This is a genomic window from Mesorhizobium sp. B2-5-4 (genome assembly GCF_006441095.1).
In the GTDB taxonomy this organism is placed as follows: Bacteria; Pseudomonadota; Alphaproteobacteria; order Rhizobiales; family Rhizobiaceae; genus Mesorhizobium; species Mesorhizobium salmacidum.
In genome coordinates, this window is record NZ_VFUR01000003.1 from 168281 (window position 1) to 224279 (window position 55999).

53 protein-coding genes and 1 other RNA gene (2 of these 54 cut by a window edge) are annotated in these 55999 nt (G+C 63.5%); 21 read left to right on the top strand and 33 right to left on the bottom strand.

Translation table 11 applies throughout. The features are described 5' to 3' along the window. The 10 genes in view from murG to mraZ are tightly spaced (at most 54 nt apart) and all read right to left on the bottom strand, a layout consistent with a single transcriptional unit that may run on beyond the window. On the bottom strand, positions 1-656 hold the 5' portion of the coding sequence (gene murG, locus FJ492_RS05380; protein WP_140715827.1) for an undecaprenyldiphospho-muramoylpentapeptide beta-N-acetylglucosaminyltransferase. Its footprint begins 472 nt before the window's first position; the window shows 656 of its 1128 coding nt (coding positions 1-656); it begins with the start codon at positions 654-656; its stop codon lies off the left edge, out of view. 1 nt (position 657) lies between these two features. Continuing rightward, positions 658-1809 carry a putative lipid II flippase FtsW gene (gene ftsW, locus FJ492_RS05385; RefSeq protein ID WP_140715825.1) on the bottom strand — a complete coding sequence of 384 codons (1152 nt, stop codon included), beginning with the start codon at positions 1807-1809 and terminating at the stop codon, positions 658-660. Beyond that, the gene (gene murD / locus FJ492_RS05390; protein WP_140768871.1) at positions 1809-3209 is read right to left on the bottom strand and encodes a UDP-N-acetylmuramoyl-L-alanine--D-glutamate ligase; all 1401 of its coding nucleotides are present in this window, start codon (positions 3207-3209) and stop codon (positions 1809-1811) included. The genes ftsW and murD overlap by 1 nt, the downstream gene beginning before the upstream one ends. A gap of 8 nt (positions 3210-3217) precedes the next feature. Continuing rightward, positions 3218-4300, bottom strand: a complete 1083-nt coding sequence (gene mraY / locus FJ492_RS05395; protein WP_140502418.1) for a phospho-N-acetylmuramoyl-pentapeptide-transferase — start codon at positions 4298-4300, stop codon at positions 3218-3220. Positions 4301-4317: 17 nt separating this feature from the next. Next, positions 4318-5799, bottom strand: a complete 1482-nt coding sequence (locus FJ492_RS05400) for a UDP-N-acetylmuramoylalanyl-D-glutamyl-2,6-diaminopimelate--D-alanyl-D-alanine ligase (protein ID WP_140768873.1) — start codon at positions 5797-5799, stop codon at positions 4318-4320. Next, positions 5796-7244, bottom strand: coding sequence for a UDP-N-acetylmuramoyl-L-alanyl-D-glutamate--2,6-diaminopimelate ligase (locus tag FJ492_RS05405; RefSeq protein WP_140715819.1), 1449 nt, complete (start codon positions 7242-7244; stop codon positions 5796-5798). The genes FJ492_RS05400 and FJ492_RS05405 overlap by 4 nt, the downstream gene beginning before the upstream one ends. 54 nt (positions 7245-7298) lie before the next feature. Next, positions 7299-9023 carry a penicillin-binding protein 2 gene (locus tag FJ492_RS05410; protein WP_140502413.1) on the bottom strand — a complete coding sequence of 575 codons (1725 nt, stop codon included), beginning with the start codon at positions 9021-9023 and terminating at the stop codon, positions 7299-7301. Next, the gene (locus tag FJ492_RS05415; RefSeq protein ID WP_140715817.1) at positions 9020-9415 is read right to left on the bottom strand and encodes a hypothetical protein; all 396 of its coding nucleotides are present in this window, start codon (positions 9413-9415) and stop codon (positions 9020-9022) included. The genes FJ492_RS05410 and FJ492_RS05415 overlap by 4 nt, the downstream gene beginning before the upstream one ends. Before the next feature lie 4 nt (positions 9416-9419). Beyond that, on the bottom strand, positions 9420-10436 hold the full coding sequence (rsmH, locus tag FJ492_RS05420; RefSeq protein WP_140715815.1) for a 16S rRNA (cytosine(1402)-N(4))-methyltransferase RsmH: 1017 nt from the start codon (positions 10434-10436) through the stop codon (positions 9420-9422). Next, on the bottom strand, positions 10433-10906 hold the full coding sequence (gene mraZ / locus FJ492_RS05425) for a division/cell wall cluster transcriptional repressor MraZ (RefSeq protein WP_140715813.1): 474 nt from the start codon (positions 10904-10906) through the stop codon (positions 10433-10435). Before mraZ ends, rsmH begins: the two co-directional genes overlap by 4 nt. Before the next feature lie 407 nt (positions 10907-11313). Between mraZ and FJ492_RS05430 the strand changes: the two genes are divergently transcribed. After that, complete coding sequence (locus FJ492_RS05430) at positions 11314-12429, top strand: cystathionine gamma-lyase (RefSeq protein WP_140715811.1); 1116 nt, start codon at positions 11314-11316, stop codon at positions 12427-12429. A 429-nt stretch (positions 12430-12858) separates the two neighbouring features. Here the strand turns inward: FJ492_RS05430 and rnpB are convergent. Both rnpB and FJ492_RS05445 read right to left on the bottom strand, forming a co-directional pair. Next, positions 12859-13258, bottom strand: an RNA gene (rnpB, locus tag FJ492_RS05440) — RNase P RNA component class A. Positions 13259-13323: 65 nt separating this feature from the next. Beyond that, complete coding sequence (locus tag FJ492_RS05445; protein ID WP_246672948.1) at positions 13324-13908, bottom strand: transglycosylase SLT domain-containing protein; 585 nt, start codon at positions 13906-13908, stop codon at positions 13324-13326. Here FJ492_RS05445 and FJ492_RS29080 point away from each other — a divergent pair. Beyond that, positions 13829-14047, top strand: coding sequence for a hypothetical protein (locus tag FJ492_RS29080; protein WP_246672949.1), 219 nt, complete (start codon positions 13829-13831; stop codon positions 14045-14047). The genes FJ492_RS05445 and FJ492_RS29080 overlap by 80 nt on opposite strands. 208 nt (positions 14048-14255) lie before the next feature. Here the strand turns inward: FJ492_RS29080 and FJ492_RS05450 are convergent, their stop codons facing one another. From FJ492_RS05450 to FJ492_RS05460, 3 genes are all read right to left on the bottom strand, one after another. Continuing rightward, entirely contained in the window at positions 14256-15011 is a 756-nt protein-coding gene (locus FJ492_RS05450) for an N-acetylmuramoyl-L-alanine amidase (protein WP_140502405.1), read from the bottom strand. Continuing rightward, positions 15008-15727, bottom strand: a complete 720-nt coding sequence (locus FJ492_RS05455; RefSeq protein ID WP_140502403.1) for a DnaJ family molecular chaperone — start codon at positions 15725-15727, stop codon at positions 15008-15010. The genes FJ492_RS05450 and FJ492_RS05455 overlap by 4 nt, the downstream gene beginning before the upstream one ends. 149 nt (positions 15728-15876) lie before the next feature. Then, on the bottom strand, positions 15877-16089 hold the full coding sequence (locus FJ492_RS05460) for a hypothetical protein (protein WP_140502402.1): 213 nt from the start codon (positions 16087-16089) through the stop codon (positions 15877-15879). 184 nt (positions 16090-16273) lie between these two features. On the opposite strand from FJ492_RS05460, the gene FJ492_RS05465 reads away from it, so the two are divergent. The 3 genes from FJ492_RS05465 to FJ492_RS05475 are packed head-to-tail and all read left to right on the top strand — an operon-like array spanning position 16274 to position 21899. After that, entirely contained in the window at positions 16274-19906 is a 3633-nt protein-coding gene (locus FJ492_RS05465; RefSeq protein ID WP_140502401.1) for a hydantoinase B/oxoprolinase family protein, read from the top strand. A gap of 32 nt (positions 19907-19938) precedes the next feature. Continuing rightward, on the top strand, positions 19939-21237 hold the full coding sequence (locus tag FJ492_RS05470; RefSeq protein WP_140768875.1) for a DUF3419 family protein: 1299 nt from the start codon (positions 19939-19941) through the stop codon (positions 21235-21237). Next, positions 21234-21899 (top strand): class I SAM-dependent methyltransferase, encoded by a 666-nt coding sequence (locus FJ492_RS05475; RefSeq protein ID WP_140768877.1) that lies wholly within the window; start codon positions 21234-21236, stop codon positions 21897-21899. The genes FJ492_RS05470 and FJ492_RS05475 overlap by 4 nt, the downstream gene beginning before the upstream one ends. Here the strand turns inward: FJ492_RS05475 and FJ492_RS05480 are convergent, their stop codons facing one another. Then, positions 21900-23279, bottom strand: coding sequence for a serine hydrolase (locus tag FJ492_RS05480; RefSeq protein WP_140768879.1), 1380 nt, complete (start codon positions 23277-23279; stop codon positions 21900-21902). It abuts the gene before it with no gap. A 287-nt stretch (positions 23280-23566) separates the two neighbouring features. Between FJ492_RS05480 and FJ492_RS05485 the strand changes: the two genes are divergently transcribed. Both FJ492_RS05485 and FJ492_RS05490 read left to right on the top strand, forming a co-directional pair. Beyond that, positions 23567-24367: a GH25 family lysozyme gene (locus FJ492_RS05485; protein ID WP_140502396.1), complete on the top strand. Its 801-nt coding sequence runs from the start codon at positions 23567-23569 to the stop codon at positions 24365-24367. Between the two features lie 417 nt (positions 24368-24784). Then, a complete protein-coding gene (locus FJ492_RS05490; protein ID WP_140747509.1) occupies positions 24785-25963 on the top strand; it encodes a lytic murein transglycosylase in 1179 nt (392 codons plus the stop codon). A gap of 19 nt (positions 25964-25982) precedes the next feature. On the opposite strand, the gene FJ492_RS05495 is transcribed toward FJ492_RS05490, so the two are convergent. Next, on the bottom strand, positions 25983-26933 hold the full coding sequence (locus tag FJ492_RS05495; protein WP_348641903.1) for a LysR substrate-binding domain-containing protein: 951 nt from the start codon (positions 26931-26933) through the stop codon (positions 25983-25985). Between the two features lie 79 nt (positions 26934-27012). Here FJ492_RS05495 and FJ492_RS05500 point away from each other — a divergent pair, with 79 nt between their 5' ends. After that, the gene (locus FJ492_RS05500; protein ID WP_140502393.1) at positions 27013-27744 is read left to right on the top strand and encodes an SDR family oxidoreductase; all 732 of its coding nucleotides are present in this window, start codon (positions 27013-27015) and stop codon (positions 27742-27744) included. On the opposite strand, the gene FJ492_RS05505 is transcribed toward FJ492_RS05500, so the two are convergent. Beyond that, positions 27741-28961: an alanine racemase gene (locus tag FJ492_RS05505; protein ID WP_140768881.1), complete on the bottom strand. Its 1221-nt coding sequence runs from the start codon at positions 28959-28961 to the stop codon at positions 27741-27743. The genes FJ492_RS05500 and FJ492_RS05505 overlap by 4 nt on opposite strands. A gap of 311 nt (positions 28962-29272) precedes the next feature. On the opposite strand from FJ492_RS05505, the gene FJ492_RS05510 reads away from it, so the two are divergent. After that, complete coding sequence (locus FJ492_RS05510; protein WP_140768883.1) at positions 29273-30190, top strand: DMT family transporter; 918 nt, start codon at positions 29273-29275, stop codon at positions 30188-30190. A gap of 443 nt (positions 30191-30633) precedes the next feature. On the opposite strand, the gene metF is transcribed toward FJ492_RS05510, so the two are convergent. Both metF and FJ492_RS05520 read right to left on the bottom strand, forming a co-directional pair. Continuing rightward, positions 30634-31551: a methylenetetrahydrofolate reductase [NAD(P)H] gene (gene metF / locus FJ492_RS05515; protein WP_140768885.1), complete on the bottom strand. Its 918-nt coding sequence runs from the start codon at positions 31549-31551 to the stop codon at positions 30634-30636. After that, positions 31551-32573 carry a metalloregulator ArsR/SmtB family transcription factor gene (locus FJ492_RS05520; protein ID WP_027141621.1) on the bottom strand — a complete coding sequence of 341 codons (1023 nt, stop codon included), beginning with the start codon at positions 32571-32573 and terminating at the stop codon, positions 31551-31553. Before FJ492_RS05520 ends, metF begins: the two co-directional genes overlap by 1 nt. Before the next feature lie 191 nt (positions 32574-32764). Here FJ492_RS05520 and tsaA point away from each other — a divergent pair, with 191 nt between their 5' ends. The 4 genes from tsaA (at position 32765) to FJ492_RS05540 (ending at position 35677) form a co-directional block, all read left to right on the top strand. Then, positions 32765-33289 (top strand): tRNA (N6-threonylcarbamoyladenosine(37)-N6)-methyltransferase TrmO, encoded by a 525-nt coding sequence (gene tsaA / locus FJ492_RS05525; protein ID WP_140717586.1) that lies wholly within the window; start codon positions 32765-32767, stop codon positions 33287-33289. Next, positions 33286-33600: a DUF2293 domain-containing protein gene (locus FJ492_RS05530; protein ID WP_140717588.1), complete on the top strand. Its 315-nt coding sequence runs from the start codon at positions 33286-33288 to the stop codon at positions 33598-33600. Before tsaA ends, FJ492_RS05530 begins: the two co-directional genes overlap by 4 nt. Positions 33601-33726: 126 nt before the next feature. Continuing rightward, on the top strand, positions 33727-34683 hold the full coding sequence (locus FJ492_RS05535) for a D-amino acid aminotransferase (protein ID WP_140747530.1): 957 nt from the start codon (positions 33727-33729) through the stop codon (positions 34681-34683). A gap of 154 nt (positions 34684-34837) precedes the next feature. Continuing rightward, positions 34838-35677, top strand: coding sequence for an SDR family oxidoreductase (locus FJ492_RS05540; protein ID WP_140768887.1), 840 nt, complete (start codon positions 34838-34840; stop codon positions 35675-35677). 73 nt (positions 35678-35750) lie between these two features. Here FJ492_RS05540 and FJ492_RS05545 read toward each other — a convergent pair whose 3' ends face one another. Then, positions 35751-36368: an MOSC domain-containing protein gene (locus tag FJ492_RS05545; RefSeq protein ID WP_140768889.1), complete on the bottom strand. Its 618-nt coding sequence runs from the start codon at positions 36366-36368 to the stop codon at positions 35751-35753. A gap of 4 nt (positions 36369-36372) precedes the next feature. Beyond that, positions 36373-37014: a TetR/AcrR family transcriptional regulator gene (locus FJ492_RS05550; protein WP_140717596.1), complete on the bottom strand. Its 642-nt coding sequence runs from the start codon at positions 37012-37014 to the stop codon at positions 36373-36375. Positions 37015-37133: 119 nt separating this feature from the next. On the opposite strand from FJ492_RS05550, the gene FJ492_RS05555 reads away from it, so the two are divergent. The 3 genes from FJ492_RS05555 to FJ492_RS05565 all read left to right on the top strand — a co-directional run bounded on the left by FJ492_RS05555 (position 37134) and on the right by FJ492_RS05565 (position 38667). Next, positions 37134-37556, top strand: a complete 423-nt coding sequence (locus FJ492_RS05555) for a hypothetical protein (RefSeq protein ID WP_140768891.1) — start codon at positions 37134-37136, stop codon at positions 37554-37556. A gap of 11 nt (positions 37557-37567) precedes the next feature. Next, on the top strand, positions 37568-37984 hold the full coding sequence (locus FJ492_RS05560) for a glyoxalase/bleomycin resistance/extradiol dioxygenase family protein (RefSeq protein WP_140768893.1): 417 nt from the start codon (positions 37568-37570) through the stop codon (positions 37982-37984). Positions 37985-38100: 116 nt separating this feature from the next. Continuing rightward, entirely contained in the window at positions 38101-38667 is a 567-nt protein-coding gene (locus tag FJ492_RS05565) for an isoprenylcysteine carboxylmethyltransferase family protein (protein WP_140717600.1), read from the top strand. An 11-nt stretch (positions 38668-38678) separates the two neighbouring features. On the opposite strand, the gene FJ492_RS05570 is transcribed toward FJ492_RS05565, so the two are convergent. From FJ492_RS05570 to ettA, 3 genes are all read right to left on the bottom strand, one after another. Next, positions 38679-39800 carry a beta-ketoacyl-ACP synthase III gene (locus tag FJ492_RS05570; RefSeq protein WP_140769011.1) on the bottom strand — a complete coding sequence of 374 codons (1122 nt, stop codon included), beginning with the start codon at positions 39798-39800 and terminating at the stop codon, positions 38679-38681. A gap of 117 nt (positions 39801-39917) precedes the next feature. Continuing rightward, the gene (tam, locus tag FJ492_RS05575) at positions 39918-40688 is read right to left on the bottom strand and encodes a trans-aconitate 2-methyltransferase (RefSeq protein WP_140768895.1); all 771 of its coding nucleotides are present in this window, start codon (positions 40686-40688) and stop codon (positions 39918-39920) included. Positions 40689-40733: 45 nt separating this feature from the next. Continuing rightward, on the bottom strand, positions 40734-42383 hold the full coding sequence (gene ettA / locus FJ492_RS05580) for an energy-dependent translational throttle protein EttA (protein ID WP_027141609.1): 1650 nt from the start codon (positions 42381-42383) through the stop codon (positions 40734-40736). Positions 42384-42632: 249 nt separating this feature from the next. Between ettA and FJ492_RS05585 the strand changes: the two genes are divergently transcribed. Further along, the gene (locus FJ492_RS05585) at positions 42633-43925 is read left to right on the top strand and encodes a GGDEF domain-containing protein (protein WP_140768897.1); all 1293 of its coding nucleotides are present in this window, start codon (positions 42633-42635) and stop codon (positions 43923-43925) included. Positions 43926-43974: 49 nt separating this feature from the next. Here the strand turns inward: FJ492_RS05585 and FJ492_RS05590 are convergent, their stop codons facing one another. Then, on the bottom strand, positions 43975-44982 hold the full coding sequence (locus FJ492_RS05590; protein WP_140717608.1) for a ribonuclease: 1008 nt from the start codon (positions 44980-44982) through the stop codon (positions 43975-43977). A gap of 186 nt (positions 44983-45168) precedes the next feature. Here FJ492_RS05590 and FJ492_RS05595 point away from each other — a divergent pair, with 186 nt between their 5' ends. From FJ492_RS05595 to FJ492_RS05605, 3 genes are all read left to right on the top strand, one after another. Then, entirely contained in the window at positions 45169-46101 is a 933-nt protein-coding gene (locus FJ492_RS05595; RefSeq protein ID WP_140768899.1) for an alpha/beta hydrolase, read from the top strand. A gap of 99 nt (positions 46102-46200) precedes the next feature. Continuing rightward, positions 46201-47376, top strand: a complete 1176-nt coding sequence (locus FJ492_RS05600) for a CaiB/BaiF CoA-transferase family protein (RefSeq protein ID WP_140768901.1) — start codon at positions 46201-46203, stop codon at positions 47374-47376. After that, positions 47373-49022, top strand: coding sequence for a thiamine pyrophosphate-binding protein (locus FJ492_RS05605; RefSeq protein ID WP_140768903.1), 1650 nt, complete (start codon positions 47373-47375; stop codon positions 49020-49022). The genes FJ492_RS05600 and FJ492_RS05605 overlap by 4 nt, the downstream gene beginning before the upstream one ends. A gap of 54 nt (positions 49023-49076) precedes the next feature. Here FJ492_RS05605 and FJ492_RS05610 read toward each other — a convergent pair whose 3' ends face one another. From FJ492_RS05610 to FJ492_RS05630, 5 genes are all read right to left on the bottom strand, one after another. Further along, positions 49077-49520, bottom strand: a complete 444-nt coding sequence (locus tag FJ492_RS05610) for a CHRD domain-containing protein (protein ID WP_140502367.1) — start codon at positions 49518-49520, stop codon at positions 49077-49079. Between the two features lie 192 nt (positions 49521-49712). Beyond that, positions 49713-50684 carry an ABC transporter substrate-binding protein gene (locus tag FJ492_RS05615; protein ID WP_140502365.1) on the bottom strand — a complete coding sequence of 324 codons (972 nt, stop codon included), beginning with the start codon at positions 50682-50684 and terminating at the stop codon, positions 49713-49715. A gap of 40 nt (positions 50685-50724) precedes the next feature. After that, complete coding sequence (locus FJ492_RS05620) at positions 50725-51879, bottom strand: ABC transporter permease (protein WP_140768905.1); 1155 nt, start codon at positions 51877-51879, stop codon at positions 50725-50727. Continuing rightward, positions 51876-52754, bottom strand: a complete 879-nt coding sequence (locus FJ492_RS05625) for an ABC transporter permease (RefSeq protein ID WP_140768907.1) — start codon at positions 52752-52754, stop codon at positions 51876-51878. The genes FJ492_RS05620 and FJ492_RS05625 overlap by 4 nt, the downstream gene beginning before the upstream one ends. 293 nt (positions 52755-53047) lie before the next feature. Then, positions 53048-53839, bottom strand: coding sequence for an ABC transporter ATP-binding protein (locus FJ492_RS05630; protein ID WP_140502361.1), 792 nt, complete (start codon positions 53837-53839; stop codon positions 53048-53050). A gap of 139 nt (positions 53840-53978) precedes the next feature. Between FJ492_RS05630 and FJ492_RS05635 the strand changes: the two genes are divergently transcribed. Next, the gene (locus FJ492_RS05635; protein ID WP_015317160.1) at positions 53979-54383 is read left to right on the top strand and encodes a cupin domain-containing protein; all 405 of its coding nucleotides are present in this window, start codon (positions 53979-53981) and stop codon (positions 54381-54383) included. A gap of 26 nt (positions 54384-54409) precedes the next feature. Here FJ492_RS05635 and FJ492_RS05640 read toward each other — a convergent pair whose 3' ends face one another. Together FJ492_RS05640 and hydA are read right to left on the bottom strand one after the other, a co-directional pair. Further along, complete coding sequence (locus FJ492_RS05640) at positions 54410-54787, bottom strand: hypothetical protein (protein WP_181166587.1); 378 nt, start codon at positions 54785-54787, stop codon at positions 54410-54412. Between the two features lie 2 nt (positions 54788-54789). Continuing rightward, a protein-coding gene (gene hydA / locus FJ492_RS05645) for a dihydropyrimidinase (RefSeq protein WP_140768909.1) crosses the window boundary here: on the bottom strand, positions 54790-55999 show its 3' portion. Its footprint extends 242 nt past the window's final position; the window shows 1210 of its 1452 coding nt (coding positions 243-1452); its start codon lies off the right edge, out of view; it ends in the stop codon at positions 54790-54792.

The window sequence follows — 55999 nt, forward strand, 5'->3', positions numbered from 1 at the left end:
ACAAGGCGTCTGCGCTGTGCATCGGAAAGCAGCGCGACTGCCCCCGGCATCGCATCGGAAAAGAATTGGGCGCCCTGGCTGCCGCCGAACACCAGCAGGCGGAAAGGCTCATCCCTGGTTGAAGCGACGTAAGGTGTCCTGGCTGCTTCGAGCACAGCCGGCCTGACCGGATTGCCGGTCGTCACCGTCTTGGCGCCGGCCGCACTCTCATCCTGCGGCAGGAAGCCGCCGGCTATCGCATCGACACGGCCCGACAGCGCCCGGTTGGCGCGCCCCATCACCGCGTTCTGCTCATGGATCAGCGTCGGAACCTTGCGCCGCGTCGCCGCATAGAGCGGCGGCAAGGTCGGATATCCGCCAAAGCCCACGACGGCCTCCGGCTTGATCCTGCCGATGATGGCGGAGGCCTGACGCACGCCGCTCCAGATTTTCCAGAAGGCGCCAAGCAGGGTGAAGGGATTTTTCGAGCCTAACGTCGCCGACTGGATCGGATGGACGGCCGCCGCCGGGAAACGGGCGGCAAACCGCTCGGCCCGGGTGTCGGTCGCCAGATGCACCGCCCAGCCGCGCTCGATCAGTTCGTGCGCCAGCGCTTCGGCTGGAAACAGATGTCCGCCGGTTCCACCCGCCGCGAGAAGGATAACGCCTCTGGCCATGTCACTCCGCCGGCACGGTGCGCTGCGGCAGCGCAAAGCCCATCTGCTTGCGCTTTTCCGGCCGCTTGCGCGTCAGCGCCAGCACCATGCCCATCGAGATGGCGATGGCGATCTGCGAGGAGCCGCCATAGGAGATGAAGGGCAGCGTCATGCCCTTGGCCGGCACCAGTTGCAGGTTGACGCACATGTTGATGACGGCCTGCAAGCCGAACACGGTGACCAGACCGCCGACGGCATAGCGGGTGAAGTCGTCATGCTCCTTGAGCGCCGTGTTGAGACCGCGCAGCACGATGAAGGCGAAGATCGACATGATGAAGAAGCACATGATCAGCCCGAACTCCTCGCCCGCGACCGAGAAGACGAAGTCGGCATGGCTGTCGGGGATGACCCGTTTGACGGTGCCCTCGCCCGGCCCGACGCCGAACCAGCCGCCATTGATCAGCGCATCGCGGCCCATGTCGACCTGGAACGTGTCGCCTTCGCCGGTGAGGAACTTGTCGATGCGCAGCGCGACGTGCGGAAACACCGTATAGGCGGCGAAGACGCCGCCGACGCCGGCGGCTCCCAGCACGATGATCCAAAGCCATGGCAGTCCCGCCATGAAGAACATAATGCCCCAGGTGCCGGTGGTCAGCATGGTCTGACCAAGGTCCGGCTGCGCTACCAGCAGCGACACGACCAAGACCAGGAGCAGCATGGCGAACAGATTGCCGGGGATGTCGGGCTGGCGCTTGTGTTCGGCGAACAGCCAGGCGCACATGATGACGAAGGCCGGTTTGAGGAATTCCGAAGGCTGGATCGACAGGCCGGCAAGCGACACCCAGCGGCGCGCGCCCTTCACCTCGACGCCGACATAGAGCACCGCCACCATCAGCACCAGCATGAGGCATAGCATGATCAGCGACATGCGCCGGATCTGCCTGGAATCGAGGAAGGAGACCGCCAGCATCACGCCGAGCGCAGGCACGGTGAAGATGATCTGTCGGGTGGCGAAATGGAAACTGTCGAGGCCGATGCGTTCGGCGACCGCGGGGCTTGCCGCGAAGGACAACACGATGCCGAGCCCCATCAGCGACAGGAACGCCGCCAGGAACCAGCGATCGATGGTCCACCACCAGGTTGCGACCGGACTTTTGTCGAGACGGCTCTGCATTATCGTGCCCCTCCGATGGATTTGACACCATCTATAGCGCTCGCAGCTTGCCTGAAGGCTTCGCCGCGGACCTCGAAATTCTTGAACTGGTCGAAACTGGCGCAGGCCGGCGACAACAGCACCACTGCCTCGCCGCTGTCGTCTTTGGCTGCGTCATGCGCGGCGTGCTCGACCGCGGCGGCCAGCGTGCCCGAGATCTCATAAGGCACGGCCTCGCCGAGCGTCGCCGAAAAGGCGGGTGCGGCCTCGCCGATCAGATAGGCCTTGGCGATGCGCGGGAAGAAGCCGCGCAGCGGCTCGATGCCACCTTCCTTCGGCAGGCCGCCGGCGATCCAGTAGATGCGGCTGAAGCTGGACAGCGCGGGTGCCGCGGCATCGGCATTGGTCGCCTTGGAATCATTGACGAACAGCACATGGTCCTTGCGGCCAACCTGCTCCATGCGATGGGCGAGACCCGGAAAGCTTTCCAGTCCCGACTGGATCTCGCCGAGGTCGAGCCCGACCTTGAGGCAGGCGGCGACGGCGGCTAGAGCGTTCTGCGCATTGTGCTGGCCACGCAGCGAGCCGATGCCTTCGAGGAAGGCGACCCGGCTGTAGCGGCCATGCACGGCCTCCATCATGTTGGTGCCGTCGGCGAAATAGCCGTCGGTCAGCGGCAGACGCTTGGAAATGCGGATGACCTGCCGCCCTGCCCGCTCCAGCCGATCGGCGATCTGCGCGCACCAGGAATCGTCGATGCCCATGATCGCCGTCTCGCTGCCTGCCACCAGCCGCTCCTTGATCGAGGCGTAGTGCTGCATGGTGCCGTGGCGGTCGAGATGGTCGGGCGTCAGATTGAGCAGGATACCGGCCGTCGGATTGATCGAGGGCGCAAGGTCGATCTGGTAGGACGAGCATTCGACCACGTAGTGGCGATCGGGCTTCGGCGGATCGAGCGTCATCACCGCGCGGCCGATATTGCCGCCCATCTGCGTGTCGCGTCCGGAGGCCTTGAGAATATGCGCCGTCAGCGCGGTCGTTGTCGACTTGCCGTTGGTGCCGGTGATGGCGATGAAGGGAGCATCCGGCGAACGCTGCGTCCGCTCCCTGCAGAACAACTCGATATCGCCGATGACCTCGACGCCCGCCCCGCGCGCCAATTCCACGGTCCAGTGCGGCTTGGGATGGGTCAGCGGCACGCCGGGCGACAGCACGAAGGCGGAAAACCCAGCCCAGTCGGCGCCACGCAGATCGCCAGTGGCGATACCGGTGGCGGCCGCCTTGGCGACACTGTCGGGATTGTCATCCCAGGCCAGCACCTCAGCGCCGCCCTCGATCAGCGCGCGCGCCGTGGCGATCCCCGAGCCGCCGAGCCCGAAGAGCGAAACACGCTTGCCTGCGAAGGATGCGGCGGGGATCAAATGGCGGCCTATCTGAGCTTGAGGGTGGAGAGGCCGACCAGCGCCAGGATGACGGCGATGATCCAGAAGCGGATCACCACCTGGCTTTCGGTCCAACCGAGCTTCTCAAAATGATGATGGATCGGCGCCATCAGGAACACGCGCTTGCCGGTCATCTTGAAGTAGCCGACCTGGATGATGACCGAAAGGATTTCGACCACGAACAGGCCGCCGACGATGACGAGCACGATCTCGTGCTTGGTGGCGACCGCGACCGTGCCGATCAGACCGCCCATGGCGAGCGACCCGGTGTCGCCCATGAAGATCGCCGCGGGCGGCGCGTTGAACCAGAGGAAGCCGAGGCCGGCGCCGATGACTGCGCCAAGCACGACCGCCAGTTCACCGGTGCCGGGCACGAAATGGATCTGCAGATATTCGGCGAACACCGCGTTGCCCGAGAGATAGGCGATGACGCCGAAGGACGCCGCCGCGATCATGATCGGCACGATCGCCAGACCGTCGAGGCCGTCGGTCAGATTCACCGCATTGCCGGCGCCGACGATGACGAAGCAGGAGAACGGAATGAAGAACCAGCCGAGGTTGATGATGAATTCCTTGGCGAAGGGGAAGGTCAGCGACGACGAGAACGGCGCCTGGCCATTGTGCATGATCGCCCAGGCGGCGATGCCGGCGATAATGAATTCCAACGCAAGCCGCGCCTTGCCGGAGAAGCCGAGATGCGACTGCTTCGTCACCTTCAGATAATCGTCGTAGAAGCCGATCAAGCCGAAGCCGAGTGTCACCAACAGCACCACCCAGACATAGATGCTCGACAGGTTCGCCCACAAAAGCGACGAGCCGATGATGCCGGACAGGATCATCAGGCCGCCCATGGTCGGCGTGCCCGCCTTCTTGAAATGGGTCTGCGGCCCGTCGGCGCGGATCGGTTGACCCTTGCCTTGCCTGAGCCGCAGCGAATTGATGATGGTCGGCCCGAAGATGAAGACGATCAGCGCCGAGGTGATCAGCGCGCCGCCGGTGCGGAACGTGATGTAGCGGAAGACATTGAAGACAGAGACCTTGTCCGCGAAATCGACCAGCAGTGTGAACATGCGCTTTCGTTCCCCGACTAGGTCTGGTTACTGGTTATCGTCTTGGCCGGGAATTTGCCCAGCAGCGCATCGACCAGTTTTGCAAAACCGATGCCCTTCGACGATTTGATCATCACCACGTCGCCCGGCTTCAGCGCGGCGAGCAGCACCGGCTTCAACTCCTCGACGCCGGCGCGGTATTCCGTCCTGATATCGCCCGGCAGCGCTTCCGCCAGCGACCGCATTTCCGGCCCGCCGAGAAAGACTGTCCGCGTGCCCGTGCCGACGATGAGATCGGCAAGAGCGGCATGCAGCTTGGCCGAGTGGTCGCCGAGCTCCAGCATGTCGCCAAGCACGGCGATGCGCCTGCCCTCGCCCGTCACCGGCGTCGCATTGAGCAGCGCCATGGCGGCCGCCATCGAGGCCGGGTTGGCGTTGTAGCTCTCGTCGATCAGCGTGATTTGGCCACCGGGCTGGTCCGAAGCCGAGCCACCGGGCTGGCCCGAAGTCGAGCCGCCGGGGTGCCGCAGCACGTGGCGCTTGCCGCGCCCGCGCTCGGCCGAGAGATCGGCCAGCGCCAATGCAACCTTGTCGAGATCGGCGCCAATCAGATGCGCGGCGCCAAGCACCGCCAGCACGTTCTGCACCATGTGCCGGCCGGGAGCTCCGATACGGGCGATCATATCGTGGCCGCTGATCCTGGCGGCGATGTCGGAATGATCGGCATGCAACTCGCACTTGACCAGCTTGAAGGTCGAGCGAGCATTCTCGCCGAAGCCATAGACATGCTCGACGCCGGCAGCCTGTGCCATCTTGTCCAGCAGCTTGAAACGCGCATCGTCGCGGTTGAGCACCGCGGCACCGTCGGGCTCCAGACCCTCGAAAATCTCGGCCTTGGCCTTGGCGATCTCGTCCAGATTGCGAAAGAAGCCAAGATGCGCGGCCGCGATCATGGTGACGATGGCGACATGCGGCCGCACCATCTTCACCAGCGGCCGTATCTCGCCGGGATGGTTCATGCCGATCTCGAACACGGCATAGTCGCAGTCAGCCGGCATGCGCGCCAGGGTCAGCGGCACCCCCCAATGGTTGTTGAAGGACTGCGCCGAGGCATGCACCTTGCCAACGGCCGAAAGCACGTGGCGAAGCGCCTCCTTGGTTGTGGTCTTGCCCGCGGAGCCGGTCACCGCGATGATCCTGGCCTGCGAGCGGGCGCGCGCCGCGACACCGAGCTTTTCGAGCGCAACCAGCACGTCCTCGACGACGATGATCGGCGCCGTCAGCCGGCCAAGAGACGGCAACTTGCCTTCCGCCACCACCAGCACGCCGGCGCCAGCCTTGATGGCGGCGGTGACGAAGTCATGGCCGTCCATCGCCTCGCCCTTGATGGCGAAGAAGGCCTCGCCCGGCTGCAGGCTGCGACTGTCGATCGAAATGCCCGATATGCCTTCGGGCATGGGGCCGAGCGGCCGCCCGTCCGTGGCGGCAATCAGCGCTTCGGATGTCCACAGCAAACTCATGCGGCACGCTCCCTGAGCGCGGCGCGCACTTCCTCATGGTCGGAAAAATGCAGGGTTTCAGAGCCGATCGTCTGGCCTTCCTCATGGCCCTTGCCGGCCACGATCAGCGTGTCGCCGGCATGCAGCATGCCGACAGCCTCGTGGATTGCCTTGCGCCGGTCGCCGATCTCGATGGCACCGGGCGCGGCGGCGAGAATGGCGGCGCGGATGGTCTCGGGCACTTCGGAGCGCGGATTGTCGTCGGTGACGATGACGACATCGGCGAGCCGGGTCGCGATCTCGCCCATGATCGGTCGTTTTCCCCGGTCACGATCGCCACCGCAGCCGAACACGACCATCACGCGCCCGGTGGTGAACGGACGCACGGAGGACAGAACATTCTCCAGCGCATCGGGCTTGTGGGCGTAATCGACATAGACCGGCGCGCCGCTCGCCGTGGTGCCGACCAGGTCTAGCCGGCCCGGCGCGCCTTTCAATTTCTCCAATGCCGCCAAGGCTTTGGCGACAGGTGTTCCTGTGGAAATGGCAAGCCCCGCCGAAACCAGCGCATTCGCTATCTGGAAATCGCCGGCGAGCGGCAGGTCGATCTCGTGGATCACACCGTCGGCCTCGACCTCGGCACGCTGGCGATGACGCTCATGCTCGACCCGCTTCAGCCTGAGGAAATCGCCATGGCGGCCGACCGTCAGCACGTCGAGCCCAGCGGCCCGCGCCGCCTTTATCGTCGGTTCCGACCACGGATCGTCGGCGAAGACAACGGCCGGTGCGCCCTTCGGCAGCAGCGTGTCGAACAGGCGCAATTTGGCGCGATGATAATCCTCGATCGTCGGGTGGTAATCCATGTGGTCGCGGCCGAGATTGGTGAAGCCGCCAGCCGAGAGCTTCACCCCATCGAGGCGGCGCTGGTCGAGCCCATGGCTGGAGGCCTCCATCGAGGCGTGGGTAACGCCGGCATCGGCCAGTTCCCTCAGCAACTGGTGCAGGGCGACCGGATCGGGTGTCGTCAGCGAACCATATTCGTTGCGGCTGGGCGCAACCACGCCGGTGGTGCCGATCGAGGCGGCTGCGTATCCCGCCTGCTCCCATATCTGCCTGGTGAAGGCGGCGACCGACGTCTTGCCGCTGGTACCGGTCACGGCGACCATGGTTTGCGGCTGTCTGCGGAAGTAGCGGGCGGCACTCAACGCCAGTGCCAGGCGCGGATCATCGACCGCCAGCACCGGAACCGGCAAATCGGCAAGGGCGCTGCCCGCGACGATCGCGGCAGCGCCACGCCGGGCCGCGTCGGCGGCGTAGCTGGCGCCATCGGCCCTGGTGCCGGCAAGCGCGAAAAAGAGGACGCCCGGTTTTACCTGGCGGGAATCCGACGAGATGCCGGAAACCTCCAGATCGGCGGAAGCTGTTCCTTCGACTGGCAGGATACCGGCTAGATCTTTGAGCTTCATCGAGTCCCGTTCACCGCAACAAAATAGCGCGCAGTTGCCGGCGCGCCCCAAGAATCACTGATAGGAAACCAGCGTTGCACCATTTTCATGGCTGAAATCTGGCTTCACGCCAAGCATGGCCGCTGCACGCCTGATGATATTGCCTGCCATTACCCCTGCATTGTTGGCCGCGACGTCGGTCATCCCGGGCTTTTCCGGATGCGGGGCGTCGGCGATCGTGAACACCAGATATTGCGGATCGTCCATCGGGAAGGCGGCGACAAAGGTGTTGAAATTCAACTCCTTCGAGTAACGGCCATTGATGACCTTCTCGGCCGTTCCGGTCTTGCCGCCGACGCGGTAGCCGGGAACCCGGGCGTTTCTGGCCGAACCCTTCTCGGCGTTTAGCGAATAGAGGTAGCGCATGCCCTCGACAGTTTTTTCGGCAACCACTTTCTTGGCCGCCGCCATCGCATCCTCTTGGCTGCGGACCAGGAATGTCGGCTGCATCAGGAATCCGCCATTGACCAGCGCCGCGCAGCCGACAGCCGCTTGCAGCGGCGTCGTCGACACGCCATGGCCGAAGGCAATGGTGAACGAATTGACCTGCTTCCAGACCTTCGGCTCGGTCGGGCGGGCAACTTCGGGCAGTTCGGTCTGCATCTTCTCCAGAATGCCGAGGCGATGCAGGAATTCGCGATGCGCCTCGATGCCGACCAGCTCGGCCTCCCTGGCCGACCCGATATTGGAGGAATAGAGGAACACCTCCGGCAACGACAGCACGCGGTTCTTGCCGTGGAAATCGTGAATGGCCTGGTGGCCGACCCGGATTGGATGCGAAGCGTCGAAGCGGCTCGACATCGTCGCCTTGCCGGAATCGAGCGCCATGGCCGAGGTGAAGCTCTTGAACGTCGAGCCCATCTCATAGAGTCCCGCCGACATCCGGTTGAGCCGGTCCTTGTCCTGCGCATTGTATGGATTGTTCGGATCGAAATCCGGCACCGACGCCATGGCGACCACTTCGCCGGTCTTGACGTTGAGCACGACGGCGCCAGCCCCCATGGCGCGATAGCGTTCCAGGCCGGCGGCGATCTCGTCGCGCACCACATGCTGGACGCGCAGATCGATCGAAAGCTTGACCGGTCTGAGATCCTTCGCCACGGCCAGGCCCGACGCCTGCAGGTCGCTCAGGCCCTGCTCATCGATATATTTCTCCATGCCGGAGATGCCCTGGTTGTCGATGTTGGTCAGGCCGACAATGTAGGATGAGGTTTCGCCGCTCGGATAAAAACGGCGCTTTTCGGTGCGGAAGCCAAAACCGGGAATGCCGAGCTGCATGATGTCGGCCTGCTGCTTGGGCGTCAGCTGCCGCTGCAGCCAGACGAAGCCGGCGCCGCTCTTCAGCTTGTGATAGGTCTGCTCATAGTCGATCTCGGGCAGCACCGTCGACAGCTTCTCGATCGCCTCGTCGGCATCGACGATGCGGCGCGGCTCGGCGAACAGCGACGCTGTCTTGATGTCGGTGGCCAGCACTTCGCCGTTGCGATCGACAATGTCGGGACGTGACGCGGTCACCCGGCTTTGCGGACCGCCCGACAGGTCGGGTGTCTGGAAACCGAGATAGACCAGCCGCCCGGATATAGTCGAGAAAATGCCGAAGAATACCGCCATCGTCATCACGATGCGCGCCTTGCCCTTGCCGCCGGTCGCCTTGCGGGCGCCTTCGACCACGATCGACCCGTCCTCGCCCGTCCTGGCGCGGCCTACCGTGGCGAAGCGTTTCAGCAGTTTGCCGATCATTGGGCGATGCCTCCGGTCACGACGGGATCCTTGTCGCCCAAGGGCGCCTTGTCGGAATTGTCGGCCATGGCGCCCTGGCGCCCGTTCAGGATGTCCTGGATGTCGAGGGCCTTGGCCGGCAGGTCGCCCAGGCCCACGATCTGCCGGGCACTGACCGGCTCCAACGCGAGCTGCGATTTGTAGAGCTCGGCGAGCTTCTGCAGCCGCGACGGCTGGGTGAGCAGGCTCCAGTCGGCCTTGAGAAGGTCGATCGTGTCCTCCTCGTAACGTATCTCGGCATGGATCTTCTGCACGGCCGCCAACTGGTCCTCGGCCTCGCGCTTGGCCTTGTAGGTCAGGGCGGCGGCCGAAACCATGACGGCGATCAGGACAATATCGCTGGTACGAAACACGTGCTTACCTCTCCCCCGGCCGGTCGATGCCAGGAAGTTTTGGAAGACCGAAGATCGAGAAATCGCCGCTGCGCGCCGGAGCCTCGGTGCGGATCGCCGCACGCAGTCTGGCCGAGCGGGCGCGCGGGTTGGCCGCAACCTCGGCGTCGCCTGCCGTCACGCCGCCACCAGCCTTGCGGAAAGTCGCGGTGCGCGCCTGCGCCTCCGGCATGTGGCGCGAGCCGGTCATGGCGTCGGCGCGGTCGGCGATGAAACGCTTGACGATGCGGTCTTCCAGCGAATGGAACGTCACCACGACAAGGCGGCCGCCGGGCTTCAGCGCGCGTTCGGCCGCGAACAGTGCCCTGGCCAATTCACCAAGCTCGTCATTGACGAAGATGCGCAGCGCCTGGAAGACGCGCGTCGCCGGATGGATCTTGTCCTTCGGCGCGCGGCCGATATGCGTCTCGATCGCGTCGGCGAGTTCCAGCGTTCGCTCGAACGGGCGTTTTTCCCGGCGCGCCTCGATCATGCGGGCGATACGGCCGGCGTGACGCTCCTCGCCGAGGAAGCCGAAGATGCGGGCAAGGTCGCCCGGCCTGAAACTGTTGACGACATCGGCGGCGCTCAGTCCCGCCTGCGCCATGCGCATGTCGAGCGGTCCGTCGTTGCGGAAGGAAAAGCCGCGCTCGGCCTGGTCGAGCTGCATCGAGGAGACGCCGATGTCGAGCACGACGCCGTCGGCGCTTTCGACGTGTTGGTCGAGCGTCGAGAACGGCGCCTGCACGAGCCGCAGCCGGCCCCCGGACCGCGCCTCAAGGTCGCGGCCGGCCGCGATGGCATCCGGATCGCGGTCGATGGCAACGGCGGACGCGCCGGCCGCCAGGATGGCCTTGGTGTAGCCGCCGGCGCCGAACGTACCGTCGATGATGATGTCGCCCTTTGCCGGCGCGAGCGCTTCCAGCACTTCGCCAAGGAGGACCGGAATGTGGCGGACCGATCCGCCAACGGCGTTGATATCATCGCCGTGGCCCACCGTCATTCCGGTCGCTCCCCAGCCTTGGCCTCGTGAGCCTCCGTCCCCTGCCGAAGCTGCAAAAGCCTGGCCCGCGCCTGCGCTCCATAGGTCGCAAGCCGTCCCGGCTCCCAAATCTGAAAGAAATTGCCGCGCCCGACAAAGGCCACCTCCGCCGAGATGCCGGCATGCTCGCGAATGAAATCGGTCATGGTGATGCGGCCGTCCTGGTCGAGTTTCAGGAATGCGCCGTCGCCATGGCAGAAGAACGACATGTCGTCCGCAGTCTGCAGGAACGGGTCTTCCCGCGCGATGCGCTGCTCGTAGCGGTCGAGCAGATCGAGCCCGCCGACATCCATCGCCGGCAGGTCCAGGCAGCGCAGCGCGTAGAGCTCCGAATAGCCGCGCTTCTGCACCACGGCACGAAAATGCGCAGGAACGGACACCCGCCCCTTCGCATCGATCCTGCTCACCGTGTTCGACAGAAACCGGTCCATCACACGTTGCGGCCGCTTGCGCCGCCGCACCCCTCTTCATCGTGTCGCACGCGCCACCGCCGCGCATTGCCTGCCCCGCACCCACCTCGTCCACACGGGCGAAAACCGGCAAACGCGCAGCCGCCGCGGCTGCCCGATTGGCGTACGCTCTACCCTGACGCGGAACGAAGGCTTTGATGTCTGGATGGGATATCATGGGGCACTATGGGCGTCAACGGGAATAGGCTTCTCAAACACGCGCATCATGCCGACGAGAAAGGCTTTGACAGCACGTCTCGTCTTTATGGTCTATTAAGCCTAACGAACCGTTTAGAGCCTGCCTGGCCCAACTTGAGGCGCCTTGCCGCGAGCCGCGGCCGGGCATAGCGTCTCGCCCTTCTCACCGATCACCAAGGGATTTGAAATCGATGTCTGAAACTGCGAAGTCGCGCGCTGCAGCCCTTCCCCATTTGCGTCGCGGCGGGTTTGCCATGGGCGATTCCATTCCCCTGCCCCTGACCATGGCCGCCATTTTCCATGCTCCGGGCGATGCCACCGGCTTCAACCAGTACGGCCGCTTCAGCAACCCGACCTGGGATGCCGTCGAACACATGTTGTCTCATTTGGAAGACGCGCCTTGCGTCGGTTTTCCCTCGGGGATGGCGGCGATCTCGGCGGCATTCTTTGCCGTGCTCAAGGCCGGCGACCATATCCTGCTGCCTTCGGACGGCTACCATACCACCAGGGCGCTGGCCGATCGTTTCCTGAAGCCGCTCGGCGTCACCTACGACGTCAGACCGACATCGACTTTCCTCGACGGCGGCTTCGATGGCTACCGCCTGGCCTTCGTCGAAACGCCAGCCAATCCGGGGCTGGACATCTGCGATATCGCAGCTGTCGCCGAAGCCGTTCACAAGGCCGGCGCGCTGCTGGTGGTCGACAACACGACGATGACGCCCTTCGGCCAGCGCCCTCTCGATCACGGCGCCGATATCGTTGTCGCCGCCGACACCAAGGCGCCCAATGGCCATTCCGACGTGCTGTTCGGCCATGTCGCCAGCCGCAATGCGGATATCATCGCCGCCGTGACCGGCTGGCGCGAGGTCTCGGGCAGCATCCCCGGGCCATTCGAAGCCTGGCTGGTGCATCGCGGCCTGGAAACACTCGATGTGCGCTTCGACCGTATGTGCTCATCGGCGGAAGTGATCGCGCGGCGCCTGCAGGGGCATCGGGCGATCACCGGCCTGCGCTATCCCGGACTGGAAGGCGATCCCTCGCACAATCTTGCCCGCGCCCAGATGGAGCGCTTCGGCTTCCTCATCTCCTTCGAACTCGCTTCCGAGCAGAAAGCCGAGGATTTCATCAACAATTGCAGCCTGATGCAGGCCGCGACCTCCTTCGGTGGCGTCCACACTTCGGCTGAGCGGCGGCTTAAGCGAGGCGATGCGGTTCCGGCCGGCTTCGTTCGCTTGTCGGTAGGCTGTGAGCCCGTGGAAGAACTCTGGAAGGCGATCGAGGCCTCGCTGGGCAGGATCAGCGGCTGACAAATCGACAAGCGGTTCAGTGTTTGATAGACTCGCCGAACCGCTCTAACTCTTTGTCTTTACGCAATTCCGCAAGGGAAAGCGCTACGCGCTTTTCCCGGGAAAGGCGCTACGCGCTTTCCCGGAATCGCTCTACGAGCCGAGGTCATCGGCTTCGATGTTGCGACGACCATGCAGCACGCGAAGAATTTCGGTCGCATCACCGCCGACCGGTACAAGGTGAGATATTCGCCGACAATCAGATGGCGGATACCCGGCGCTATGTCGTCGCGCGGCGCACCTGAGAAGGGACGCAAGGTCAGCAAATCCCAACGTCTTTCCAGCGCATCCACGAGGCGAAAAGTAGCGCCGCGCCCTTGGATCAGAAGCTGCACCCGTGGGGGCAACCTTCTGATACGAAACACTTAATCCTAGATGTAGCGGAGAGAAACTGCCAGCTGGCCTGTAAGCCGGGTTTTGTATGGCCCTCGCCCCTTGCGAGACGAGAACGTGGCGGCCATTCATCTTGGGCGCATGTTGCCATGCGCCTCACGCAACCTACCCGGGCGGTGAGCCGGAAACAGCCCTCGAGAGTTTCCCCTCGCACCGCCCCTATTCGGTCTTGCTCCCGGTGGGGTTTACCGTGCCGCTCCTGTTGCCAGTCGCGCGGTGGGCTCTTACCCCACCCTTTCACCCTTACCCCGACAAAGTCGTGGCGGTTTGCTTTCTGTGGCACTTTCCCTGGGGTCGCCCCCGCCGGCCATTAACCGGCACCGTGTCTCCATGGAGCCCGGACTTTCCTCACCCGCGGCCTTTCGGCGTTTGCGGGTGCGGCCGCCCGGCCAGCTGGCAGGGCGTATAAAGGGGTTCACACCACAAAACGCAACCAAAAAAGCCGGTCGTGACCGGTTCTTGTCAAGCCGGCGCGCCGACGGCCGCCAACTGAACCTTGACCTTGCTGCAGTAAGCCGCCGAAACCGGGTTCATCCGGGTGGCGCCATGGCCGGCATTGTATTTCAGGATCGTGCCGCAGGTCGTGCCACCGCCGAGGTCGCGCGCCATAGCGAGGTACTTCATGCCGTATTTGATGTTGGTGTCGGGATCGAACAGGCCTTTGGCCGACCCGCTGTAACCCATCATGCGCGCGGTTGCCGGCTTGATCTGCATCAGGCCGATCTCGCCGGCGCCGCCGACCATGTTCGGCCGGTAGTTGCTTTCGATCTGGATCACGGCGTTGGCCAGCGACACCGGAACGCCGTAGCTCGCCGCGTAGCGGGCGACAATCGCGGAATACTGGCCGCCGCTCGTCACTGCCGCGGTCGCCGCAGCGACGTTGCTGAGGCCGATCGATGCCGTCGTCATCATGTCCACGGTTTTGCGACCGCGCTTTGTCTGCCTCTTGGCAGAGGATTTCCTTGCCTTGGTCCAGCTTGCCTTTTCCACTTTCGCGGAAGCGGGCTTCGTCGTCGCCTTAGCACTCTTGCTGCTTTTGGCCGAAATGGCCTTGCCTTTGGCGGGTGCCGCGACGAAGCCCTGGTCGGCCCGCGGGCTGAACGGCGCGGCGTCGGCCGCACCGAAGGCAAAACTCATTACGCCGGCAGCAAGAGCTGCCGTTAAAACGGTCAATTTCTGCATGTGATCCTGTTCTGTTGGGACCGCGCGAAGATCTTCGCGTGGCATCGCTTGATCAATATCGGAACACCCGAGGGGCTGGACGTCCGACAAACTGTACGAAAAGCCCTTTGAAGCCCGATTTGGCGCCAATAAAGGCGGGGCAAGTCACTTTAAGTGACAGTTTGTAACTTTAGGGCCAGGGAGGATTACTTGAATCAGGAATTGACCCTGGGTCAACTCCTGACGGAAGCAAGCAGCTTCTGCAGTGTGCGCATCGTCGAGCCGTCGGCAACTCCGTCGATCCGGCGCGGCCGGAAATGCCGTTGGAAGGCCTCGACCACGACCCGTGTCCGATCGTCGAAAACGCCCGATATCTCGACACCATAGCCATAGAGCGACAGCATCGACTGCAGTGTCTCGACATCGGCACCGCGGTCGCCGGGCTTCAGCGCGGCTCCGCGCCTGACGGGAGAGGCTGGCACGAGATGGCCGACCCCTGCCTTGAACAGCGCGGCCCATGGAAACTTCTCGCCGGGATCAATCTTGCGGCCCGGCGCCACATCGGAGTGCGCCAGCACCCGCTCGGCGCCGATCGCATGCCGCGCGGCAATCCCCTTGCACAGCTCGATGACCGCCGTGATCTGACGTTTCGGAAAGCCGGGATAGCCCAGTGAATGGCCCGGATTGACGATTTCGATGCCGACCGAGCAGGAATTGATGTCGGTGCGTCCGAACCAGGAACTCTGGCCGGCATGCCAGGCGCGGTCGCTTTCCCGGACCATCTGCACGATATGGCCATTCTCATGGACAAGATAATGCGACGAGACTTCACTCGCCGGGTCGCACAGCCAGGCTTCGGCCCCGGTACCACTCGCCATACCGGTATAGTGCAGCACGATCATGTCGGGCTTCTGCGCGTCGCGCCTTGGCCCGAAATTCGGCGATACCCTGACCTCGGCGCTCGGCTCGTCGGGCAGGAAGCCGGTCATGCGTGCCGCAGGCCCCGCTCGATCATCTCATAAGCGGCGTTGATCGCCGCGACCCTGGTCGTCGCGATCTTGATGAATTCCTGCGGCAACCCGCGCGCGATCAACCGATCCGGATGGTTGTCCGACACCAGCTTGCGATAGCGTTTTCTAACCTCCTCGAACGGCTTGCCGCGCTCGATGCCGAGCACGACATAGGGGTCGCCTGCGCCAAGATTGACGTGCCGCGCCAAGATCGATTCGTAATGCGTTTCATCGATGCGGAAGATCTCGGCGATACGATGCAGGAAGATGCCTTCGCGCTCATGCACCAGCCCATCGGCCTTGGCGATGTGGAACAGGCCGTCGAGTATGTCTTCCAGCATCACGCAATTGGAGTGCCCGGAGCCGCAGAGCTGCGCCATGCGCTCGGCATAGGTTTCGAAACCGGCCACGTCCCGCTGGGCGAGATCGAACAGCCGCGCAACGTTGCGCGTCTCTTTCGGCGGCACTTCGAAGATTTCCTGAAAGGCGCGTACCTCATCCTGGGTGACGATGCCGTCGGCCTTGGCCATCTTGGCCGAAAGCGCGATCATCGCCACCGAGAAGGCGACGCGGCGGCGCAAGTCGGCGTCGCCGGAAAAAACCGTGCGCACAGCCTCGACCACATCGGCGACACCAGAGGTGGTTGAAGACGAAACCCGCGTGATGAAGTCGCCGAGGCGGTCCCAAATCGACATGGCCCGCTTCATAGAGCCAACCGATCCCCGCTATCAAGTCAATAACAGCCATCTGTCGGGTCTGTGAACGAGAGGCGCATTGCCGGTGCCTATGCGAGAAAGGCCGGCGTAGAGCCGGCCTCTCTCCCAAGGCACTTACTGCTTACAAACTACTGCGCGGGCGCAGGAGCAGGCGTTGCCGGAGCCGGCTCGGCAGGCTTGGTCGAATTGTCAGCCGGAGCCGCGGGCTTCATCGGCTGCTCGGCAGGCGGCGGATTGGTGCTCTGCGTTGTGGTGTTGTCGGTGCCTGTGCCGCTGTCGCTGCAGGCCGCGACGCCCAGCAGGGCAAGGGCGGACAGGGAAGCAAGAACGAGCTTTTTCATTACATCTCTCCTTCGACACACGTTCACGTTGCGGTGAACGGTCGAGACACAAATGCCCGAGATTGCCATGGGTTTCGTAACGTTGCATTTCCACCTGTAACATCAATGGCATGCAAGCGTTATTGCTGCCGACGCTTCGGCGCTTTAACAACGACACCGGAAATGGAATACCGGAGACAGCCGCATGACCGCGAAATGGGATTTCTGGATCGATCGCGGCGGCACCTTCACCGATATTATCGGCCGTGACCCGCAAGGTGGGCTGCATCCGCGCAAGCTGCTGTCTGAGAATCCCGAAGCCTATGCCGACGCCGCCATTCAAGGCATTCGCGACCTGCTCGGCCTTGACACGGTCGCCGCGATCCCGTCCGGCCTGATCGGCGACATCAAGATGGGAACCACGGTGGCCACCAACGCCCTTCTGGAACGCAAGGGCGACCGCGTCTTGTTGCTCATCACCAGGGGGTTTCGCGATGCGCTCAGGATAGCCTACCAGGCACGACCCGACATTTTCGCCAAGGAGATCATCCTCCCCGAGCAACTCTACGAGCGCGTCATCGAGATCGACGAGCGTGTGCTCGCCGACGGCTGCGTCGAACGGTTGCTCGACATATCAGCTTGCCGGCCGGCCATAGAACAAGCGAAAGCCGATGGCATCGATGCCGTTGCGATCGCCTTCATGCATGCCTGGAAATATCCTGATCACGAGAAGGCGGTGGCCAAGGTCTGCCGCAAGCTTGGTTTCGGCCAGGTCTCGGTCAGCCACGAGGTCTCGCCGCTGATCAAACTGGTCGGCCGCGGCGACACCGCGGTGGTGGATGCTTATCTGTCACCCATCCTCTCACGCTACGTACAACGGGTGGCGGGAGAACTGGGTGCGGCGGGAGAAAACGACGAATCCCCTCGCCTCATGTTCATGATGTCTTCTGGCGGCCTCACCGCCGCCGACATGTTTCAGGGCAAGGACGCGCTGTTGTCGGGCCCGGCCGGCGGCGTGGTCGGCATGGTCGAGACGGCGAAGCTCGCCGGTTTCGACAAGGTCATCGGCTTCGACATGGGCGGCACGTCCACGGACGTCGCCCACTATGACGGCGATTATGAGCGTGCCTTCGACACCGAGGTCGCCGGCGTGCGTGTCCGCGCGCCGATGATGCGCATCCACACCGTCGCCGCCGGCGGCGGCTCGATCCTGCATTACGAGGCCGGCCGCTTCCGCGTCGGACCGGACTCCGCTGGTGCCAATCCCGGCCCCGCCGCCTACCGGCGCGGCGGCCCGCTGGCCGTCACCGATGCCAACGTCATGCTGGGCAAGCTGCGGCCCGATTTCTTCCCGTCGATCTTCGGCCCCGGCCAGGACGCGCCGCTCGACGCGGAAACCGTGCGCGCGAAATTCACGGCTCTTGCCGCCGGGATCGGTGACGGCCGCTCGGCGGAAGCGGTCGCCGAAGGCTTCGTCACCATCGCGGTCGAGAACATGGCCAATGCGATCAAGAAGATTTCCGTGCAGCGCGGCTACGACGTCACCGAATATCTCCTGAACTGTTTCGGCGGCGCCGGCGGACAGCACGCCTGCCTGGTCGCCGACGCGCTCGGCATGGAGGCGGTGCTGATCCATCCCTTCTCCGGCTTGCTGTCGGCCTATGGGATCGGCCTGGCCTCGATCTTTGCCTCGCGCCAGCAGGCGCTGCTGAAGCCTCTCGCCGAAGAATCCAGAACAGAAATCGGCGGCCTCATCGCCACCTTGAAAAAGGCGGTGATCGCGGAGTTGGCGGCGCAAGGCATCGCCGAGGGCTCGGTTTCCACCAGGCCCGTACTGCACATTCGCTATGACGGCACTGACACGGCACTGCCGGTGAATTTCGAGGCAGACTCGATCTTCCAGGCCAGGCGCGATTTCGAAATCGCCCACAAGGCACAATTCGGCTTCGTTTATGACGACAAGCCAATGATCGTCGAGACCGTCGGCGTCGAAGGCACCGAAACCGGCCAGACCAGCGCCGGGGCCTTTGCGCCTGCCGGACCTGCAAGGGTCAAGTCAGCCACTTCCGATACCCGGCGCATCTACACGGAAGGCCGGTGGCGTGAAGCTGGCGTCTACCGTCGCGAGACCCTCGGACCGTCCAATCTGGTCGCCGGGCCCGCCTTGATCATCGAGCCGAACCAGACCATCGTCGTCGAGCCGGGCTGGCAAGCCGAAATCACCAACCTCAATCACGTTGTCATACGCCGTACGGAAAAGAAAGCGCGCGCCGCTGCCCTTGGCACCGAGGCCGATCCGGTGATGCTCGAAGTCTTCAACAATCTCTTCATGTCCATCGCGGAGCAAATGGGCGTGACGCTGCAGAACACCGCCTACTCCGTCAACATCAAGGAAAGGCTCGATTTTTCCTGCGCCGTCTTCGACCACACCGGGGCGCTGGTCGCCAATGCGCCGCACATGCCGGTGCATCTCGGCTCCATGGACCGTTCAGTCGAAACCATCATCCGGCTGAACTCCGGCGACATTCATCCCGGCGACGTCTTTGCCTTGAACGCCCCCTATAATGGCGGCACGCATCTGCCCGACATCACCGTGGTGACGCCGGTCTTCGACGATGCCCGGAAAAGCATTCTCTTCTGGGCGGCCTCGCGCGGGCATCATGCCGACATTGGCGGCACCGCGCCGGGCTCGATGACGCCGCTCGCCACCACGGTCGACGAGGAAGGCGTGCTGTTCGACAATTTCCGCATCGTCGACCGCGGAAAATTCCGCGAAAAGGAGCTGCACACGCTACTCACGGACCACCGCTACCCAGCCCGCAACCCGCACCAGAACATCGCCGATCTGAAGGCACAGATCGCCGCCAACGAGAAAGGCGTGGCGGAACTTCGCAAGATGGTGGGGCATTTCGGCCTCGACGTCGTCGAAGCCTATATGGGCCATGTGCAGGACAACGCGGCCGAGAGCGTGCGCCGCGTGCTGGAGCGGCTGCCGGACACGTCGGAATATGAATATCCGACCGACACCGGCCAAGTCATCAAGGTGAAGATCACCGTCGACCGGCAAAAACGCGAGGCGACCGTCGACTTCACCGGCACGTCGCCTGTCATGAAGAACAACTTCAATGCGCCCGAGCCGGTCGCCCGCGCTGCGGTCCTCTATGCGTTCCGCGTCATGGTCGAGGACATGATCCCGATGAATGCGGGATGCCTCAGGCCGATCAATATCGTCATTCCCGACGGCTGCATGCTCAAGCCCACCTACCCTGCCGCCGTCGTCGCCGGCAATGTCGAGACCTCGCAGCACGTCACCAACGCCCTGTTCGGCGCCATGGGCGCGATGGCCAACGCGCAGGGCACGATGAACAACCTGACCTTCGGCAACAAGCAGTATCAGTATTACGAGACGATCTGCTCCGGCTCGCCGGCCGGCCATATGAACTCCGGCCGCGGCTTTGCCGGTACCTCCGGCGTCCACACCCACATGACCAATTCGCGCCTCACCGACCCGGAGGTGCTGGAACTGCGCTTCCCCGTGGTGCTGGAGGATTTTCACATCCGCCAGGGATCCGGCGGTAAGGGCAAATGGAACGCCGGCGACGGCACCAAACGCACCATTCGCTTCCTCGAGAAGATGGAATGCGCGATCCTGTCCTCGCACCGCAACCGCCCGCCGCAAGGGTTAGACGGCGGCGGCGACGGCGAGGTCGGCTCGACCAAGGTGCGCCGCAACGACGGCACGGTCGACGTGCTGAAGGCTTGCGATCAGACCGTGCTCGACGCCGGTGAGGCCGTCATCGTGACCACGCCGACGCCGGGCGGGTTCGGTACGCTGTAAAGAAGGCGTCAACAGGCTGTCACCGGCCTGTCATGACCCTGCGTTACCCGCTTGCGGCAAAGCAAATGGGGAATCACTTTGCCATGACGGACGTCTCCTCGGATCTGGTTTTTCGCCGCGGCAAGGAAGTTGGAAAAGCCGTCTACCAGAACCGCGCGCTTTCGAAAGCCGGCATCTCCGAGCGGCTGTTTGCCTTCCTGTTTTCCGGTCTTGTCTATCCGCAGATCTGGGAAGACCCTGACGTCGACATGGAGGCGATGCAGCTTGGCCAGGGCCACCGCGTCGTCACAATCGCGTCGGGCGGCTGCAACATCCTCGCCTACCTTACCCGCTCGCCGGCACAGATCGACGCCGTCGATCTCAACGCGGCCCACATCGCGCTGAACCGCATGAAGCTGGAGGCGGTTCGCCATCTGCCTTCGCAAGGTGACCTGTTCCGTTTCTTCGGTGCGGCGGACATGAGCCACAATTCCGAAGCCTACGATCGCTTCATCGCCCCGCACCTCGATCCGGTCAGCCGTCATTACTGGGAGCGCCGCAACTGGCGTGGCAACAGGCGCATTGGCGTTTTCGACCGCAATTTCTACCAGACCGGCCTGCTCGGCCTGTTCATCGCCATGGGCCACCGCACGGCGAAATTCTTCGGCGTCAACCCGGCCCGCATGATGGAAGCCAGGAACATCGGCGAACAGCGCCGCTTCTTCAACGAGGAGCTGGCGCCGGTCTTCGACAAGAAGCTTCTGAAATGGGCGACGTCGCGAAAAGCCTCGCTGTTCGGCCTCGGCATCCCTCCGGCGCAGTATGACTCGCTGATTACCTCCGGCGACGGCACCATGGCCAGCGTGCTGAAGGCCCGGCTGGAAAAGCTCGCCTGCGATTTCCCTTTGGAAAATAACTACTTCGCTTGGCAGGCTTTCGCCCGCCGCTATCCCGAGCCCGGCGAGGCCGCCTTGCCCGCCTATCTGGAAAAGCGCAACTACGAGACCATCCGCGGCAATATCGACCGCGTCGCCATCCACCATGCCAACCTGATCGAATTCCTCGCCGGCAAGGATGCCGGCGCCGTCGACCGCTTCATCCTGCTCGACGCACAGGACTGGATGACCGACGACCAGCTCAACGCGCTGTGGTTGGAGATCACCCGCACCGCCTCCGCCGGGGCCCGCGTCATCTTCCGCACCGCCGCCGAGCCGAGTCTGCTGCCGGGGCGCGTCTCGACATCGCTGCTCGATCAGTGGGACTATCAGAACCAAGCATCGCGCGAATTCTCGGCCCGCGACCGCTCCGCCATCTATGGCGGCTTCCACCTCTATGTGAAGCGCGCGGCATGAGCACGACGGAGCTGCCGGCCAGCCATGCCGAACTGATGGACGGCGTCTACCGCTGGCAGCGCCATATCTACGACCTGACCCGCAAATACTACCTGCTCGGCCGCGACCGGATGATCGCGGGGCTGGACGTGCCGCAAGGCGGCACCGTTCTGGAGCTCGGCTGCGGCACCGGCCGCAACATCATCCTCGCCGCCCGCGCCTATCCCGACACCCGTTTCTTCGGCCTCGATATTTCGGCCGAAATGCTGGAAACGGCCGGCAAGGCAATCGACCGCGAAGGCCTCTCGGATCGCGTCACGCTGGCAAGGGGCGACGCCACCGATTTCGATTCAGAGGCGCTTTATGGCGTCGAACGGTTCGACCGCATCTTCGTATCCTATTCGCTATCGATGATCCCGGGCTGGGAGAAGACGGTCTCGGCAGCACTTGCCGCGCTGGCCCCGACGGGCTCGCTGCACATAGTCGATTTCGGCCAGCAGGAAGGTTTGCCGGGCTGGTTTCGCACCTTGCTGCGCGGCTGGCTGAAAAAATTCCACGTCACGCCGCGCGAATCCCTGTGCGACGTTCTGGAATCGGAAGCCGAGCGAACCGGCGCAACCTTCCGTTTTCGCACGCTTTATCGTGGCTATGCCTGGCTAGCCGTGATCGGGCCACGGAGCTAGTTAATGCAGCGCCTTCACCAGCGCCCCCACCAACGCCTGCGGCCGATAATTGAGCTTGGCCGGCGTTAGCCCGAGCCGCACCACCACCAATTGCTCGGATGGAATGATGGCGACGGTCTGCCCGTCATGCCCTTCCATCCAGTAAGTGTCCTTCGGCAGGCCGGCGGCGACGCCGGCACCAGGGTTTTCCTCGTCGCCCGGTGCTTCGATCCACAACTGGCCCTTGCCGTAGACTTTCGAGGCGGATGCCGGCTCACGCATCCAATCGACGAAGCCGGCCGGCAGGATCTGGTTGCCATTCCATACCCCGCCCTGCAGCAGGAACTGGCCGAACCGGGCCCAGTCATGCGCCGTGGCGTAGAGATAGGACGAGCCGACGAAAGTGCCCTGCTCGTCGGTTTCGAGCACCGCGCTGTGCATGCCGAGCGGCTCGAACAGCGCCATGCGCGGCCACGTCAATGCCTTGGCCTTGTCGCCGATCGCGTCCTGCCACAGGCGCGACAGCATCACCGCCGTGCCGCTGGAATAGGAAAACACCTTGCCGACCTCGCCGGTGAGGGGTTTGGAGCCGGCAAAACCCGCCATGTCGGGTTCGAGGTAGAGCATGCGCGTCACATCGGCGACGTCGCCATAGTCTTCGTTGAACTCCAGGCCGCTCGACATCGCCATCATGTCGGCAAGGCTGATCGCGGCGCGGCCATCCACCTTCCAGGGCGTGAACAGGCCCTTGTTGTCGACCGCCAGCTTGCCGTCCCTGATCAGTGTGCCGACGATGGCGGCGTTCACCGTCTTGGTCATCGACCAGCCGAGCAATGGCGTCTTGACCGAAAAGCCGTCGCCATAGCGTTCCGCGACGACCCGCCCGTTCTTGACCACGACGATCGCGCGCATGCCGGTGCCGGCCATCGCATTGTCCGCGACGATCTTCAAGATTTCAGGGTTCTGCGAGGCATCGACCCGTTCGCCCTCGGGCCACAGCGCATCCTGGCTTGTTGCCGCGGGTTCGGCATAGACCGCGGTGCGCCGCGCCTTGCCGACATCGCCGTCGGGAACCGAGGCGCAGCCCAGCCCGTCGCGGGCAACCGCCTCGCTCTTGCCGAGGAAACCAAGCAGGCCGGCCGACACCGTCCCCCGGTTCTTGTCGACGGAAACCCGCATCAAGCGCAGTAGCGGATGGCCGGGCGCCTGCACATCGACGGCCAGCACCTCGTTGGGGTCGCGCCCGGCGATGAAGACGTTGGAGCAGACGATCTTGGCCGAATAGCCCGAGCCGACGCGGATGAGTTCCGGCGGCGCGAAATAGAGCCAGGCAACCAGCGCGGCGATAGCCAGCACGATCAGGCCAAGCAGCCATTTGACGATCTTGACGATGATCCGCATCCATTGCCTCCCAGACACTCGCCTGACGTTTATGTCATCGAATTGCCGCCATTGCTTCCGCAAAATCGGGCTTCTTGTCGAGCGCCATAAACCAGATATCAACCATGATCGGCGATCACAGGGATGCATGTCGCCCAAAGTGCGCAGCGGTTTTGCGACGACGACATGCACGAAAAACGAATAGGCTGGGCGATGCGTGGGGCGATCGCCTGGAGGGGCCAGACCAACTTCGGCCATCAAGTGCACAGACCCATCAGCGACCGGCTGATTCCGGCTTGGAAGTTGCGATGCGCCGTCTTGCGGTCCTTTTCATGCTGACGCTGCTCGGCGCTTGCTCGACCGTGGACGATCTCTCGCCGCTGTCGCCGTCCGCGTCGAGCAGTCCGACGGTGGCCGTGCGCGCGCCGCGCTTTGCCGATTCCAAGCCGCATGAGTGGGACAGCGGCGCGCCGTGGAACTATGCCGTCCATGGCACCGACGTCTCCAAATACCAGACATCGATCGACTGGCCGACCGCCAAGGCCAGCGGTATCTCCTTCGCCTTCATCAAGGCAACCGAAGGCGGCGACCGATTCGATGAATATTTCAGCGAGCACTGGGCGCGCACGAAAGCCAACGGAATTCCACGCGCGGCCTATCATTTCTTCTATTTCTGCACGCCCGCCGCCGTGCAGGCGCGCTGGTTCATCCAGAATGTCCCCGTCGACCGCTCCGCATTGCCTCCGGTTCTCGACATGGAATGGAACCCGAACTCGCCGACCTGCCACCTGCGCCCCGACCCAGCCACGGTGCGCGCTGAGATGACCACCTTCCTTGAGATCGTCGAGCGGCGTTATGGCAAGAAGCCGATCATCTACACCTCGGTCGATTTCTTCGAGGACAACGAACTGTCGAGCTTCCGCGGCTATCCCTACTGGCTGCGCTCCGTCGCCGGGCACCCGCGCGAGAAATATGGCAGCCACCCCTTCACTTTCTGGCAGTACACCGGAACCGGCATCGTCCCCGGCATGACCGGCAAGTCCGACATCAACGTCTTCAACGGCTCGGAAGCCGCCTGGAATAAATGGTTGCGGCAGAACACCCGCTGACCCCGTGGCAACGGCAGCGAAGGCACTTGGAAGAAGGGGCCGCGGCAGAAGACCCGTTGACACCATGGCAACGGCAGCGAAGCCGCCTGGAAGAGGGGCCGCGGCAGAAGACCCGTTGACACCGTGGCAACGGCAGCAAGGGCGCCTCAAATAGGGCTGAAGCAGAAGACCCGTTGCCGCCGTGGCAACGGCAGCGAAGCCGCCTGGAAGAGGGGCCGCGGCAGAAGACCCGTTGACGCCGTGGCAACGGCAGCGAACCCGCCTGGAAGAGGGGCCGCGGCAGAAGACCCGTTGACACCGGGCCTGCCGCCTGCTTTTCGACACTGCCAGCGGTAAGAGTGCAACCGCAGGGCGTTGGGCTCTAGGCACGATAATGCCCTAGCACGATAATGCCCTCTTCGTTTCGAAAGGAAGCTGATGCGACTGCGTTCCCAAGCCCTCGCGGCGCTATTCTTGTGCGCCACGGCCTTGCCGGCGATGGCGCAGGAATGCGGCGGCGATTTCGAAACCTGGAAACAGGGCGTGGCGGCGGAAGCCAAGGCGGCTGGTGTCGGCGCCGTCGGTCTCGATGCGCTGGAGGACGCCAGGATCGACGAGAGGGCTCTGGCGCGCGACCGCGCGCAGGGCGTCTTCACGCAAACCTTCATCCAATTTTCCAATCGCATGATCTCTGCCTACCGGCTGAAGCAAGGTGCGGCGAACATGAAGAAATACGCCGATGTCTTCGCCCGCGCCGACCAGCAGTTCGGTGTGCAGGCGCCTGTCATCACCGCCTTCTGGGCGCTTGAAACGGATTTCGGCGCCGTGCAGGGCGACTTCCATACGCTGAGCGCACTGGTGACGCTGTCGCATGACTGCCGCCGCCCGCAGCTTTTCCGCCAGCAACTGGTGCCGCTGCTGGAACTGATCGATCGCGGCGTGCTGCCGGCCGATGTCACCGGCGCCTGGGCCGGCGAGATCGGCCAGACGCAGATCCTGCCGTCCGACTATCTTGCGCGCGGCGTCGATGGCGACGGCGACGGCGAGATCGACCTTAGAAACAGCGTGCCGGACGTGATCATGACCACGGGCAACAAGGTGCTGTCGCGCGGCTGGAAGCGCGACGAGCCCTGGATCCAGGAAGTGCGCGTGCCCGACGAGATGCCGTGGGACCAGACCGGCCGCACCAACAAATTGCCGCTGACACAGTGGGCGCAGTGGGGCGTCACCAACCCCGACGGTTCGCCGCTGATCGACAAGGGCCTGAAGGCCGGCCTGGCGCTGCCCATGGGCCGCAAGGGTCCGGCCTTCCTCACCTACGACAATTTCGACGTCTATCTCGAATGGAACCAGTCCTTCACCTACGCGCTGACCGCGGCCAACCTTGCCGCGCGGCTGGCCGGCACGCCGCCGCTCGATCCGCGCAATCCCGAGCCGGGTCTCGACAACGAGCAGATGAAGGCGTTGCAGACGAAGCTCGAGGCCAGGGGTTACGACGTCGGCACGGTCGACGGCATCCTGGGCACCAACACCCGCGAAGCCATCCGCAAGGAGCAGATGCGGTTAGGCCTGCCGGTGGATGGCTGGCCGACGCCGGAGCTGCTGGGAAAGTTATAAGCGAGGGTCGATAGGCAAGCTACCCACCACACACTCCCTTCCTCTCCCGCACAAAATCGATGAACGCCCGCAAGGCTGGCGGCACATGCCGCACGCTCGGATGGTACAGATAGAAGCCGGGGAAGCTGGGCGACCAGGCCTCCAGAAACCGGACCAGCTGACCGTTCTCGATCCAGGGACGGACCTGATAATCAATCATGTATGCAATACCGGCACCACTCAGCACCGCGTTGAGCAGCAAGTCGGTGTCGTTGACGGTCAGCCTGCCTTCGACCGCGATTTCCAGCACCCTTTTGCCACGCGCGAACTCCCATCGGTAGATGTTGCCGCCGCCTGGCCATTGGAAGTTGATGCAGCGATGCTGGTGCAGATCGCCGGGATGACGAGGCGTGCTGCGTCCCGCGAGATAGGCGGGAGCGGCCACCGCGGCCATTTGCAGGTCCCCGCTCAGCTTCACCGCCACCATGTCTTTTTCCAGCCGCTCGCCGAGCCGAATGCCGGCATCGAAGCGTCCTTCGACAATGTCTGTCAGCATGTCGTCGACGATGACCGTCAGGCTGATATCGGGATAGACGCGCTGGAAATCGCCCAGGATCGGCGCAATGAACCGCATCGCGGCCACGCGCGGCACGTTGATGCGCAGCGAACCCGCCGGCTGATCGCGCGAGGCATGAATATCGGCGACCGCGCCTTCCAACTCCCTGAAAACGGGGCCAAGCCGCGTGAACAGCGTATCGCCGGCCGCGGTCGGCGATACGCTGCGTGTCGTGCGATTGAGCAGGCGGACACCGAGACGTGCCTCCAACTGCCGGATTGTCTGGCTGAGGGCCGGCGGCGAAATCCTGAGCCTGGCGGAAGCGCGGATGAAACTGCCCTCCTCCACGATCGTCGCGAATGCCTTGAGTTCGGAAAATTCAGACCCGCGCATTGTGTATCCCAGGCTTAACAGGCAGGTCAGATAATAGCCCATTATACGATCAATAGCTTCGGCCTATTTTCGACCGTGGAAGCCACATCGCGCGGTCACGAACGGTCGAAAGGAATTGATCATGTCTCAAACGCTTCAGGGCAAAACCGCGATCGTCACCGGCAGTTCGCGCGGCATCGGCCGCGCCATTGCCGAAGGGCTCGCCGCCAACGGTGCCAGCGTCGCCGTCAACTATGTCGACAATGCCAAGGCCGCTGACGATGTTGTGGCGGCCATCATCAGCAAGGGTGGCAAGGCAATCGCCATCCAGGCCGACATTTCAAATGTCTCCGACGTCCGCCGTTTGTTCGACGAAGCAGAAAGCCAATTGGGCGGTCTCGACATCGTCGTCGCCAATGTCGGCGTCGCCGTGATCAAACCGCTGGTCGAGGCCAGTGAAGCGGATTTCGACCTTGTTTTCGATACCAACGCCAAAGGCACGTTCTTCACGCTTCAGGAGGCCGCTCGCCGTGTGCGGGACGGCGGTCGCATCATCGCGGTCTCCACGGGCGGGACAAAAATGTTCTTCACCCACACCGCACTCTATCTCGGCAGCAAGGGCGCCGTGGAACAATTCGTGCGCGTGCTGTCGCGCGAGGTTGGTCCACGCGGCGTCACCGTCAATAGCTTATCGCCAGGCTTCACCGACACGGACCTGCTGCCGGAGCGCGATCGCGCCGTGGCGGCCGGCATGTCGCCCTTCGGTAGGATTGGTGCGCCGCGCGATGTCGCCGACGTTGCCGTATTCCTGGCCAGCGAGGAGGCCCGCTGGTTGACTGGCGAGAACATCCAGGCCGGCGGTGGCGTGGCTTAATCCGCCATCGTCTCCAGGCTCGCAAACCCTTGCGGCGCGTCGCCCTCGTCGAAGGGCGTCGTCACCTCGACGAACGTGTCGGGATAAAAGCCGTTGAAGCGAGTCCTGAGCGACAGCGAGTAGGCGCCGATATGGCCGATCTCGATCCAGTCGCCGGTATCGACGGTCTCCGGCAGCCAGAACGGCCGCGACAGGATGTCGACAGAATCGCAGGTCGCGCCGCACACCTTGAACGGCACGATTTTGTTCTCGTCGCCATTGCGCGCGCGGATCGCCGGATCGGGGATGAAGCGTGCCGGCAGCGTGATCTTGCCGGTCCATGAATCCGACAGCGACGCCCAGATGCCGTCATTGATGTAGAGCCGCTTGCCCTTGCGCAGGAGCACGCGCACGATCAGCGACAGGCAGCGCGCCACGATGACCCTGCCCGGCTCCGCCACCAGCGGAATCTGGTCGAACTGATATTCCTTCAGGTCGCCGGAGAGCCGCGACATGATCTGGCCGAGCGACGGCATCTCGATTTGCTTGCGGTTGGGATCGTGTCCGTATTCGGCCGGAAAGCCGCCGCCGACATCGAGCCCTGCGATGTCGAAGGTCAGCCGGTTACGCACCCAGTCGGCCGAGGCCAGTGCCCGCTCATAGGTGTCGGGATCCTCGATCTGGCTGCCGACATGGAAACAGAGGCCGACCCTATAGCCGGTGCGGTTCAGCCGCTCGGCGAGTTCGACCGCATAGGCCGGCCCGGCGCCGAATTTCTTCGACAGTTCGTAGGCGGCATGTCCCTTGGTCTGCACACGCACGAAGACGCTGACCGCGCCTGGGTCGATATCGAGCGCCCGCACCACCCGGGTCAGCTTGGTGATCTCGTCCTCATGGTCGAGCGAAATGACGCGGATGCCGTATTTTTCCAGCGCCAGCTTGATGTCCGACTGCGCCTTGACCGGGTGCATGTAGAGCATATCGGCATCGGGCGAGACGGCGCGCACGGCGGCGAACTCGCCTGGTGAAGCGACGTCGAAAGCGGTGACTCCGGCCTCGACCAGCGTCTTCAGCACGATCTGCTCGCCATTGGTCTTCACCGCGTAGGCGGTCTTGCCGGGGAACATGCCCATGAACTGCAAGGCGTCGGCCTTGAGCACCTGCGGGCGGAAGCAGTAGACCGGGTCGTCCGGGCGAAGCGCCAGTGCCGCCTCGCTTGCATTCTCGAATCGCTGCATGGACGAATCCCCGACTTCAGCTCGCATAATTAATCCAAGCTAGCGGCTAGCGCATGACCCCGAAAGTCAATTCGACTTTCGGAAAGGATCATGCGCCAGGAATGAATCTCGCAGCGTCCTTTGCGCGTCTCTGGAGACGCGCGGCGCTGCAATGAAAACAATTCTGTGTCTCGCGCTGCTGACGGTGCGGCACTAGCCTTTTGCCGGGAAGCTTGGCTGTCGGTCAAGTTTCGGGTGGCCCTTGCCGCCGGACCCGATATGGCTTCTGCCTGGTTGGCCGGCATTCGAGCCGTCCGGGGAGGATAAATCACATGGCTATGGCAGCGGCATCTGCAGCACGCGGACCGATGACGCTCAGGGACTGGGGGCAGTTGCTGTTGCTCGGCGCGATCTGGGGCGGCTCGTTCTTCTTCGCCCGCATCGCGGTGGCTGAACTTCACCCGCTGGTGCTGGTTCTGTTTCGCGTCGCCATCGCCGCATTCGCGCTGCAGCTCTATCTCGGCTTGCGCGGCCCCTCCTTCCGTCCCGCCTTGCCATATGCCGGCCTGTTCTTCCTGCTGGCCTTCACCAACAACGTCGTCCCCTTCTCGCTGATCTTCGCCGGCCAGACCCAATTGGGTGCCGGCGTCGCCTCCGTGCTCAATGCCACGACGCCGTTCTGGACGCTGATCCTCGCCAACGCTCTGACATCAGATGAAAAGCTGTCCTGGAACAAGCTCGCCGGCATCGCCCTCGGTGTCGCCGGCACGGCTGTGATGATCGGTCCCGGCCTGCTCGCGGGGCTTGGCGGCCCGGTCTGGGCCAAATTCGCGCTGATCGGCGCCTCGCTCTCCTATGGCGTTGCGCTGATGGTCGCCCGCTGCTTCAAGGGCGTGCCCTCGCCGGTCGTCGCCACCGGACAATTGACGGCTTCGACCATCATCATGATCCCGATCGTGCTCTTCGCCCACGGCCCGGCCGGCTTGTTCTCGGCCTCGCCGCCGGTGTGGACGGCGGTGCTGGCGCTGGCGCTTCTGTCGACGGCCTTCGCCTACATCCTCTACTTCAATCTCGTCGCCTCGGCCGGGGCCACCAACGCCTCGCTGGTCACGCTGATCGTGCCGGCCAGCGCCATGCTGCTCGGTTTTCTATTCCTTGGCGAACGGCTGGAATTGTTCGAGATCGGCGGTGTGGTGCTTATCGGACTCGGTCTTCTCACAATCGACGGACGAGTGTTCGGTCGCCGTTAGGGCCGGGCGAGGGATGGTCGCCGCGAAAGTCGAAATGCGACGACTTTCGCGGCGGTAGCGCTGCCATGACACAGCATCGACACGCCACCGCCATAATTTATACACAGGCCTAAAGCGGGTTTTTCCCGAAGGGTTTCAACGGGTAAAGGCAAAACAGAGGTCGCGAATCTCACAATCACGTCGCAATGCAGCATATTTTCCGCTTGCCTGTGGCACAAATGAACCTAGACTCCAGGGCATAGCTCTTTAAGAGGAGGCTATGTCATGGGACTTACGAGGCCAATCAACGCATTGATGATTTGTGCTGCGTTTGCTTTCATCGGCGCCCTCATTATCGGCGTCCTTCCCTGAACCCGCCAAGATGGGGAAGACCAGCACCAGATAGTCTAACCAATTCGAAAGGCCGGGGTTTTTACCCGGCCTTTTGCTTTTCCAGCCGAGCCTTACGCAGCGGCGGAACCCGCCACCTCCGCCTCATGCGAGCGGATGCCGATCATGTGGCAGACGGCGAACACCAGATCGGCCCGGTTCATCGTATAGAAATGAAAATCGCCAACGCCGCGCTCGACCAGGTCCAGCACCTGTTCGGCCGCCACGGCGGAAGCCACCAGCGCATGCGTCTGCGGATCGTTCTGCAGACCGTCGAAGCGCTCGGCCAGCCATGCCGGCACCAGCGCACCGCAGCGCGCCGAGAAATTGGCGACCTGGGTAAAATTGTGCACTGGCAGGATGCCGGGAACGATCGGGATGTAGATGCCGGCGCGGCGCGCGCGCTCGACGTAACGCTCGTAGAGATCGTTGTCGAAAAAGAACTGGGTGATCGCCCGTGTCGCGCCATTGTCGACCTTGCGCTTAAGCATGTCGATGTCGGTGGCGAAGTCAGGGCTTTCCGGATGCTTTTCCGGATAGGCCGAAACCGAGATGTCGAAATCGCCGGCGTCCTTCAGCGCCCCGACCAGCTCGGCACCATTGGCGTAGCCATCCGGATGCGGCCGGTAGGCGGTTCCGACGCCCGCGGCCGGATCGCCGCGCAAGGCGACGAAGCGTTTGACGCCCATGTCGGTGAATTCCTGGATCACCGTATCGACCTGATGGCGGGCAGCATCGACGCAGGTCATGTGCGCGGCCGGCGTCAGGCTGGTCTCCTTCAGGATGCGGCCGATGGTGCGCGCCGTGCGCTCGCGTGTCGAGCCGCCGGCGCCATAGGTGACCGAGACGAATTTAGGCTTCAGCGGCTCCAGCCTTGTGACCGTGTCCCATAGCCTCGCTTCCATCTCGTCGTTCTTCGGCGGGAAGAACTCGAACGAAACCCTGACCTTGTCGCCGATATCGGGACGGCGGGAAAAACGAAACTGGTTCATCAGGCGATTTCCCCTATCGAGCTCACTCTGGTCTGCTGGCTGGCGTTGGCGGGATCGGCGATCAGCAGGCGCCGGTCGCGGCCAAGCCAAAGCTTGACGGTGAGCCTGGCCTCGTTACCGCTGCGCGGTTCGAATTCCTGGGCATCCTCAAGATCGAGGCCGGCTTCGGAGAACCAGTCCCCGATCTGCCGGTCGGAAAAGCCGAGACGCATATGCGCGTGCTCGTCACGCAGGAACTCCAGCGCGTGCGGCGCGAAATCGACGATGACCAGACGGCCGGCCGGGCGCAAAAGCCGCGCCGCCTCATGGATGGCGCGGGCCGGATCGTCGAGATAGTGCAGCACCTGGTGGATGGTGACGAGATCGAAGGCATCGCGCTCGACAGGCGGCGAAAAAATATCGCCCTGCCGCACCTGCGCATTCGAAACGCCGGCCTTGTCGAGATTGGCGCGCGCCACCGTCAGCATCTCGCGCGACATGTCGATGCCGATGCCGCGCCGGTAGAGCGGCGAGAAGATTTCGAGCAGCCGCCCGGTGCCGGTGCCAAGGTCGAGCATGGACTGGAACGGCCGCTTGCCGACCAGCTTCAGCATCGCGGCCTCGACGGCGCGGTCGGGCACATGCAGCGAGCGGATATGATCCCAGCTTGCGGCGTTCTGCGAAAAATACGCGGTGGCGCGGTCCTGACGCTTGCGCTTGACCGAGGTCAGCCGCTCCAGATCGCGCTCGACCTGCGGGTCGGCGCCGCGAATGCTGGAAACCAGCCCCATCACGAAGTCTCGAGCCGAATCTGCGTCCGACAGGCGGAAGAATGCCCACGACCCTTCCTGGTAGCGGCCGATCAGCCCGGCCTCGAGCAGCAGTTTCAGGTGTCGCGAGACACGCGGCTGCGACTGGCCGAGAATTTCGGTAAGGTCGGAAACCGTGAGGTCGCCGCGCGACAACAGTGCCAATATGCGCAGGCGGCTGGATTCGGCCGCCGCCTTAAGCGTATCCACCATGGTGTCGAGCGAGACATGCATCAGCGTATTCTCTTTGAAAAAGATATAAACATATGTTTATGTCGATTTTGGCGGCCTTGCAAGCGCTATGTCGCTTCCGGACCAGAAAATGCCGCATGCGTGATTTCCCGGTCCAGGTCACCCGAAACGTCAAGCGGTTTGAGACAAAGGCATGCACCAGCACAGAGTCAGGCCCGGCAAAGAGACAGGCAATGACCGGGCAGCGTGACATGTTCGAGGCACGTGAAGGCGAGCAGAGGCTGGACCAGGATCCGGCAACGATGCCACCCGATAGCGGCATCGTCTTCATCGGCCGTATCGCCTCGCCATGGACTACCCGGGAAAGCTGCCCGAAAAACATGCGCGCCGCGCGCGAAACGGGACAACCGGCGGCGCTCACCATCGAAGCGCCCTATCGCGAAGGGCTGTGTGGGCTGGACCGCGCCAGCCACGTCGTCATCCTGTCCTGGCTGCATCACGCGCCGCGGAATCTGATCGTTCAAAAACCCCGCCATGCGGCTGAAGCAAAAGGCGTATTCGGGTTGCGCTCCCCGGCCCGGCCGAACCCGATCGGCCTGCATGTAGCCAAACTCGTCGGTCTGGACATTGCCACCGGGCGCATCGATCTCGACGCCATCGACGTGCTCGACGGCACGCCGGTCATCGACATCAAGCCATATTTCGCCTCGACCGACGCTATATCGGAGGCGACCGTCGAGGGGCGCGAGGAGCGATGAGCGCGCCGACCGGCCGCCGCCGCGCCATCGCCAAGGCGCTGACAGCACTTTTGCCGCTGGCGCCTTATGCCGACATGGAGAATATCCGCACCGACGCCGGCTCCGTGCATATGAAGACCTTGCCGCCGACAATCGCGGTCTGGCTGGCGACGATTGCCCATATCCGTCACATGCACACCGACTACGAAAAGCTGCTGGCCGAAGGCTATGATCGCGACTCGGCGCGTTTCTTCGTCGTCGAGCAAACCAACATCGTGCTCACGCGCTGGCGCGCCACCCGCCTGCTCGACGCCGATGACGAGGAGGAATGACGCTATTGCCGGGCGGAATGGTGCTCACTCGTAAATGCTGGCGGGATCCTCGAGGATGAGTGAAGTCGGAGTGCTGGCTCTATGCACTCGGCCCGCCGCCGATAGCTTGTGGGCAAGGAGCTGCCGATGAGCCAAATCGCACAGGATACACCGCCGCTGCCTGTGGTGGGCGACAGTCATGTCGACCCGCACGCCTATCCCGACGGCATTGCCTTCCTCGACGGCCAGTATGTGCCGATGTCACAAGCCAAGGTCTCGGTGCTGGATTGGGGTTTTCTGCACTCTGACGCCACCTACGATACGGTGCATGTCTGGAACGGCCGCTTCTTCCGCCTCGATCTGCATCTCGACCGTTTCTTCGACGGCTTGCAAAAGCTGCGCATGACGATCTCGTTCGATCACGATGGCGTGGCCGAGATCCTGCACAATTGCGTTGCGCTGTCAGGCCATCGCGCCGCCTATGTCGAGATGCTGTGCACGCGCGGCGCCTCGCCGACATTCAGCCGCGACCCGCGCCAGGCGATCAACCGCTTCATGGCGTTCGCCGTGCCGTTCGGCTCGGTCGCCAATGCCGAGCAGTTGCAGCGCGGGCTGCGTGTCGCCGTCAGTGACAAAGTGCGCATTCCGCCGGCCTCGATCGATCCGACGATCAAGAACTATCACTGGCTCGACCTCGTGCGCGGCCTCTACGATGCCTATGATCGCGGCGCCGAGACGGCCCTCATTCTCGACTTCAACGGCAATGTCGCCGAGGGTCCTGGCTTCAACGTCTTCTGCGTCAAGGACGGCAGACTGTCGACACCGGCCATCGGCGTGCTGCCGGGCATCACCCGCCGCACCGTCTTCGATCTTTGCGCAGAGATCGGACTCTCGGCGACGGCCATGAATGTTAGCGTGGCCATGCTGCGCGGCGCCGACGAAGTCTTCATCACCTCGACCGCCGGCGGCATCATGCCGGTGACGGAGATTGACGGTGCCGACATCGCCGACGGCAAGGTCGGGCCGATCACCAGCCGGCTGATGGCGCTCTATTGGCAAAAGCACGACGACCCGGCTTGGTCGAGTTTGGTGAACTACCCCTGATTCACTCGATTTCTTGTTCTACTGGAAAGCCCCAAGTTCAAAAAGATTTCCGCCCGCCTCTGGAAAATCACGGGACAGCCCGTATATGCCCGGAAGCGGAGAAGCCTCCGCTTCCATCCAGAAGTTGCGCCCGCAGGGGCAAGGATTCCACATCATGACATCAAAGGTTTGGTTCATCACCGGATCGTCGAAAGGCTTTGGCCGCGTCTGGGCGGAGGCCGCGTTGGCGCGCGGCGACCGCGTCGCCGCGACCGCCCGTGACGTCGGCACGCTCGCCGATCTGGTCGAGAAATACGGCGACAACATCGCCGCGCTAAAGCTCGACGTCACCGACAAGAAAGCCGTAGATGCCGCTGTCGCCGAGGCGCACAAGCGCTTTGGCCGGCTCGACGTCGTCATCAACAATGCCGGCTACGGCCATTTCGGCGCCATCGAGGAAGTCAGCGAGCAGGAAGCCCGCGACCAGATCGAGACCAATGTGTTCGGCGCGCTGTGGGTCACCCAGGCCGCCCTACCGATCATGCGGGCGCAGCGGTCCGGCCACATCATCCAGATCTCGTCGATCGGCGGCGTCAACGCCTTTGCCTCGCTCGGCCTCTATCATGCCTCGAAATGGGCGCTGGAAGCTTTCAGCCAGTCGCTCAGCATCGAGGTCGCGGAATTCGGCATTCATGTCACGCTGGTCGAGCCGGGCGGCTTCTCCACCGACTGGTCGGGAGCATCGGCCAAGGTTTCCAAGCCGATCGAGGCCTATGCGCCTGCCCGCGCCAGGATGGCCGAGCGCCGCGCCAACTCGGTCGCCGGCGATCCCGAGGCGACCGGTCCGGCCATGCTGGCCATCATCGATGCCGACGAGCCGCCGCTGCGGGTATTCTTCGGCGATGGCGGCCTGCCGATGATACGCCAGGAATACGCCAACCGCCTCGCCACCTGGGACAAGTGGGACCACGTCTCCGTCATGGCGCAAGGCGCCAACAAGAACCGCAAGGGCTAAAGCCCGGCGACTTCTGCTACGCCGCCTCGCTGGCGGCGTAGCTCCTACCCTCCGCCACGACGTGAGCGCGCGGCTATACCTGATAAATCCATTGTTCCGGCACCCGCACCGAAATCTCTTCGCCGGCCCTGACGATGCCGGGCCTTTCAACCCGGGCGACCACGCCGCGCAACCGCTTCGCCGCCTTGGGAAACAACAGCGCGCCGGCTTCGATGTCGGCCATTCCAGCGTTTTCAGCGATCGATCGCCCGGCGAAGCGGCATGGCCCGTTCTGGGCGTCGACCTTGAGCGTCACGCCGCCCTTGAAGAACAGTAGCGTGCCGGCCGGCAGCATCGACAGATGCGGCACGTCTTCGATCACCAGATTGGCGCCGATCCATTCCGGCTTGATTTCGGCGAGTTCCATCCGTTCAGCGACGATGCCCAATTCGTCCGCCGCCACGATCGATATCTGCCGTTCGTTGCGCATCTCGGTGCCGCGCGGATACCAGGGTTCACGCCCGCCGGAACGGCGCGTCGGTCCTGCATGGAAGTCGCCTGAAATGCCGTCGAAGCCGAGCCGCAATTCGTCCACCGGACGCGTCTGGAAATCGTCCGCTGGCGCGACATACAGCGCCGCCGCGCGGCCGGCAAGCTTCTTCGAGGGAATGATTTCGACCGGCTTTTCAGGCTCGGGAAAGAGATCCAGCATGGCTTCATTCCTTGGATGATGTGCCCTGGTTTTGCCCTTCACCCGGCAAGGCCGCAAGAGCGGTTCGGGCCAAAACGCGCAACTCTTCGACCGATGCGCCGTCCCGTGCCTGGATCGACATGCCGTTCATGACGCCTGCAATATATTTGGCGAAGCCTTCGACGGAGAGGTTTTCCGGCACATCGCCTTCTGCCTTGCCTTTGGCCAGCCGCGCCGCGATCGCCGCCTCGCTCGCCTTGCGATAGGCCTTGAGTTCATCCGCAATGGCTTGTGCCTGCGGCGAGGCCGCCAGCGCACCGCTGACGAAAAGACACCCGCCCGGCTTGCCGGGCCTGGAATAGGCCGCCGCGGCGCCCAGCAGCAAGCGCCGGATCGCCTCTCCCGTCGATACCGGCGCGCTCAGCGCTTCCAGCGCGAAGCCTATCTCGGTCTCGTGGTAGCGCTTCAACGCCTTGCGAAACAAAGTCTCCTTGTCGGTGAAGGCGTTGTAGATCTGTGGCGGCGTCAGCCCCATCGCTTCGCGCAGCATGGCCAGCGACGTCGCTTCATAGCCGTGCTCCCAGAAAAGGTGCATCGCGGCGTCGAGCGCCCGGTCGGGGTCGAATGCGCGCGGCCGGCCGCCGCGTGGTTTGTCCGAGTTTTCCATAGCGATCGATACGAAACCTGTTGACTCACCTTTCCCTCATAACATATCAATCGATACGCAACCAGGCAAACCGGAAGATGACCTCCCGGCGAGAGCCGTGCAACCCAAGGAGAAAAACAATGCCGATCACCGTGACCGCACCGGAAGGCGTATTCATTCCCGCTGGAGAGCGCGAAATCCTGCCACGCCTGAGCGCTGCCCTCATCGAAGCCTCCGACGCCACCGGCAATTCATTCTTCACCGCGATCGTCGGCGGCACCGTCCATATCCTGCCGCCGCGCCACATTTATGCAGGTGGCGCCAACCGGCCGGTCGTCATGGTCGAGTTGAAGCTGCCCAATATCGCCCTTGGCTCAATCGAAGCCCGCAAGATCTTCATTGCCGCCGCCGCCCGGATTGTCGGCGAACTCTGCGTACCCAGCCACAAGCCGGAAAACACCTGGATCAACATCGTCAACGCGCCCGACGGCGGCTGGGGCATCGGTGACAGGCAATATACCGGCGACGCGCTCATCGCGGCCGCCACCGCCGCCGCGCGGTGATGAACGGGATGATGCGGCTCTCCCCTTCGCTGTTCTTCACCACCAACTGCGAGCCCGCGCTGGCCTTCTACGAACAATGCGGCCTTGGTCGGGCAACGATCCTGCTGCGCTGGGGCGACAACAATATGCCGGTGCACACCGAAGCCATGCGCGGAAAAGTCCTGCATGCACGCTTCGAAGGTCCGGGTGTGCTGTTCCACGCCTCGGACAATGACGACGCGGAGCCGATGAAGGGCTCCGCCATGATGCTGGAATTCGATGGACCGATCGCGGCACCAGGGGTTTTCGCCCGCGAGGAGCTTTTCGCACACATGGCCGAGGGCGGCCGGATCACAGTGCCGTTTGCCCGGCAATATTGGGGGACCAGCTTCGGCATGCTGGTCGACGCCTTCGGCGTGCAGTGGATGTTCAGTTGCTCCAAAGAATAGACGCCGGTCGCAGACCGCTCGATCACAACCTTCTTACCGAAAAACGGCGCTGCGCCGCATTGTCGCCGCGCTGCATCGGCTTCATGGTGAAGCCCGGACCGTCGACGGAGGTTCTCATGCGTCCCGGAGCGGCGATCGCAGCGCTTTGGTTGATCTGGGTAGTCACATGGATGGCGGCTGCCCTATGGGCCGATCCGGCGCAAAAGCGCGCCACCATCGGGGCGGAGGCTCGCTATCGCGTCTTCTGGCTGGCAGGCACCGTCCTGCTGTTCGTTCCAGCGCATGGCTATGAAGGCAGGCTGAGATTGTGGACGCCGACCCTTGCCGAAGCCTGGGCCTGCGTTGCCCTGATCGCGGTCGGCATCGGCTTCGCGTGGTGGGCGCGAATCCATCTCGGGCGGTTGTGGTCCGCCACGGTCACCGCCAAGGCGGATCATCGCGTGGTCGACACCGGCCCCTATCGCCTGGTCCGGCATCCGATCTATACCGGGCTGCTTCTGGCAGTGCTCGCCACCATGGTGGCGAAGGGCACGCTCTGGGGCATCGCAGGTACGGCCCTGCTCATCATCGGCGTCGTCATTAAGGCGAGGCTGGAGGAGCATTTCCTGCGCGACGAACTCGGCCCCGCCTACGACGACTACGCCAGGCGGGTGCCGATGCTGGTTCCGTTCACGCCGGCCTGACGCGACATTACTCAAAGCATTCTGATAAGCGCGCCGCCTATCGAATACCCGGCGCCGAAGGCGCAGATCAGACCGAAATCGCCGGGCTTCATATCCGCATGATTCTCCGACAGCGCGATGATGGCACCGGCGCCCGCCGTGTTGCCGAGCCGCTCCAGCACCATAGGCGCGCGGTCATGGCCGACATCATGGCCGAAGGCCAGTTTCAGGATCATGGCATTCATGCGCGCATTGGCCTGGTGCAGCCAGAAGCGTCGGACCGCCTGTGGCGTCAGCCCATGCTCGGCCAGGAATTCGACGATGAATTTGTGCCCGGCGACGGTGACTTCCTTGAACACCTTGTTGCCGACCTGCTTGATGAGGTTGCCCTCCAGGTTGATCATGTAGGGATCGTCCTGGGCGGTACGGGTGTGGTAGCCGAGATTGGTGCGGATGTTGTTCGACATCTGCGTCCAGATACGCGTGTCCAGCACCTCGAAGCGACCCGGCCGCTTCTCGCCCTGTGCGAGCCCTTCCACCACCATCGACACCGAAGCGTCCCCGAAGATGAAATGCGTCTGCCGGTCGCGGAAATTGAGATGGCCGGTGATGATCTCGGGCGTGGTCACCAGGATGCGCTTGTGCGCGCCCGAGCGCACCAGATTGACCGCCATGTGCAGCGCAGCCGCCGCGGACGAACAGCCAAGTCCCATATCGAAGCCGGCGCCCCTCGTGCCCAGCGCCTCCTGCATTTCGATGGCGATGGCCGGATACGGCCTCTGCTGATGCGAGGACGAGCAGATCACCAGATCGATGTCCGACGCGTCGATGTCGGCGTGCTCGATCGCCTTCCTGGCCGAAGCGACACCGAATTCCGCCTGCAGCGAGAGCGCGTCGTCCGGGCGCGCCGGAATGCGCGGCGCCATGCGGGTCGGGTCGAGAATGCCTTCCCGCTCGATCACATGGCGGGCGCGCACGCCCGAGGCATGGACGATGAAGTCGGCATCGGATTTCTGCAGCAGCGTCTCGCCGGCAGCCTGGCGCCGCGCGTTCTCGGTGTCGACCCAGGCATTGAAGCTGGCGACCAGTTCCTCATTCGTGATGACAGGCTTGGGTATTTCAGCGCCGATGCCGCTGATGATGACGCGATGCATGTTCCAGTCCGTCCCGTCCGCGGGCATTGCGGCTTCATGTGGGCGCCGAAACGCTTCGGCGCAACACTTTTCTCACTCGGCCGGTTTACGCAGGCTTAAACCAAGGTTTACGCCAGCCTATCCCGCCCGCTTGGCGACGATGAAAATGCGGGGGAAACGCAGCAGCACCTTGCCATCGGCGGTCTTCGGATAGGCCTTGGCGAGCTTGGCCGTGTAGCTGTCGAGGAACAGCTTGCGCTCGTCCGCGTCCAGCGGATCGAGGAACGGCTTCAGCCCGGTCGACTTCACCCATTCGACGATCGCCTCGGCGTCGGCCAGCGGATGGTTGTAGATGGTGTGCCAGATGTCGAGCCGAGCGGAGAGCGGCGACAGCAGGTCGTAATAGAACGACACCGGCGGCAGCGGTGCGCGGGCCGCATCCCTGATCTTTGCCGCAAAACGCACTTGCGCCGCGGTTTCCCGCATCAGCCGATGCGAATCCTCGGCCATATTGTCAGGCATCTGGACGGCCAGCGCGCCACCGGGCGCCAGAAAACCCATCAGACGCTGGAACACCGCCGGATGCTCCGGCAGCCACTGGAAGACCGCGTTGGCGAAGATCACGTTGACCGGCTCGGCCGGCTGCCATGTCGACGCATCGGCGAGGTCGAAGCTGACATTGGGCAGGCGCGCCCTTGCCTTTTCGATCATGTCGGGAGACGTATCGAAGCCGCTCACCTGCGCATCCGGCCAGCGCTCGACCAAAAGTTCGGTCGAATTGCCCGGCCCGCAGCCGATGTCGACGACGCGGCGCGGAAAATCCACCGGCACTTGGGCTGCGAGATCACGCGCCGGCCGTGTGCGCTCGTCCTCGAATTTCAGATATTGGGCGGCGGACCAATCAGACATTCGAGCTCCTCATGCCAGCTTGAGAGTTCGCCGCCCCGGTGCCCCTTACCGCGTCAGCCTCTTATACGTCATCCTGTGCGGGTTGACGGCTTCGGGCCCGAGCCGGCGGATCTTGTCCTGCTCGTAGTCCTCGAAGTTGCCTTCGAACCATTCGACATGGCTGTCGCCCTCGAAGGCGAGGATGTGCGTCGCCAGACGGTCGAGGAACATGCGATCGTGCGAGATGATGACCGCGCAGCCGCCGAAATTTTCCAGCGCGTCTTCGAGTGCCGCCAGCGTTTCCGTATCGAGATCGTTGGTCGGTTCGTCGAGCAGCAGCACATTGCCGCCGGTCTTCAGCATCTTGGCCAGGTGCACACGGTTGCGCTGACCGCCGGAGAGGTTGCCGACCTTCTGCTGCTGGTCACCGCCGCGGAAGTTGAACGAAGCGCAGTACGCGCGGGTATTGGCCTCGAACTTGCCGAGCTTGACCACTTCGGCGCCGCCCGAGATTTCTTCCCACACGGTCTTTGACGGATCGAGCGCATCGCGGCTCTGGTCGACATAGCCGAGCTTGACCGTCTCGCCGACGCGGACAGAACCCGCATCCGGCTTTTCCTGGCCGGTGATCATGCGGAACAGCGTCGTCTTGCCGGCGCCGTTCGGGCCGATGACGCCGACGATGCCGCCTGGAGGCAGCTTGAATTCGAGGCCTTCGATCAACAGCGTGTCGCCGAAGCCTTTCGACAGGCCCTCGACCTCGATGACCACGTTGCCGAGCCGCTCGCCATGCGGAATGACGATCTGCGTATCCGTCGGCCGCCGCTTGTCGGCTGCATCCAACAGGTCCTGGAACGCCTGGATACGCGCCTTGGACTTGGTCTGTCGGGCCTTCGGGCTCGACTGGATCCACTCGCGCTCGCGGCCGATGGCGCGCTGGCGGGCGTCATCCTCGCGGCCCTCCTGCTTGAGGCGCTTGGCCTTGGCTTCGAGATATTTGGTGTAGTTGCCCTCATACGGGATGCCGCGGCCGCGATCGAGTTCCAGGATCCAGCCGGTGACATTGTCGAGGAAGTAGCGATCGTGGGTGATGATCATCACGGCGCCGGGATAGGCGCGCAGATGCTTTTCCAGCCACGCCGTCGTCTCGGCGTCGAGATGGTTGGTCGGTTCGTCGAGTAGCAGAAGATCAGGCTGGCGCAGCAGCAGCTGGCAGAGCGCGACGCGGCGGCGCTCGCCACCCGACAGCTTGGTGACATTCGCATCCTTGGGCGGGCAGCCCAGCGCTTCCATCGCCATCTCGACCTGCTGTTCGAGATCCCAAAGGTTCAGCCGGTCCATCTCGTCCTGGAGCTTGGCCGACTCGTCGGCCGTCTCGTCGGAATAGTTCATCATCAATTCGTTGTAGCGCTCGATGATGGCGGTCTTGGCCGCGACACCTTCCATGATGTTCTCGAACACGGTCTTGTCGGGGTCGAGCGCCGGTTCCTGCGCCAGGTAGCCGACCGTGGCGCCTTCGGCGAGCCACGCCTCACCACTCCACTCCTTGTCGATGCCGGCCATGATCTTGAGGATCGTCGACTTGCCGGCGCCGTTCGGGCCGAGGATGCCGATCTTGGCGTCGGGGTAGAAGGACAGATGAACGTTCTCGAGCACCTTCTTGGTGCCGTAGGCCTTGTTGAGGCCGGCCATGTGATAGATGAACTGGCGTGCCACGCGCGCTTCCCTGAATGACTGGATTTGTCGAATTGAATGGAGGTTGGCCGCTATGTAGGCGATGCGACGCCGGACGGCAATCGCTTTTGCCACATCGAGCCAACCACACGGACAAGTGTGCACCGACGGCCAAGTTTTCAACCGGTCGATCGCGCACGGAAATCCCTGGTTAACCCTTCCGCGTCAAAACAGGATCGGGTGGAATCGCCGGCTTGCCGCGATTTCCAGAGAAAGATCGGATCGACGGCATTGCTGAACAGTTTCCTGCTCCTTGCCGAAGCGGTCGTCTACTTCAGCGTCATGGTGACGCTTTTCCGCTTCCGCAAGCGCATCGGCCTTGGCGTCTTCGTCTGCGCGCTTGGCGTCATGCATTTCCTGGAGACCTATCTGGCCAGCGTCTTTTATGTCGCCCTGCCGTTCGGCATGGTGTCGCCGGGCTCGGCGGTGCTCTTTTCCGGCAAGCTCGTGATGCTCCTTCTGCTCTACATGAAGGAAGATGCCGCCACCGTGCGTCAGCCGATCTATGGCCTGCTGCTCGGCAATGCGTTGATGATCGGGCTGGTTCTGGTTCTGCTCCTGCGCCTGCACGCCGTCGCTCCGCTTCCCGATGGCCGGCTCCCCGACATCGGCTTCATCGACGAGATGGGCTGGCTGATGGTGTGGGGCACGACGCTGCTGGTCATCGACGCCATCCTGATCATCCTGCTCTATGAAAAGCTTGGGCGTACGCTGCGCAAGGCGCGGTTCGTGCGCATCCTGGTTTCGGTTGCCTGCGTGCTCACCTTCGACCAGGCCGGCTTCTTCACCGCGCTGCATTTTGTTGCCGGCGCCCCGATTGCGGTCTTCTTCGGCGGCTGGTTCGCCAAGATGGCGGCGGCACTGACTTTCAGTGCCATGCTGGTCGCCTATCTCAAATGGTTCGAGGTCCGGGACGTCCAGATGCCGCGCGGCCTGACCGACATTTTCGAGACGTTGACCTATCGCGAACGCTACGAAGCGCTGGTCGAGCATGTCGGCCGCGACGGCTTGACCGGCCTGCTGCACAGGGGACGCTTCGATGCCGACGGTGAGGCCGCCGTCCAGGCCAGCCTGCGCACGGCGAGGCCGCTCAGCCTGCTCATCGTCGATGTCGACCACTTCAAGTCGATCAACGACCGTTTCGGCCATGCCGAGGGCGACAAGGTGCTGAAGGCGGTTGCAACCGTACTTTGCGAGGCGGCAGGCGCCGAGGACCAGGTGTTCCGGATCGGCGGCGAGGAATTCGCCATCCTGAGTTCGCGTCCGCATTCCGTCGCCAGGCTGTTTGGCGAAAGCGTCCGCACCGCGCTCAAGGCATCGGCCGCCACCAGCCGCTTCGAGCTGACCGTCAGCGCCGGCGTTTCCACCGTCAGCGAAACGACGCAGTGCCTGGCCGATCTGTTCGCGCTCGCCGACCAGCGCCTTTACAAGGCGAAATCGACCGGACGCGACCGCGTCGTCGGCGAACCCGGTGGGCATGAGGCCGACGCCGCCATTGCCTGGACCAGGTCAGCCCAGATCTAGCTCTCTCCGCGACGGCCGCGCCGGCTTACCGGAAGCGGCGATCCCGCACTTACTGGAACCCGATCGGATCGACCGTCCCGGTCGGGCAACCGGCCTTGTTGGTTGGCACCGAGGCCAGCAGCAGGTCCTTGAGCGAACTGTTCGGGCCGATCGGACCGGCAAGGCCGAGCGTCAGTTCGCCGATCAGCCGCCGGCCACTCGACGGATCGATAAGGCAGGACACCCGCACCCTGTCCCCCGCCCCTGCGCCGAAGGCCTGGTCGAAGGCGCTGCGGATCTGATCCGCGGTCAGCTTGCCGCCGATATTTTTGGCGAAGAGGTCGCGCACCGGCGAGCTGTTGACCTCACGCATCAAATGAAGGGCGTCGGAAAAATACTCCTGCTGACTTTTGCCGTAGCAGGTGCCGTGCTTGATCCATTCATGCCGTTCCAGCTTCGAGGCCGTGCCGGGCATCACCTTGTCGAGCTCGGTGCGGGTGTCGGCATCGAGGTTGACCGGTGGCAGGTCCTGCCAGTGAGCCGGATTGTCATTGGCCTTGTCGCTGGCCGAAGCCTGGCAATAGAAATTGCCGTTCGGCTGCGGCCACAGACCGTGCAGCGTGAAGTTGGTGGCATCGAACTCACTAGGGTTTTGCGCCTTGCATTCGGTCTTGTTCGACTTGGTCTCGCAGAAGGCCGGCTGCCAGCTCAACGCGAAAACGTATTCGGGTTTCCCCGAGGGCGCGGGCTTGCCTTGCCCGCCCGGTGCCGCCGGCACGGTCGCGGCACTGCTGCCCGAGAGATGGCCGCAGCTGACCTTCACCCAGCGGCGCTCGGGATCGGCGCCCGGCACCAGGATGAGGTAGTGGGTCGGAGCGTCCTTGTTGCCGGCCAGCAATTGGTAGGTCTTGCCCGCATCCGTCGAGACATTGCCGGGGTTCTTGCCGTTCTTGATCGCCTGCGTCGCCGGACAGGCAGCGTCGGCCACGAAGGTGCCGCGCATCTTGACGTCGGCATGCGCCGCGCCCGCCAGCGATCCCGCCAGCAAGGCCAATCCGAGAACAACAGCAATGCGCATGGAGAATCCCCTGCTGGAAAGTGGCGACAGACTGAAGCTGTCTCCATGTCAGAATTGCGATATTTTGCGGGCTCGTGGCAAGAAAGATCGTCGCGGAAAAGCCCGCAGGCCGGATTGACGCAAATCTGGCACCGGCGCACACAGTTTGGACATCACGAGGGCGGAACCAGGGAGAGACCGGCCGGCATGCCATTCAGCCAGCAGCGCGTGGTTCGCTCGCCGACCGGCGCCGACCTCAATCTGTTCGTCCGGCAGGCCGACAGCTCTCCGCGTGCGGTGGTCCAGATCAATCATGGCCTGGCCGAACACGCCGCGCGCTACGACCGCTTCGCCGGTTTCCTCGCCGCCCGGGGCTTCCATGTCTATGTCCATGACCACCGTGGCCATGGAGCGACCAAGGCGCCCGACGCGCCGCTCGGCAGATTCGCCGACAAGGACGGCCCGGCCAAGGTGATCGCCGATATCGACGCCATCCACGATCTCATCGCCCGCGAGCGGCCTGACCTGCCGGTGATCCTTTTCGGCCACTCGATGGGCGCCTCCGTGGCGTTGAGCTACCTGTTACACCACTCGCAACGCATCCATGCCGCCGCGATCTGGAACGGCAATTTCTCGCAAGGCCTGCTCGGCCAGGTGGCGCTCGGTATCCTTGCCTGGGAACGGATGCGGCTGGGGTCCGATGTCCCGTCGCGCCTGCTGCCGAAACTTACCTTCCAGGCCTGGGGCAAGGCGGTGCCCAACCATCGCACCTTGTTCGACTGGCTGTCGCGCGACGAGGCGGAGGTAGCGAAATATATCGCCGATCCGCTCTGCGGCTGGGATGCCTCCATCTCGATGTGGCGCGATGTGGTCGCCTTGGCGCTGAACGGCGGCAAGGATGCAGGCTTTGCCGCCGTTCGCCGCGACATCCCCGTCGCCATCGTCGGCGGCGAAAAAGACCCTGCCTCGGACTATGGCAAGGGCATCACCCATCTCGCCAGTCGCATGCGCAGGATGGGCTTTTCGAATCTGGTTTCAAAGGTTTACGCCGAAACCCGCCACGAAAGCCTGAACGAGGTGAACCGCGACACGATCATGGACGATTTCGCCAACTGGGCGGACACTGCCTTGAACGCGTGACGGGTTGGCCCATTGCAAGGACCGTGACAGCCGCTGCCGGGCTTGATAGAGGCTGTGCTTTCGCAGCAATCAGGATGATTGCGGCAAACACGGTGATTTATGGCCGAACCCCCGCTGAAAGGCGTCCGCGTCGTCGAACTCGCCCGCATTCTTGCCGGGCCCTGGGCCGGGCAGTTGCTTGCCGATCTCGGCGCCGATGTCATCAAGGTCGAGAGCCCCGATGGCGGCGACGACACTCGCAAATGGGGACCGCCCTTCGTCATGAGCCATGACGGCGAGAACCTGTCGGCCGCCTATTACCATTCCTGCAATCGCGGCAAGCGTTCCATCGCCATCGACTTCTCGACGCCGGAAGGCGCCGAGACGGTGCGCCGGCTGGTCGCGACGGCGGATGTGCTGATCGAGAACTTCAAACTCGGCGGCCTGAAGAAATACGGGCTCGACTACGGCAGCTTGAAGACGATCAACCCTCGCCTGGTCTACTGCTCCATCACCGGCTTTGGTCAGGATGGGCCTTATGCGCCCCGCGCGGGCTACGACTTCATCATCCAGGCCATGGCCGGCATGATGTCGATCACCGGCGAGGCCGGCCGCGAGCCGCAGAAGGCCGGCGTCGCCATCTCGGATATCTTCACCGGCCTCTATTCGGTCATCGCCATCCAGGCCGCGCTTCGCCATGCCGAACAGACCGGCGAAGGCCAGCACATCGACATGGCGCTGTTCGACACTCAGATCTCGGCGCTCGGCAACCAGAACCTCAACTATCTCGTCTCCGGCAAGTCGCCGGTGCAGATGGGCAATGCGCATATGAACATTGCCCCGTACGAAGTGCTTCCGGTCAGGGATGGCCACATCATCCTGGCTGTCGGCAATGACGGCCAGTTCGCCAAATTCTGCGCCGCGGTCGGGCTGGACGATTTGCCGGCCAATCCCGATTTCACCACCAATCCGGCCCGCGTCGCCAACCGCGTAGACCTTCGCGCACGCATCATCGAGGCGCTTAAGACCTGGGATCGCGATCCGCTGCTGGCGAAGCTCGAAGCCGCGAGCGTGCCGGCAAGTCCGATCAATACGATCGGCCAGATGTTCGCCGATCCGCAGACCATTGCCCGCGGCATGCGGCTCGACCTCGACGACGGCCATGGCAACCGCCTGCCGTCGGTGCGCGCGCCGATGATGATGTCGGGCACACCGCTCACCTATGAGCGCCCCTCGCCGCGCCTTGGCGAGCACACTGACGAAATCCTTGCCGAACTGGAGAAGTCTGGGAAATGAAGACCGGTGGACAACTGATCGTCGACGCCCTCGAAGCCAACGGCACAGACCGTATCTTCTGCGTGCCGGGCGAATCCTACCTTGCGGTGCTTGACGCGCTGCATGATTCCTCGATCCGCACCATCGTCTGCCGCCAGGAAGGCGGTGCTGCCATGATGGCCGACTGTCAGGGCCGGCTGACCGGCAAGCCCGGAATCTGCTTTGTCACCCGCGGCCCTGGCGCCACCAACGCTTCGGCCGGCATCCACATCGCCATGCAGGATTCGGTTCCCCTCATTCTGTTCATCGGCCAGGTCGCCAGCCACGCCAAGGAGCGCGAGGCTTTTCAGGAGGTTGATTACGTCAGGTTCTTCGGCGACATCGCCAAATGGGTGGTCGAGATCGACGACGCCTCGCGCATCCCTGAATTCGTCACCCGCGCTTTCGCCGTGGCGACGTCGGGCCGTCCCGGCCCGGTCGTCATCTCGCTGCCGGAGGATATGCTGACCAGCATGGTCGAAGCGCCGGAAGCACTTCCGCACACGCCCGTCGAGACCTATCCCGGGGAGGCCGAACTCGACGCACTGGAAATGCTGCTTGCCGGCGCGAAGCGTCCCTTCGTCATCCTGGGCGGCACGCGCTGGAACGCGGATGCCGTGGCGCGGATACGTGAGATCGCCGAGGTCTGGTCGCTTCCTGTCGGCTGTTCATTCCGCCGCCAGATGCTGTTCGACCATCTTCATCCAAACTATGCCGGCGATGTCGGCATCGGCATCAATCCGAAGCTAGCGGCGGCCATCAAGCAGGCCGACGTCGTTCTCTTGATCGGCGGCCGCATGGGCGAGATGCCATCTTCGGATTACACGTTGCTGAAGAGCCCCTATCCCGACCAGGCACTGGTGCATGTCCATGCCGATGCCGGCGAACTCGGCCGGGTCTACCGCCCGACGCTGGCGATCAACGCCTCGCCAGCGGCTTTCGTCGAGGGTTTCGCCAAGCGCAAGCCCGCCGGAACGCCATCATGGGCGGCCGAGACGCCTAGGCATCACGCGGCCTATCTCGAATGGTCGACGCCACCACAGACCGGCCCCGGCGCGGTCCAGATGGGTCCGATCATGGACTATCTGGAAAAGGTGTTGCCCGACGATGCCATCCTGACCAATGGCGCCGGCAATTATGCGACCTGGGTTCATCGCTTCCACCGCTCCCGCCGCTTCGGCACGCAAGCCGCGCCGACGTCGGGCTCGATGGGTTACGGCACGCCGGCGGCGGTCGCGGCCAAGGCGCTTTATCCGGAGCGCACCGTGGTCGCCTTCGCCGGCGACGGCTGCTTCCTGATGAACGGGCAGGAATTCGCCACTGCTGTGCAGTACGACCTGCCGATCGTGGTGATCGTCGTCAACAACGGCATTTACGGCACCATCCGCATGCATCAGGAGCGCGAATATCCCGGTCGTGTCGTCGGCACCGATCTGAAGAACCCCGATTTTGCAGCGCTTGCCCGCGCCTATGGCGGCCATGGCGAGACGGTGGAGAAAACAGCTGATTTCGCGCCTGCCTTCGAGCGCGCGCGAACCAGCGGCAAGCCGGCGATCGTCGAGATCAGGCTCGATCCCGAAGCGATAACGCCGACCCGGACGATGACGCAGATACGCGACAAGGCTTGAGAGCCGCCAGGCGAGTTCCCTGGCGCCTCCCTCTGTCCCGCCGGCCTTCGGCCCCTACATCGCCTTTTCGATCTGACCGCGGATCTCGCCGTCCTTGTGGGCCGCCGTGTGTACGTTGACATAATATTTGCCGGCCTCCAGGTCGGCGGCCTGCGCATCCGTCAGCGTCGCCGACCCCTTGATCGGGCTCTTGAGCTTGCCTTTGAACGGGATCACGGGATCCGCGTTTTCACCCATTGCCGCCGGGCCGTGGATATGCGCGGCCGACGCCGGGCCGCTGAGGCCGGAATACTTCACGTTCCAGCTGAGCTTCTTCTTCGTGGTGTCGAAGGTGAGAGTGGCCGTCCCCTTGCCCTTGGTTGTGACGGCTGGGCTCTGCTGGCCGCCATCCAGGGTCGCCTTGTATTTTACCATCTCGGCCATGGCCGGTGATGCGAACAGGAAAGCGGTGGAAATGGCGAGCGCCGACAGCGCCGGCAGGAAGGAGTGTGCGCGCATGAAGAACCTCCGATTGAAGCTATGCGTCGCGGCTCCCCGCCGCGCGCATGCTTCAATGCAACGGCTGGTTGGCACAATGTATCCCCGCACACGGTTTTGTGATCGAGCGAATGGAAAAGGGGCGGTCGCCCGCCCCTTTTTGGTGTCAGCCGTCGAACCGCTCGCAGGCGCAGTTGATTGCGCCTGCCAGGCTTATTTGACCGCCTTGTCGGTGATGGCGGTGGTATAGGCGCCTTTCGGCTCCTTGGTGATGATCTTCTGGTCGAGCAGCGCTTTGGCGGTGCGCTCGTAGGTCGCCGGGTCGAGCTTGCCGTCGGCGTTGTCGATCAGCTTGGCGACTTCGCTCATCATCCGCTTCTGGTGGTTTTCGTCCTGGCCGCCGCCGTCCATGACGATGCCTGCCGCCTCGTCATTGTTGTCGATGGCATATTTCCAGCCCTTCATCGAAGCGCGCACGAAACGCACCATCTTGTCCTCGAAGGCCGGATCCTTGAGCTTGTCTTCCGAGGCATAGAGGCCGTCCTCGAGCAGGTCGTTGCCCATGGCCGAGTAGTTGAAGACGGTGAGTTGTTCGGGCTTGTAGCCGGCGTCGATCAGCTGCCAGTACTCGTTGTAGGTCATGACCGAGATGCAGTCCGCCTGCTTCTGGATCAGCGGCTGCACATCGAAACTCTGCTTGAGAACGGTGACGCCATCGGGACCGCCATCGGTCTTGAGGCCTAGCTTGTTCATCCAGGCATAGAACGGATATTCATTGCCGAAGAACCAGACGCCCAGCGTATGACCCTTGAAATCGGCTTCGCTCTTGATCGGGCCGTCCTTCGGGCAGACCAGCTCCATGCCGGCCTTCTTGAACGGCTGGGCAATGTTGACCAGCGGCACGCCCTTTTCGCGCGCGGCGAGCGCGCCGCCCATCCAGTCGACGATGACATCGGCGCCGCCGCCGGCGATCACCTGCTCGGGGGCGATGTCGGGACCGCCCGGCTTGATCTCGACGTCGAGGCCTTCAGCGTCATAGAAACCCTTCGCCTTGGCGACATAGTAGCCGGCAAACTGCGCCTGCGTGACCCATTTCAGCTGCAAGGTCACCTTGTCGGCGGCCATTGCCTGGAACGCGGCCAGCGACATCGCGCCGGCCAGAACTGGAATAATAAGTCTTTTCATTTTTTTACCCTCTGAAGTTAGTGCCCTGAACCCACCGCCCCTATCCACCACGGACAGAGGGATGCCAAAACGTGACGGCCCTTTCGACAAGGGCGACCACGCCATAAAAGACCGAACCCGCAAGTGCTGCAACTGCGATTTCGGCCCAGACCATGTCGATGTTCATCCGCCCGACCTCGGTCGAAATGCGGAAGCCCATACCGACGACCGGCGTGCCGAAGAACTCGGCGACGATGGCGCCGATCAGCGCCAGCGTCGAGTTGATCTTCAGCGCGTTGAAGATGAAAGGCGCTGCCGCCGGCAGCCGCAGCTTGATGAGCGTCGGCCAATAGCCAGACGCATAGGTGCGCATCAGATCGCGCTCCATATGGCCGGACGCGGCGAGCCCGGCGACCGTGTTCACCAGCATCGGGAAGAAGGTCATGATGATGACGACAGCCGCCTTGGACTGCCAGTCGAAACCGAACCACATGACCATGATCGGCGCCACGCCGATGATCGGCAGCGCCGAGACCATATTGCCGATCGGCAAGAGCCCGCGCCGCAGGAACGCCACGCGGTCGGCGAGAACAGCGGTGACGAAGCCCGCACCGCTGCCCACGACATAGCCGAAAAGAACTGCCTTGAAGATGGTCTGCCGGACATCGGCGCCGAGGATCGGCAGCGAACCGGCGATGCGCGCGCCGATGGCGCTCGGCGGCGGCAACAGGATGAAAGGAATGCCGGCGCCTCGCGTTACCGCCTCCCAGATGATCAGGATCCAGGCACCGAAGATCGCCGGAATGATCAGACGCAAAGCGGTCCTCGTCGGCCCGTCCGTCGGGCGCAGTCCAGACAAGACCGCGACACAACGCCAGCCAAGCAGCCAGGCGGCCGCGAGCAGCAGGAAATATGGCGCCCGCGCCAGACCTTCGAAGCCGGCAATGCCCCCGATGAGCAGCCAGGCCGCCAGATGCGCACCGATGAAAAGCACGACAGCTTCGGCCATGGGCGGCACTTTGGCCATCGGGATCAAAGCGGCGAGAAGCAGCGCGCCGAAGATCAGCCAGCTCGTCGCGGCATAGGGATAGATCAACGTCCCCGCAGGCTGCGCCAGCGGATCCACTTTTGGCGCTGCGATCGCTCCGAGCGCAACGGCGATCAGGCACGCCAGGATCGCCAACGCCGCTTGCCAGGAAGGTTTCAGCCGGTTCATGCCGGCCTCCCGCCCATGGCGCGGTCGACGAGGCGGCCGGCGATGCCAACCACCATCACAAGCAGCCCCGCCACGATCGAACCGGCGACCAGCGCCGACCAGATGTCGATCGACTGGCTGTAATAGGCGCCGGCCAACAGCTTGGCGCCGATGCCGGCGACAGCACCCGTCGGCAGTTCGCCGACGATGGCGCCGACAAGGCTTGCCGCCACCGCAACCTTCATCGAGGTGAACAGGAACGGCACCGAGGCCGGCACGCGCAGCTTCCAGAAGGTCTGGGCCTGGCTGGCATTGTAGGTGTGCATCAGGTCGAGATGCATGATCTCGGGCGAGCGCAGCCCCTTCACCATGCCGACCGTTACCGGAAAGAACGACAGGTAGGTCGAGATCATCGCCTTCGGGACCAAGCCGGTGATGCCGACCGCCGCCAGCACGACGATGATCATCGGCGCCACCGCCAGGATCGGAATGGTCTGCGAGGCGATGATCCACGGCATCAGGCTGCGGTCGAGCGTCGCCACATGGACGATACCCACCGCAATGACGATGCCCAGCGCAGTGCCGAAGGCAAAGCCGAGCAGCGTCGAGGACAGCGTCACCCAGGCGTTGTAGACAAGACTGCGGTTCGAGGTGATGGGCCGCAGAAAGGTGTTCTCGAAGAAATTCACCGCCACCTGATGCGGCGCCGGCAGCGTCGGCTTCGGCTGCGACAACGTCTTGCCGATGAGTTCGCTGAACGTCGAGGTTTCGTTGGCCCGCCGGTCGAGATCGCGCTGGAAGGGCGCGTTGAGGAAGACGGCGAATATATACCAGAGCACGACCACGCCCAGAAGGATGGAGGTTACGGGAACGAGCTTGGAGCGGAAGCTATCCATGGGCGAAGTCTCGCGGATCACACGCCTTCGTCACATGCGCCTTCGTCATCCTAGGGCGGAGCAAGGAGCGGAGCGACGCGGCGCAGACCCTAGGATCCATGCCGTTACATTTCCGCTCCGCAGCGGTGCGGAATACGGCGCCCTGCGCCCCACTCTGTTTGGCCGGTATTCTCAGCTGCTTACGACCCTCGGCCGATGTCGCGGCATGGATCCTAGGGTCTGCGCAGGCTGCTACGCGCCTGCTCCGCCCTAGGATGACGAAGGCGCAGTACGCCGTGCGCTTGTCACCCGCTTCAATCATCATAGCTATGCCCTGCCCTCAACCCGTCCCGCACCCGTGCGGCGATCGCCAGGAACTCCGGCGTCTCGCGGATGCCGAGCGGCCGCTCTTTCGGCAGCGTCGATTCAATGACATCGCTGACCCGGCCCGGACGTGGCGACATGACGACGATGCGTGTCGACAGATAGACCGCCTCCGGGATGGAGTGCGTGACGAAGCAGATGGTCTTGTTCGTCCGTCCCCACAGTTCCAGCAATTGCTCGTTGAGGTGGTCGCGAACAATCTCGTCCAGCGCGCCGAACGGCTCGTCCATCAACAGGAGGTCGGCGTCGAAGGCGAGCGCACGGGCGATCGAGGCGCGCTGCTGCATGCCCCCGGAAAGCTGCCAGGGATATTTCTTCTCGAAGCCGCTGAGATTGACGAGGTCGAGCGTGCGCTTGATGCGCTCCGCCTGCTCGGCCCTGGACAGGCCCATGATCTCCAGCGGCAGCGCGACATTGCGCTCGATGGTGCGCCAGGGAAACAGGGCGGCGGCCTGGAACACATAGCCATAGGCGCGTTTCTCGCGCGCCTGTTCAGCTGTCATGCCGTTGACCGAAATCGCCCCCGAGGTCGGCTTCTCCAGATCGGCAATGACGCGCAGCAAAGTGGTCTTGCCGCAGCCCGACGGCCCGATGAAGGAGACGAACTCCCCCTTGCCGATGGTCAGGTCGACATTGGACAGCGCCTGCACCGGCCCGTCATTGGTCTGGAAGGTGAGCCCAAGCTTGCTTGCCGAAACAACGGCTGGCGAAGTTCCCGTCATCGGTTGCGGCCTGCCTGTTCCCGCGGCGCCGTCCCGATTCCGATTGCTTTTATCGCGATGTTGTTTTCCATTCGACCCGTCCCATTGGCCCCAGCCCTGCTGAGCTTGTCCCACTCAATCGACGCCCGGAGTTTCCCCGATGTCGCCTAAACCCACTTGTCATCTTATCCGCCCTGAAAGCACTTATGAAGGCAAGCAGGGTCTAACCTATTTCGCAGGCATCGCCACCGAGTCGGTCGGCTCTTCCGGCATCTGCATGCATGTGCTGACCATGCCGCCCGGCGCCCGCGCCAAGGCGCATCTGCATGAGAACCATGAAACGGCGATCTACGTGCTCTCCGGGGAGGTCCATACCTGGTATGGCGACAGGCTGGAGCATCACATCGTCGTCAAGGCCGGTGACCTCTTCTACATTCCGGCCGGCGTGCCGCATCTGCCGGCCAATCTGAGCAACGCCCCCTCGTCGGCCGTCATCGCCCGCACCGACCCCAACGAACAGGAAAGCGTCGTCCTGTTGCCGGAACTGGATGCACTGGTCGCTTGATATCCTCGAACGAGGGACGCTGGCCGTCATCGGCACCGTGACACTTCCCCGTAGACGGTATCGTCCTCGTCGGCAATCACCAGCTTCTTGGCGTTCTTGGCGCTGCGCTTGATGGTGAACCGGATCGTCGACTGGCCTTCCTCGCCTTCCGCCTGGCATTGCGCCTTCGCCACCAGCGAACCGTCGGCCTGTACCTGCTTTTCAATGAAGGTACAGGCGCTGGCGATGGTGATGAAGTCGGTATCGGTAAGCAGCAGCATGTCCTCGGCATAGACCTTCTGACCATTCTTATTGATGCAGCCGGTCTTATTGCCATAGGGCTTGGACAGGTCGATACCGGCCGCCGAGGCGGAGCCGGCAGCCAGAACAAGAACGGCGGTGAGATAGAACCCCGCGCGCCTCACCGTCAAACCCCGGTCGCCGGAATGCCGGTCCGCTCGACCTTGCGCGGCGCGGTGATCTCTTTCCAGGTCGACAGCGCCCGGTTGACCGCGGCGTTCGGCTCGCGGCCGACGAACTCACCATGATCGGGCTTTGCCTTCACCTCGGCTTCGTCGATCGACAACTCGCCTCGCGAGAAGACGAAGCGCGGCAAGCCCGTCACCTCGACGCCTTCGAACACGTTGTAGTCGATGACAGACTGCTGCTTCTTCGAAGAAATCGTTTTCTTGCGCTTCGGATCCCAGACGATGATGTCGGCATCGGCACCTTCGACGATAGCGCCCTTTTTTGGATACATGTTGAGGATCTTGGCGATGTTGGTCGATGTCACCGCGACGAACTCGTTCATCGTCAGCCGCCCGGTGTTGACGCCCTTGGTCCATAGCACCGGCAGCCGGTCCTCGAGGCCCCCCGTGCCGTTGGGAATCTTGGTGAAATTGCCGACGCCGAAACGCTTCTGCTCGGTGGTGAAGGCGCAATGGTCGGTCGCCACCACCTGCAGCGATCCGGCTTGCAGGCCCGCCCACAGAGAATCCTGATGCAGCTTGTTGCGGAAGGGCGGGCTCATAACGCGGCGCGCCGCGTGATCCCAGTCCTTGTCGAAATACTCGCTCTCGTCCAGCGTCAGGTGCTGGATCAGCGGCTCGCCGTACACCCGCATGCCTTTCTGGCGCGCCCGCCGGATCGCCTCGTGGCTCTGCTCACAGGAGACGTGCACGACATAGAGCGGCACACCGGCCATGTCGGCGATCATGATGGCGCGGTTGGTTGCCTCGCCCTCCACTTCCGGTGGGCGCGAATACGCATGTCCTTCGGGGCCATTGTTGCCGGCGGCGAGCAGCTTCTGCGACAGGGCGGCGACCACGTCGCCATTCTCGGCGTGCACCAGCGGCAGTGCGCCGAGATCGGCGCAGCGCTGGAACGACGCGTACATCTCGTCGTCGTCCACCATCAGCGCGCCCTTGTAGGCCATGAAGTGCTTGAACGAGGTGATGCCCTTGTCGACGACGGTGGCCATCTCGTCGAACACCTGCTTGCCCCACCAGGTGATCGCCATGTGGAAGGAATAGTCGCATGAGGCCTTGGAGGTCTTGTTGTCCCACATCTGCAAAGCTTCGAGCAGCGATTGCTGCGGGGACGGGAGGCAGAAATCGACCACCATCGTCGTGCCGCCG

Excerpts from the sequence above, each read along its gene's own strand:
- ftsW (WP_140715825.1), bottom strand. The coding sequence starts at position 1,809 with ATGCAGAGCCGTCTCGACAAAAGTCCGGTCGCAACCTGGTGGTGGACC.
- mraY (WP_140502418.1), bottom strand. The coding sequence starts at position 4,300 with ATGTTCACACTGCTGGTCGATTTCGCGGACAAGGTCTCTGTCTTCAAT.
- FJ492_RS05400 (WP_140768873.1), bottom strand. The coding sequence starts at position 5,799 with ATGAGTTTGCTGTGGACATCCGAAGCGCTGATTGCCGCCACGGACGGG.
- FJ492_RS05405 (WP_140715819.1), bottom strand. The coding sequence starts at position 7,244 with ATGAAGCTCAAAGATCTAGCCGGTATCCTGCCAGTCGAAGGAACAGCT.
- FJ492_RS05410 (WP_140502413.1), bottom strand. The coding sequence starts at position 9,023 with ATGATCGGCAAACTGCTGAAACGCTTCGCCACGGTAGGCCGCGCCAGG.
- rsmH (WP_140715815.1), bottom strand. The coding sequence starts at position 10,436 with ATGACGGTGGGCCACGGCGATGATATCAACGCCGTTGGCGGATCGGTC.
- mraZ (WP_140715813.1), bottom strand. The coding sequence starts at position 10,906 with ATGGACCGGTTTCTGTCGAACACGGTGAGCAGGATCGATGCGAAGGGG.
- FJ492_RS05430 (WP_140715811.1), top strand. The coding sequence starts at position 11,314 with ATGTCTGAAACTGCGAAGTCGCGCGCTGCAGCCCTTCCCCATTTGCGT.
- FJ492_RS05450 (WP_140502405.1), bottom strand. The coding sequence starts at position 15,011 with ATGACCGGCTTCCTGCCCGACGAGCCGAGCGCCGAGGTCAGGGTATCG.
- FJ492_RS05455 (WP_140502403.1), bottom strand. The coding sequence starts at position 15,727 with ATGTCGATTTGGGACCGCCTCGGCGACTTCATCACGCGGGTTTCGTCT.
- FJ492_RS05460 (WP_140502402.1), bottom strand. The coding sequence starts at position 16,089 with ATGAAAAAGCTCGTTCTTGCTTCCCTGTCCGCCCTTGCCCTGCTGGGC.
- FJ492_RS05465 (WP_140502401.1), top strand. The coding sequence starts at position 16,274 with ATGACCGCGAAATGGGATTTCTGGATCGATCGCGGCGGCACCTTCACC.
- FJ492_RS05470 (WP_140768875.1), top strand. The coding sequence starts at position 19,939 with ATGACCCTGCGTTACCCGCTTGCGGCAAAGCAAATGGGGAATCACTTT.
- FJ492_RS05475 (WP_140768877.1), top strand. The coding sequence starts at position 21,234 with ATGAGCACGACGGAGCTGCCGGCCAGCCATGCCGAACTGATGGACGGC.
- FJ492_RS05480 (WP_140768879.1), bottom strand. The coding sequence starts at position 23,279 with ATGCGGATCATCGTCAAGATCGTCAAATGGCTGCTTGGCCTGATCGTG.
- FJ492_RS05485 (WP_140502396.1), top strand. The coding sequence starts at position 23,567 with ATGCGCCGTCTTGCGGTCCTTTTCATGCTGACGCTGCTCGGCGCTTGC.
- FJ492_RS05490 (WP_140747509.1), top strand. The coding sequence starts at position 24,785 with ATGCGACTGCGTTCCCAAGCCCTCGCGGCGCTATTCTTGTGCGCCACG.
- FJ492_RS05495 (WP_348641903.1), bottom strand. The coding sequence starts at position 26,933 with ATGGGCTATTATCTGACCTGCCTGTTAAGCCTGGGATACACAATGCGC.
- FJ492_RS05500 (WP_140502393.1), top strand. The coding sequence starts at position 27,013 with ATGTCTCAAACGCTTCAGGGCAAAACCGCGATCGTCACCGGCAGTTCG.
- FJ492_RS05505 (WP_140768881.1), bottom strand. The coding sequence starts at position 28,961 with ATGCAGCGATTCGAGAATGCAAGCGAGGCGGCACTGGCGCTTCGCCCG.
- FJ492_RS05510 (WP_140768883.1), top strand. The coding sequence starts at position 29,273 with ATGGCTATGGCAGCGGCATCTGCAGCACGCGGACCGATGACGCTCAGG.
- metF (WP_140768885.1), bottom strand. The coding sequence starts at position 31,551 with ATGAACCAGTTTCGTTTTTCCCGCCGTCCCGATATCGGCGACAAGGTC.
- FJ492_RS05520 (WP_027141621.1), bottom strand. The coding sequence starts at position 32,573 with ATGCATGTCTCGCTCGACACCATGGTGGATACGCTTAAGGCGGCGGCC.
- tsaA (WP_140717586.1), top strand. The coding sequence starts at position 32,765 with ATGACCGGGCAGCGTGACATGTTCGAGGCACGTGAAGGCGAGCAGAGG.
- FJ492_RS05530 (WP_140717588.1), top strand. The coding sequence starts at position 33,286 with ATGAGCGCGCCGACCGGCCGCCGCCGCGCCATCGCCAAGGCGCTGACA.
- FJ492_RS05535 (WP_140747530.1), top strand. The coding sequence starts at position 33,727 with ATGAGCCAAATCGCACAGGATACACCGCCGCTGCCTGTGGTGGGCGAC.
- FJ492_RS05540 (WP_140768887.1), top strand. The coding sequence starts at position 34,838 with ATGACATCAAAGGTTTGGTTCATCACCGGATCGTCGAAAGGCTTTGGC.
- FJ492_RS05545 (WP_140768889.1), bottom strand. The coding sequence starts at position 36,368 with ATGCTGGATCTCTTTCCCGAGCCTGAAAAGCCGGTCGAAATCATTCCC.
- FJ492_RS05550 (WP_140717596.1), bottom strand. The coding sequence starts at position 37,014 with ATGGAAAACTCGGACAAACCACGCGGCGGCCGGCCGCGCGCATTCGAC.
- FJ492_RS05555 (WP_140768891.1), top strand. The coding sequence starts at position 37,134 with ATGCCGATCACCGTGACCGCACCGGAAGGCGTATTCATTCCCGCTGGA.
- FJ492_RS05560 (WP_140768893.1), top strand. The coding sequence starts at position 37,568 with ATGCGGCTCTCCCCTTCGCTGTTCTTCACCACCAACTGCGAGCCCGCG.
- FJ492_RS05565 (WP_140717600.1), top strand. The coding sequence starts at position 38,101 with ATGCGTCCCGGAGCGGCGATCGCAGCGCTTTGGTTGATCTGGGTAGTC.
- FJ492_RS05570 (WP_140769011.1), bottom strand. The coding sequence starts at position 39,800 with ATGCATCGCGTCATCATCAGCGGCATCGGCGCTGAAATACCCAAGCCT.
- tam (WP_140768895.1), bottom strand. The coding sequence starts at position 40,688 with ATGTCTGATTGGTCCGCCGCCCAATATCTGAAATTCGAGGACGAGCGC.
- FJ492_RS05590 (WP_140717608.1), bottom strand. The coding sequence starts at position 44,982 with ATGCGCATTGCTGTTGTTCTCGGATTGGCCTTGCTGGCGGGATCGCTG.
- FJ492_RS05595 (WP_140768899.1), top strand. The coding sequence starts at position 45,169 with ATGCCATTCAGCCAGCAGCGCGTGGTTCGCTCGCCGACCGGCGCCGAC.
- FJ492_RS05600 (WP_140768901.1), top strand. The coding sequence starts at position 46,201 with ATGGCCGAACCCCCGCTGAAAGGCGTCCGCGTCGTCGAACTCGCCCGC.
- FJ492_RS05605 (WP_140768903.1), top strand. The coding sequence starts at position 47,373 with ATGAAGACCGGTGGACAACTGATCGTCGACGCCCTCGAAGCCAACGGC.
- FJ492_RS05610 (WP_140502367.1), bottom strand. The coding sequence starts at position 49,520 with ATGCGCGCACACTCCTTCCTGCCGGCGCTGTCGGCGCTCGCCATTTCC.
- FJ492_RS05615 (WP_140502365.1), bottom strand. The coding sequence starts at position 50,684 with ATGAAAAGACTTATTATTCCAGTTCTGGCCGGCGCGATGTCGCTGGCC.
- FJ492_RS05620 (WP_140768905.1), bottom strand. The coding sequence starts at position 51,879 with ATGAACCGGCTGAAACCTTCCTGGCAAGCGGCGTTGGCGATCCTGGCG.
- FJ492_RS05625 (WP_140768907.1), bottom strand. The coding sequence starts at position 52,754 with ATGGATAGCTTCCGCTCCAAGCTCGTTCCCGTAACCTCCATCCTTCTG.
- FJ492_RS05630 (WP_140502361.1), bottom strand. The coding sequence starts at position 53,839 with ATGACGGGAACTTCGCCAGCCGTTGTTTCGGCAAGCAAGCTTGGGCTC.
- FJ492_RS05635 (WP_015317160.1), top strand. The coding sequence starts at position 53,979 with ATGTCGCCTAAACCCACTTGTCATCTTATCCGCCCTGAAAGCACTTAT.